The 57111-nt window shown below is 67.0% G+C and carries 56 protein-coding genes and 1 riboswitch (1 of these 57 only partly in view); of the genes, 32 read left to right on the forward strand and 24 right to left on the reverse strand.

The window, feature by feature from the left end:
- Positions 1-159: 159 nt before the first annotated feature.
- A complete protein-coding gene (locus AWC17_RS05985) occupies positions 160-1524 on the reverse strand; it encodes a flavin monoamine oxidase family protein (protein WP_046182169.1) in 1365 nt (454 codons plus the stop codon).
- Between AWC17_RS05985 and AWC17_RS05990 the strand changes: the two genes are divergently transcribed.
- Positions 1523-1819: a hypothetical protein gene (locus AWC17_RS05990; RefSeq protein ID WP_046182168.1), complete on the forward strand. Its 297-nt coding sequence runs from the start codon at positions 1523-1525 to the stop codon at positions 1817-1819. The two genes, AWC17_RS05985 and AWC17_RS05990, sit on opposite strands and share 2 nt — an antisense overlap.
- On the opposite strand, the gene AWC17_RS05995 is transcribed toward AWC17_RS05990, so the two are convergent.
- Complete coding sequence (locus AWC17_RS05995; protein ID WP_046182167.1) at positions 1820-2032, reverse strand: hypothetical protein; 213 nt, start codon at positions 2030-2032, stop codon at positions 1820-1822.
- A gap of 123 nt (positions 2033-2155) precedes the next feature.
- Here AWC17_RS05995 and AWC17_RS06000 point away from each other — a divergent pair, with 123 nt between their 5' ends.
- The gene (locus AWC17_RS06000) at positions 2156-3886 is read left to right on the forward strand and encodes a DUF3556 domain-containing protein (RefSeq protein ID WP_046182166.1); all 1731 of its coding nucleotides are present in this window, start codon (positions 2156-2158) and stop codon (positions 3884-3886) included.
- A 69-nt stretch (positions 3887-3955) separates the two neighbouring features.
- Here the strand turns inward: AWC17_RS06000 and metE are convergent, their stop codons facing one another.
- From metE to AWC17_RS06045, 9 genes are all read right to left on the reverse strand, one after another.
- Positions 3956-6235 (reverse strand): 5-methyltetrahydropteroyltriglutamate--homocysteine S-methyltransferase, encoded by a 2280-nt coding sequence (gene metE, locus AWC17_RS06005; protein WP_046182165.1) that lies wholly within the window; start codon positions 6233-6235, stop codon positions 3956-3958.
- A gap of 136 nt (positions 6236-6371) precedes the next feature.
- Positions 6372-6574, reverse strand: a riboswitch (cobalamin riboswitch).
- A gap of 66 nt (positions 6575-6640) precedes the next feature.
- Positions 6641-7282, reverse strand: coding sequence for an SDR family oxidoreductase (locus AWC17_RS06010; RefSeq protein WP_046182164.1), 642 nt, complete (start codon positions 7280-7282; stop codon positions 6641-6643).
- Positions 7283-7358: 76 nt separating this feature from the next.
- Positions 7359-8201 (reverse strand): SDR family oxidoreductase, encoded by an 843-nt coding sequence (locus AWC17_RS06015; protein ID WP_046182173.1) that lies wholly within the window; start codon positions 8199-8201, stop codon positions 7359-7361.
- Between the two features lie 77 nt (positions 8202-8278).
- A complete protein-coding gene (locus tag AWC17_RS06020; protein WP_046182172.1) occupies positions 8279-9559 on the reverse strand; it encodes a TetR/AcrR family transcriptional regulator in 1281 nt (426 codons plus the stop codon).
- A 139-nt stretch (positions 9560-9698) separates the two neighbouring features.
- Positions 9699-10346 (reverse strand): nitroreductase family protein, encoded by a 648-nt coding sequence (locus AWC17_RS06025; protein ID WP_046182163.1) that lies wholly within the window; start codon positions 10344-10346, stop codon positions 9699-9701.
- Positions 10346-11458, reverse strand: a complete 1113-nt coding sequence (locus AWC17_RS06030) for an acyl-CoA dehydrogenase family protein (RefSeq protein WP_046182162.1) — start codon at positions 11456-11458, stop codon at positions 10346-10348. Before AWC17_RS06030 ends, AWC17_RS06025 begins: the two co-directional genes overlap by 1 nt.
- Complete coding sequence (locus AWC17_RS06035) at positions 11455-12600, reverse strand: acyl-CoA dehydrogenase family protein (RefSeq protein ID WP_046182161.1); 1146 nt, start codon at positions 12598-12600, stop codon at positions 11455-11457. Before AWC17_RS06035 ends, AWC17_RS06030 begins: the two co-directional genes overlap by 4 nt.
- Positions 12601-12654: 54 nt before the next feature.
- The gene (locus AWC17_RS06040) at positions 12655-13224 is read right to left on the reverse strand and encodes a nuclear transport factor 2 family protein (RefSeq protein WP_046182160.1); all 570 of its coding nucleotides are present in this window, start codon (positions 13222-13224) and stop codon (positions 12655-12657) included.
- A gap of 2 nt (positions 13225-13226) precedes the next feature.
- Positions 13227-14207: an SDR family NAD(P)-dependent oxidoreductase gene (locus AWC17_RS06045; RefSeq protein ID WP_046182171.1), complete on the reverse strand. Its 981-nt coding sequence runs from the start codon at positions 14205-14207 to the stop codon at positions 13227-13229.
- 110 nt (positions 14208-14317) lie between these two features.
- On the opposite strand from AWC17_RS06045, the gene AWC17_RS06050 reads away from it, so the two are divergent.
- The 7 genes from AWC17_RS06050 (at position 14318) to AWC17_RS06080 (ending at position 23151) form a co-directional block, all read left to right on the forward strand.
- On the forward strand, positions 14318-16021 hold the full coding sequence (locus tag AWC17_RS06050; protein ID WP_372517420.1) for a nitric oxide reductase activation protein NorD: 1704 nt from the start codon (positions 14318-14320) through the stop codon (positions 16019-16021).
- Positions 16022-16132: 111 nt separating this feature from the next.
- The gene (locus tag AWC17_RS06055; RefSeq protein ID WP_046182158.1) at positions 16133-16975 is read left to right on the forward strand and encodes a CbbQ/NirQ/NorQ/GpvN family protein; all 843 of its coding nucleotides are present in this window, start codon (positions 16133-16135) and stop codon (positions 16973-16975) included.
- A 90-nt stretch (positions 16976-17065) separates the two neighbouring features.
- Entirely contained in the window at positions 17066-18178 is a 1113-nt protein-coding gene (locus AWC17_RS06060; RefSeq protein ID WP_046182157.1) for an ABC transporter substrate-binding protein, read from the forward strand.
- Positions 18179-18191: 13 nt separating this feature from the next.
- Positions 18192-19334 (forward strand): spirocyclase AveC family protein, encoded by a 1143-nt coding sequence (locus AWC17_RS06065; protein WP_046182156.1) that lies wholly within the window; start codon positions 18192-18194, stop codon positions 19332-19334.
- Complete coding sequence (locus AWC17_RS06070) at positions 19327-20328, forward strand: SDR family oxidoreductase (protein ID WP_046182155.1); 1002 nt, start codon at positions 19327-19329, stop codon at positions 20326-20328. The genes AWC17_RS06065 and AWC17_RS06070 overlap by 8 nt, the downstream gene beginning before the upstream one ends.
- A gap of 10 nt (positions 20329-20338) precedes the next feature.
- On the forward strand, positions 20339-21553 hold the full coding sequence (locus AWC17_RS06075) for a cytochrome P450 (protein ID WP_046182154.1): 1215 nt from the start codon (positions 20339-20341) through the stop codon (positions 21551-21553).
- Positions 21554-21666: 113 nt separating this feature from the next.
- On the forward strand, positions 21667-23151 hold the full coding sequence (locus AWC17_RS06080) for an aldehyde dehydrogenase family protein (RefSeq protein WP_046182153.1): 1485 nt from the start codon (positions 21667-21669) through the stop codon (positions 23149-23151).
- A gap of 84 nt (positions 23152-23235) precedes the next feature.
- Here the strand turns inward: AWC17_RS06080 and AWC17_RS06085 are convergent, their stop codons facing one another.
- On the reverse strand, positions 23236-23526 hold the full coding sequence (locus AWC17_RS06085; protein ID WP_046182152.1) for a hypothetical protein: 291 nt from the start codon (positions 23524-23526) through the stop codon (positions 23236-23238).
- Between the two features lie 230 nt (positions 23527-23756).
- Here AWC17_RS06085 and AWC17_RS06090 point away from each other — a divergent pair, with 230 nt between their 5' ends.
- Together AWC17_RS06090 and AWC17_RS06095 are read left to right on the forward strand one after the other, a co-directional pair.
- Positions 23757-25025 carry a cytochrome P450 gene (locus AWC17_RS06090; RefSeq protein WP_046182151.1) on the forward strand — a complete coding sequence of 423 codons (1269 nt, stop codon included), beginning with the start codon at positions 23757-23759 and terminating at the stop codon, positions 25023-25025.
- Positions 25022-25801: a lysophospholipid acyltransferase family protein gene (locus AWC17_RS06095; protein ID WP_046182150.1), complete on the forward strand. Its 780-nt coding sequence runs from the start codon at positions 25022-25024 to the stop codon at positions 25799-25801. Before AWC17_RS06090 ends, AWC17_RS06095 begins: the two co-directional genes overlap by 4 nt.
- Before the next feature lie 10 nt (positions 25802-25811).
- On the opposite strand, the gene AWC17_RS06100 is transcribed toward AWC17_RS06095, so the two are convergent.
- Positions 25812-27209: a WS/DGAT/MGAT family O-acyltransferase gene (locus tag AWC17_RS06100; RefSeq protein ID WP_046182149.1), complete on the reverse strand. Its 1398-nt coding sequence runs from the start codon at positions 27207-27209 to the stop codon at positions 25812-25814.
- A 112-nt stretch (positions 27210-27321) separates the two neighbouring features.
- Between AWC17_RS06100 and AWC17_RS06105 the strand changes: the two genes are divergently transcribed.
- The 3 genes from AWC17_RS06105 (at position 27322) to AWC17_RS06115 (ending at position 30065) form a co-directional block, all read left to right on the forward strand.
- Entirely contained in the window at positions 27322-27972 is a 651-nt protein-coding gene (locus AWC17_RS06105) for a maleylpyruvate isomerase family mycothiol-dependent enzyme (RefSeq protein WP_046182170.1), read from the forward strand.
- 144 nt (positions 27973-28116) lie between these two features.
- Positions 28117-29265 (forward strand): thiolase family protein, encoded by a 1149-nt coding sequence (locus AWC17_RS06110; RefSeq protein WP_046182148.1) that lies wholly within the window; start codon positions 28117-28119, stop codon positions 29263-29265.
- On the forward strand, positions 29262-30065 hold the full coding sequence (locus tag AWC17_RS06115; RefSeq protein ID WP_046182147.1) for a crotonase/enoyl-CoA hydratase family protein: 804 nt from the start codon (positions 29262-29264) through the stop codon (positions 30063-30065). Before AWC17_RS06110 ends, AWC17_RS06115 begins: the two co-directional genes overlap by 4 nt.
- A gap of 73 nt (positions 30066-30138) precedes the next feature.
- Here the strand turns inward: AWC17_RS06115 and AWC17_RS06120 are convergent, their stop codons facing one another.
- Together AWC17_RS06120 and AWC17_RS06125 are read right to left on the reverse strand one after the other, a co-directional pair.
- Positions 30139-31155, reverse strand: coding sequence for an NAD(P)/FAD-dependent oxidoreductase (locus tag AWC17_RS06120; RefSeq protein WP_046182146.1), 1017 nt, complete (start codon positions 31153-31155; stop codon positions 30139-30141).
- Entirely contained in the window at positions 31152-31652 is a 501-nt protein-coding gene (locus AWC17_RS06125) for an isoprenylcysteine carboxyl methyltransferase family protein (RefSeq protein WP_046182145.1), read from the reverse strand. Before AWC17_RS06125 ends, AWC17_RS06120 begins: the two co-directional genes overlap by 4 nt.
- Before the next feature lie 165 nt (positions 31653-31817).
- Between AWC17_RS06125 and AWC17_RS06130 the strand changes: the two genes are divergently transcribed.
- Positions 31818-32963, forward strand: a complete 1146-nt coding sequence (locus AWC17_RS06130; protein ID WP_046182144.1) for an NAD(P)H-binding protein — start codon at positions 31818-31820, stop codon at positions 32961-32963.
- Positions 32960-33682, forward strand: a complete 723-nt coding sequence (locus AWC17_RS06135; RefSeq protein WP_046182143.1) for a CPBP family intramembrane glutamic endopeptidase — start codon at positions 32960-32962, stop codon at positions 33680-33682. The genes AWC17_RS06130 and AWC17_RS06135 overlap by 4 nt, the downstream gene beginning before the upstream one ends.
- Before the next feature lie 6 nt (positions 33683-33688).
- Here the strand turns inward: AWC17_RS06135 and AWC17_RS06140 are convergent, their stop codons facing one another.
- Positions 33689-35029 (reverse strand): DUF2867 domain-containing protein, encoded by a 1341-nt coding sequence (locus tag AWC17_RS06140; RefSeq protein ID WP_046182142.1) that lies wholly within the window; start codon positions 35027-35029, stop codon positions 33689-33691.
- An 83-nt stretch (positions 35030-35112) separates the two neighbouring features.
- The gene (locus AWC17_RS06145; RefSeq protein ID WP_046182141.1) at positions 35113-35922 is read right to left on the reverse strand and encodes an enoyl-CoA hydratase; all 810 of its coding nucleotides are present in this window, start codon (positions 35920-35922) and stop codon (positions 35113-35115) included.
- A gap of 100 nt (positions 35923-36022) precedes the next feature.
- Between AWC17_RS06145 and AWC17_RS06150 the strand changes: the two genes are divergently transcribed.
- Complete coding sequence (locus AWC17_RS06150) at positions 36023-37108, forward strand: CaiB/BaiF CoA transferase family protein (RefSeq protein ID WP_046182140.1); 1086 nt, start codon at positions 36023-36025, stop codon at positions 37106-37108.
- Positions 37109-37151: 43 nt separating this feature from the next.
- Entirely contained in the window at positions 37152-37916 is a 765-nt protein-coding gene (locus tag AWC17_RS06155) for a 3-hydroxyacyl-CoA dehydrogenase (protein ID WP_046182139.1), read from the forward strand.
- A 131-nt stretch (positions 37917-38047) separates the two neighbouring features.
- On the opposite strand, the gene AWC17_RS33790 is transcribed toward AWC17_RS06155, so the two are convergent.
- On the reverse strand, positions 38048-38170 hold the full coding sequence (locus AWC17_RS33790) for a hypothetical protein (protein ID WP_085981634.1): 123 nt from the start codon (positions 38168-38170) through the stop codon (positions 38048-38050).
- A 309-nt stretch (positions 38171-38479) separates the two neighbouring features.
- Between AWC17_RS33790 and AWC17_RS06160 the strand changes: the two genes are divergently transcribed.
- Together AWC17_RS06160 and AWC17_RS06165 are read left to right on the forward strand one after the other, a co-directional pair.
- Positions 38480-40813, forward strand: a complete 2334-nt coding sequence (locus tag AWC17_RS06160; protein WP_085164416.1) for an MMPL family transporter — start codon at positions 38480-38482, stop codon at positions 40811-40813.
- Between the two features lie 65 nt (positions 40814-40878).
- Positions 40879-41508 (forward strand): class I SAM-dependent methyltransferase, encoded by a 630-nt coding sequence (locus tag AWC17_RS06165; protein WP_046186345.1) that lies wholly within the window; start codon positions 40879-40881, stop codon positions 41506-41508.
- 9 nt (positions 41509-41517) lie between these two features.
- Here AWC17_RS06165 and AWC17_RS06170 read toward each other — a convergent pair whose 3' ends face one another.
- Positions 41518-42231 carry an NAD-dependent deacylase gene (locus AWC17_RS06170; RefSeq protein ID WP_046186346.1) on the reverse strand — a complete coding sequence of 238 codons (714 nt, stop codon included), beginning with the start codon at positions 42229-42231 and terminating at the stop codon, positions 41518-41520.
- Positions 42232-42268: 37 nt separating this feature from the next.
- Here AWC17_RS06170 and AWC17_RS06175 point away from each other — a divergent pair, with 37 nt between their 5' ends.
- Entirely contained in the window at positions 42269-42634 is a 366-nt protein-coding gene (locus tag AWC17_RS06175; protein WP_046186347.1) for an Rv1152 family transcriptional regulator, read from the forward strand.
- 21 nt (positions 42635-42655) lie between these two features.
- On the opposite strand, the gene AWC17_RS06180 is transcribed toward AWC17_RS06175, so the two are convergent.
- Positions 42656-43177: a DUF1697 domain-containing protein gene (locus AWC17_RS06180; RefSeq protein ID WP_197083500.1), complete on the reverse strand. Its 522-nt coding sequence runs from the start codon at positions 43175-43177 to the stop codon at positions 42656-42658.
- A 76-nt stretch (positions 43178-43253) separates the two neighbouring features.
- Here AWC17_RS06180 and AWC17_RS06185 point away from each other — a divergent pair, with 76 nt between their 5' ends.
- The gene (locus AWC17_RS06185; RefSeq protein ID WP_046186348.1) at positions 43254-43697 is read left to right on the forward strand and encodes a PPOX class F420-dependent oxidoreductase; all 444 of its coding nucleotides are present in this window, start codon (positions 43254-43256) and stop codon (positions 43695-43697) included.
- 37 nt (positions 43698-43734) lie between these two features.
- Entirely contained in the window at positions 43735-43923 is a 189-nt protein-coding gene (locus tag AWC17_RS06190) for a DUF5302 domain-containing protein (RefSeq protein WP_046186349.1), read from the forward strand.
- A gap of 46 nt (positions 43924-43969) precedes the next feature.
- Here AWC17_RS06190 and AWC17_RS06195 read toward each other — a convergent pair whose 3' ends face one another.
- Entirely contained in the window at positions 43970-44503 is a 534-nt protein-coding gene (locus tag AWC17_RS06195) for a nuclear transport factor 2 family protein (protein WP_046186350.1), read from the reverse strand.
- 113 nt (positions 44504-44616) lie between these two features.
- On the opposite strand from AWC17_RS06195, the gene AWC17_RS06200 reads away from it, so the two are divergent.
- Positions 44617-45189 carry an HhH-GPD-type base excision DNA repair protein gene (locus tag AWC17_RS06200; RefSeq protein ID WP_046186351.1) on the forward strand — a complete coding sequence of 191 codons (573 nt, stop codon included), beginning with the start codon at positions 44617-44619 and terminating at the stop codon, positions 45187-45189.
- Positions 45190-45218: 29 nt separating this feature from the next.
- Positions 45219-45365, forward strand: coding sequence for a hypothetical protein (locus AWC17_RS06205; RefSeq protein ID WP_007169078.1), 147 nt, complete (start codon positions 45219-45221; stop codon positions 45363-45365).
- Positions 45366-45437: 72 nt separating this feature from the next.
- On the opposite strand, the gene AWC17_RS06210 is transcribed toward AWC17_RS06205, so the two are convergent.
- A complete protein-coding gene (locus tag AWC17_RS06210; RefSeq protein WP_085164424.1) occupies positions 45438-46568 on the reverse strand; it encodes an Rv1157c family protein in 1131 nt (376 codons plus the stop codon).
- Between the two features lie 50 nt (positions 46569-46618).
- Entirely contained in the window at positions 46619-47281 is a 663-nt protein-coding gene (locus AWC17_RS06215; protein WP_085164418.1) for a hypothetical protein, read from the reverse strand.
- A gap of 149 nt (positions 47282-47430) precedes the next feature.
- On the opposite strand from AWC17_RS06215, the gene AWC17_RS06220 reads away from it, so the two are divergent.
- The gene (locus AWC17_RS06220; protein WP_082123031.1) at positions 47431-48696 is read left to right on the forward strand and encodes a mannosyltransferase; all 1266 of its coding nucleotides are present in this window, start codon (positions 47431-47433) and stop codon (positions 48694-48696) included.
- Here AWC17_RS06220 and AWC17_RS06225 read toward each other — a convergent pair.
- Complete coding sequence (locus AWC17_RS06225) at positions 48693-48977, reverse strand: 4a-hydroxytetrahydrobiopterin dehydratase (protein ID WP_046184134.1); 285 nt, start codon at positions 48975-48977, stop codon at positions 48693-48695. The genes AWC17_RS06220 and AWC17_RS06225 overlap by 4 nt on opposite strands.
- Before the next feature lie 24 nt (positions 48978-49001).
- Here AWC17_RS06225 and AWC17_RS06230 point away from each other — a divergent pair, with 24 nt between their 5' ends.
- From AWC17_RS06230 to typA, 6 genes are all read left to right on the forward strand, one after another.
- Positions 49002-49406, forward strand: a complete 405-nt coding sequence (locus AWC17_RS06230) for a (deoxy)nucleoside triphosphate pyrophosphohydrolase (protein ID WP_046184135.1) — start codon at positions 49002-49004, stop codon at positions 49404-49406.
- A gap of 390 nt (positions 49407-49796) precedes the next feature.
- Entirely contained in the window at positions 49797-53513 is a 3717-nt protein-coding gene (locus AWC17_RS06235; protein ID WP_046184136.1) for a nitrate reductase subunit alpha, read from the forward strand.
- 34 nt (positions 53514-53547) lie between these two features.
- On the forward strand, positions 53548-55170 hold the full coding sequence (gene narH / locus AWC17_RS06240; protein ID WP_085164420.1) for a nitrate reductase subunit beta: 1623 nt from the start codon (positions 53548-53550) through the stop codon (positions 55168-55170).
- The gene (gene narJ, locus AWC17_RS06245; RefSeq protein ID WP_046184138.1) at positions 55167-55832 is read left to right on the forward strand and encodes a nitrate reductase molybdenum cofactor assembly chaperone; all 666 of its coding nucleotides are present in this window, start codon (positions 55167-55169) and stop codon (positions 55830-55832) included. The genes narH and narJ overlap by 4 nt, the downstream gene beginning before the upstream one ends.
- Complete coding sequence (gene narI / locus AWC17_RS06250) at positions 55825-56556, forward strand: respiratory nitrate reductase subunit gamma (protein WP_046184139.1); 732 nt, start codon at positions 55825-55827, stop codon at positions 56554-56556. Before narJ ends, narI begins: the two co-directional genes overlap by 8 nt.
- A gap of 181 nt (positions 56557-56737) precedes the next feature.
- Positions 56738-57111: the beginning of a translational GTPase TypA gene (gene typA, locus AWC17_RS06255; protein ID WP_046184140.1), read on the forward strand. 1516 nt of this gene lie beyond the right edge of the window; 374 of the gene's 1890 nt are visible here — the first part of the coding sequence; the start codon lies at positions 56738-56740; its stop codon lies beyond the right edge, outside the window.

Below are 57111 nucleotides of genomic sequence, written 5' to 3' on the forward strand. Positions count from 1 at the left end.
TCCATCCCGCCAACCGGACTCACACCAGCAAAATCCACACCGACCAGCGTAAGTCCACTTAAGCAGATAAGCAGTACGCATGTTCGAATGCTATGCCGACCCACTGACAAGAAAAGCCGCGTCGACACCACTGAAACCAAAGTGGCGCAAGTGGTTTGATCAGGCGACCGCGGCGGTCTCGGCTTCCCGGACTTCGGCCGCGGCGCGCTCGCCGGAGCGGATGGCGCCGTCGATCCACCCGCACATGACGGCCGAGCTTTCGGTCCCGGCCCAGTGGATGCGGCCGCAGGGCGGGCGCAGGGTGTACCCGAATTCGGTCAGCACGCCGGTCGGGGCGTGGCTGATCATCCCGCCGCCGGAGTAGCGCTCGATGGTCCAGTTCTGCTCGTGGTATTCCTGCGGCGTTCTCGCCTTCTCGCCGAATCGGTCGACCAGTTCACCGACGATCGCCGCTTTCCGCTCGGCCTCGTTGAGCTTCGTCAGCCGACGCGCGGCGGGCCCTTCGGTGATGACGCACATGACTCCGGGGTCGCCGGTGTCCGTGCAGGCGTCGATGGTCAGGGTGGCCGGGGATCCCGGTGCGGCCGACTGACCGGACAGCCCGTCGACGCGCCAGAACGGCTCGTCGTAGATGATCGACGTCTTGATGACCGCACCGCTCGGCATGCGCTGGTGCAGAAGAGCCCGGTCCACCGGAAGCATCGGCTCGTAGACGATCGAGGACGCGACCGCCAGCGGGATCGCCACGATGACCCGTCGGGCGCGCACGGTCAGGTCGGCCGCAGTCACCGTCACACCGTCGGCGTCTTGGGCGACCTGCCGGACCGGTTGCGAAAGGTGCACCGCGTCGCCCAGTTCGGTTTTGATGCGGCCGTAGATGGCACCCATCCCCCCGACGGGCCGGGCATCCTGGGCGCCGCCCTTGCCGGAGATGACGAAGGTGGGACCCCCGCCGGACCCCATCTGCGAGAGACACCACAGCAGCGACGTCTCCGACCCCGCCGAGGTGTAGGTGCCGGCCAGCGCCATGTCCAGCATTTCGCGGGCCGCCTTGGACATGGTGTTCTGCTCGATCCATTCCCCCACGCTGATGCGGTCCCACTCGTCGGCCTGTTTGGCGTCCCACGGCGCTTCGCGCGGAAGCGATTTGGCCATTTTCTCTATCGACAGCAAACCGACGCCGAGGTTGGCGACAGCCCACGGGCTCATCGTCCAGGGGATGGTGCCACCGTAGCGATGCTTTTTGCCGTCGACGATCATCATGGCGTCGCCGTCGTTGTGCTGCTTGTACTCGGCCACACCGAACTCGTCCATCATCGCGTAGATCCGGTCCTGGCCCGGGCCGATCCACGCGCCGCCACGATCGATCCACGTTCCGTCGGGACGGTACTCGGTGAAGGTGCGGCCACCGACCCGGTCACGCGCCTCCAGCAAGACCACGGAATGACCCGCTTGCTTCAACCGCAGGGCGGCCGTCAGACCCGCGAATCCCGCGCCGACCACGCAATAATCCACCTCTGACATGGCTGGCTCCTCAACCTATGATCCGCCCCAGCAGCAAACTACACCGATCGCGACATCGGCAGGAGCGGGTTCACGCAGATTTCTGCGCCTGTTCCGGGGCCCGCAGTACCTGCGGAAGTTCACCGAACTCGCCGGCGACGTCGTGGAACCGGCTGAGCGGGAAAGGTTTCTATCCACCGTCGACGCGCTGGCGGATCTGCCCGCAGGTGACCTCGACGCGCTCAATGTGATCGTTGATCCGCGTGCGCTCGAGCGGGCGCCGGTGATCGCGCCGGGAATCTGGTTGGCCGGCTAGCTAGTCCGCGGGCCCGCCGTACTGCCACACCAGGTTGTGGGCGCCGGTCATCGTGGGGTTGCACCACATCGTTCTGTTGTTGGCGTCCTGGGTGGTCGCGTGCAACACCGTGCAGGCATCGCCCGGCGCGGGCGCATCGGCCCGGGCGACTGGCGAGACCGTGGCTGCGGTGGCCAGCGCCGCGGCCGATATCAGGATTCGAAGCTTGCTCATGGTGGACGCCTCCTAGGGGCCGCGCCGATCCGGCTTCACGCTATCCGCCGGCGAAGTCGCAGGCAAAGGGTTCTTGTCCGGCTTGAGTCCCGCGCGCCTAGAACACGTTCTAATCTGACCACCATGGGATTTCTGAAGCCCGAGCTGCCGCAGCTCGACATGGCCGAGTGGAACAAGGGCACCCGTAGCGAGAAGATCCGCCCGATGGCCAAGCATTGGGCCGAGGTGGGCTTCGGCACGCCGGTTGCGTTGCACCTGTTCTACGTGGTCAAAATCCTGCTCTACATCCTTGGCGCGTGGCTGTTCGCCTCGGCCACCAAGGGACTCGGCGGGTTCACCCACGTCGCGTCGTGGTGGTCGGAGCCGATCGCGTTCGAGAAGGTCGTGCTCTACACGATGCTGTTCGAGGTGGTCGGGCTGGGTTGCGGCTTCGGGCCGCTGAACAACCGGTTCTTCCCGCCCATGGGCTCGATCCTGTACTGGATGCGGTTCGGCACCATCCGGCTGCCACCGTGGCCGGACCGGGTCCCGCTGACCAAGGGCACCAAGCGCAAGCCGATCGACGTCGCGCTGTACGCGCTGTTCCTGCTGGTGACGTTGAGCGCGCTGTTCTCCGACGGCACCGGACCGATACCCGAGCTGGGTACGACGGTCGGATTGCTGCCCACCTGGAAGATCGTGCTCATCCTGCTACTGCTCGGCGTGCTCGGGCTGCGCGACAAGGTGATCTTCCTGGCCGCCCGGGGCGAGGTTTATGCGACGATGGCGGTGACTTTCCTCTTCGGTGGGGTGGACGTGATCGTCGCGTCGAAGGTGGTGTTCCTGGTCATCTGGATGGGCGCTGCGACGTCGAAGCTCAACAAGCACTTCCCCTTCGTGATCTCCACGATGATGTCCAACAACCCGCTGGTGCGGCCCCGATGGTTGAAGCGGCAGTTCTTCGAAAAGTTCCCGGACGATCTGCGGCCCGGGCGGCTGTCGCGATGGCTGGCGCACCTGAGCACCGCCATCGAGATGTTGGTGCCGCTGCCGTTGTTCTTCTGCCACAGCGGCTGGCCCATCACGGTGGCCGCCATCGTGATGGTCTGCTTCCACCTGGGAATCCTCGTGTCGATTCCCATGGGTGTGCCGCTGGAGTGGAACGTCTTCATGATCTTCGGTGTGCTGTCGTTGTTCGTCGCGCACGCCCGCCTGGGGCTGCGCGACCTGAGACACCCGGTCGTGGTGGCGATATTTTTCGTCGTCATCGCGGGAATCGTTGTGCTGGGCAACATGTTTCCGCGCAAGATCTCGTTTTTGCCCGGGATGCGGTACTACGCCGGAAACTGGGACACCACACTGTGGTGCATCAAGCCGTCGGCCACCGACAAGATCACCCGGGGCATCGTGGCGATCGCGAGCATGCCGCAGGCTCAGCTGGAGCGGTTCTACGGCAGCCCGGAGGCCGCGCAAATCCCCCTCTACATGGGATATGCGTTCCGCGGGTTCAACACTCACGGCCGCGCGCTGTTCACGCTGGCGCACCGCGCGATGGCGGGCCAGAACGAGGACGACTACGTCCTCACCGACGGCGAGCGCATCTGCAGCACCGCCATCGGCTGGAACTTCGGCGACGGCCACATGCACAACGAGCAGCTGATCGCAGCGCTGCAGGAGCGCTGCCACTTCGAGCCGGGCGAGGTGCGAGTCGTCCTGCTCGACGCGCAACCAATCCACAAGCAAACCCAGGCCTATCGGCTGGTGGACGCGGCGACGGGCGAGTTCGAGCGCGGCATCGTCCGGGTCGCGGACATGGTCACCCGGCAACCGTGGGCCGACGACGTCCCCGTCGAGGTGCTGTCCGACTCGGAATAGGTTCGCGAGCGTAACCACACTGCGAAATAAGCGCGCGAAAAATCGCAGTGGGGTTACGCTCGCGGAACGCTAAGCGCCCGAACGCACTTCCTGCGCCGCGGCGACCATGTTCCTCAGCGACGCGGTCACCTCGTCGGCGTTGCGGGTCTTCAGCCCGCAGTCGGGATTGACCCAGAGCCGTTCCGCCGGAACCGCTCTCAGCGCCGCGCGCAACGACTCGGCCATCTCGCCGGTACTCGGCACCCTCGGGGAGTGGATGTCGTAGACGCCCGGGCCGACGCTGTTGGAGAAGCCGATCGAGTTGAGGTCGTCCAACACCTCCATGTGTGACCGTGCCGCCTCGATGGACGTCACATCGGCATCCAGGTCGGCGATGGCCCCGATCACCTCACCGAACTCCGAATAGCACAGGTGGGTATGGATCTGCGTGGAGTCGGCGACACCGGAGGTGGCCAGCCGGAAAGACCCTACGGCCCAACGCAAGTAGTCCTCTTGATCGGCGCGACGCAGCGGCAGCAGCTCCCGCAGCGCCGGTTCGTCGACCTGGATGATGGCGATGCCGGCGGATTGCAGGTCCACGGTTTCGTCTCGGATGGCCAGCGCCACCTGGTTGGCGGTGTCGGCAAGTGGCTGATCGTCGCGGACGAACGACCAGGCCAGGATCGTGACCGGACCGGTGAGCATGCCCTTCACCGGCTTGTCGGTCAACGACTGCGCGTACTTGATCCACTCGACGGTCATCGGGTGGTTGCGAATCACGTCGCCGTACAGGATCGGCGGCCGCACGCAGCGGCTGCCGTACGACTGCACCCAGCCGTTCTGCGTCGCGAAGAAGCCCTCCAGCTGCTCGGCGAAGTACTGCACCATGTCGTTGCGCTCGGGCTCGCCGTGCACCAGCACGTCGAGCCCCAGCTCCTCCTGCAGCTTGATGACGTCGGCGATCTCCTTCTTCATCCGCTTCTCGTACTCCGCCTGGTCGATCTCGCCGGCCCGCAGCGCGGCGCGCGCCTTGCGGATCGCGGAGGTCTGCGGGTAGGAGCCGATGGTGGTCGTCGGCAGCGGCGGCAGGTGCAGCCGCTCGTCCTGGCTGGCGCGGCGCCCCGCCGCGTCACCACGGTGGGTGCCCGACGCGACGATCGAGTCGATGCGGCCGCGCACCCGATCGTTGTGCAGCCGCGGATCGCTCTTGCGGGAGGCCACCGCGGCATTGGACGCCGCGATCTCGTCGGCGACCGCATCGCGTCCGTCGCGCAGTGCGCGCGCGAGCGTGACCACCTCGGCGACCTTCTCCTGCCCGAACGCCAGCCAGCTGCGCAGCGCGTCGTCCAGATCGGTTTCCGGTTCCAGCGAGTACGGCACGTGCATCGTGGAGCACGAGGTCGAAACCGCCACCGTGGCAGCGGAACCCAACAGGGTGGTCAGTTTGCCGAGCGCCGCCTCCAGGTCGGTGCGCCAGACGTTGCGTCCGTCGACGACGCCGGCCACCAGCGTCTTGCTGGACAACTCCGGTATGCCCGCCACTGCCGTGTCGGCGCCGTAGACCAGGTCGACGCCGATCGCCTCGACCGGCGTGCGGGCCAGCCCGGCCAGGGAGGCACCGGGGTCACCGAAATAGGTTGCGACGTAGATGGCGGGGCGATTGCTCACCTTGCCCAGCGCGTTGTATACGGCCTCGGCCAAGGCCGGGGCATCGGGGGAGATGTCGGTCACCAGCGCCGGCTCGTCGAACTGCACCCACTGCGCGCCCCCAGAAGAACTGTCGGCGAGCAAGGACAACAGCTCCGAGTAGATCGGCACCAGCTCCTCGAGCCGCTCGATGGGAGCGCCCGAGCCCTTGACCGCCTTGCTCAACAGCAGGAAGGTGATCGGCCCGATGACGACCGGGCGGGCCGGAATCCCTTGCCCAAGAGCCTCTTTCAGTTCGGAAAGCACCTTGTCGGGGTTGAGTGAGAACCTGGTCGCGGGCTCGATCTCGGGAACCAGGTAGTGATAGTTCGTGTCGAACCACTTGGTCATCTCCAGCGGCGCGACGTCGGGATTGCCGCGCGCGGCGGCGAAGTAGCGGTCCAGATCGTCGGCGACCTGTGCTGCCCGGGCCGGCAGGGCGCCGAGCATCACCGCCGTATCCAGCATCTGGTCGTAGTAGGAGAAGGTGTTCACCGGAACCGAGTCCAGGCCGGCGGCGGCGAGGCCGGCCCACGTGTCGCGGCGCAGCGTGGCGGCAACGGATTCCAGCTCCGATCGGCTGGTTCGTCCGGCCCAGTAGCCCTCGGAGGCGCGTTTGAGTTCGCGTTTCGGCCCGATTCGGGGGGAGCCGGTAACAGTGGCGGTAAATGGTTGAGCGGTCACGGTCTGGTCCTATCCATCAGCGGGGTGGTCACCGCCGGAGGACGCGCAGCCGATCCGCCGCGGTATGCACCTTGCGCATAACCGCAACGCGTTCAGCCAAACGCCCATTCCACGAGGCGATGAGCCGCCGGACGCGGCGCGCCCGGCACAGCTGGCAGGTCTTCGGACTCGCAGGCGCGCACTCCGGTGGTGCTCCTATTGGCCGTCGCTTCCCAGTCTCGGTTCTTGCTAAGACCAGTGCTTGGTTGACGGCGGTCGTTCCTGCATACCGCTGCGGGACAGTCCCGGGCTCTCACCGGGTTCCCTCTCGCAAAGCGTTACTAACATGCCTCGCTCGATGCCGGCGTCGCGTGGTGCGGCGACGGCAGACCAGCTGCGTAGCGGAGTTTACTCCGGTCTTCCGGGTCAGCTTGCCAGCACTTCGGCGATGGGAGTCTCGCCGTTGTTGAAGTCGATCGTTCGGCCGACGGTCGAGTCGTCCGCCAGCGCGGCGGCCACCACGAGCGCGACGTCGGCCCGGGAGACTTCTCCTTTGCCCCGCCCCAGCGCGATGTGGCCGGTGGCCGGCTCGAGGGTAAGGCGGCCCGGGCCCAGCACGGTCCAATCAAGACCGCTCGCGCGCAGATGGGCGTCGGCGGCCGCCTTCGCCTCCGCGTAGGCAAAGAACGAATCGTCCTGCGGTACACCGTGATCGGGTCCCGCGCCGAAGTAGGAGACCATCACGAACCGCTTGACGCCGGCCCGCGCGGCGGCATCGATCACCCGAATCGCGGCGTCGCGGTCGACGGCGTAGGTGCGCGCCGGGTTGCCGCCGCCCGCTCCCGCCGAGAAGACCACCGCGTCGTGCCCGGCCAGCAGGCCGGCCAGGGCCTCGGTGTCGAGCCGCTCGATGTCGGCGACCACCGGTTGGGCACTGGTGGCCGCGACGTCGTCGGAGTGGTCGGGGTTGCGGAAGACCGAGCACACCTCGTCGCCGCGTTCGGTCAGGATGCGGGCCAGCTGCAGCGCGACCTTGCCGTGGCCGCCGATGACGATGATCCGTGCCATGCCACCGACGTTACCGGCGTCAGGGTTTGATGGTGGCGACCCGCTTCGCCCGGCTACGCCGCGCTCGCGATCGCCACTAGAGTTTGACGCGCCCCATGATGATGTCGATGATCGGCTTGCCCGGCGGATAGGCGTTGGTGAGCGAGGCCATCGTGTGCCCGTAGTCCACCAGCAGCGTGATCCCGCTGATGCCGAAGGCGGCGGCGCTGTTGAGGAACGCCATCACGTCACCCATCTGCTCCGGGGTGTGCACCTTCGAACCGGTCTCTTCGCGGTAGTCCTGCGCGAAGGTGAGCCAGAGGTCGGCGTTGGCCTGGGCCAGCGGGGTGTCGGTGGGGCCCGGGCAGATGGCGTTGATCCGGATTCCCTTCTTCAACAGCGGGTAGCCCTGGGTTGCGACGTAGGCGTTGACGACCTTCTTGGAAAAGCCGTAGTGGATGATGCCTTCCGATTCGTGCGCCTTGACCCATTCTTGCGCCGACGCGAAGTCCGGCGTGGCGAGGAACTCTGTCAGCAGCTCCAGGTCATTCTCCCAACCCATGCCTGCGACCGACGAGATGAAGCAGATCGCGGAGCCCGAGGGAAGCAGGTTCTTCTCGAGGAGGCGGTCGATGAGATGGCGGTGGCCGATGAAGTTGATCGCCATCAGGTCGGTGGTTCCGTCGGCGATGCCGGCGGCCGAGAACAGGGCGTGGATCGGACCGTCCAGCTGCTCGAGCGCCGAGTCGATCGATGCGGGGTCGCGCAGGTCCACCTGGATGGACTTGGCGACGTCGTAGTTCACCGGCGCGTAGTCCATCACGATCACTTCGGCGCCGAGCTCGGCCGCCGACTTGGCCGCCGCTGCGCCCATGCCGGTGGCGCCACCAACGACGAGAGCCCGCTTGCCGTCGTAGCGCAACCGATCGACAATAGTCATGGAAATCCCCTTCTCGCTCACTGCCAACCCGGTTCTAATTGCCCAACTGTATGGGTAACAGTTATTTGGTTCAACACCTACCCCGCGCGAACCGCGACACCACGCAAAACCGTGTCACGGACGTGCACCAGCGCCGCGCGTTTACCCACCTCGGCAAGGATGTTCTCCGGTATCCACTGCAGGCCGATGACGCATCGTGCCAGCGTCGCGGTGGACGCGCCGTCAACGCTGATCTCCCCCGACCGGATGCCCTCGGAAAGAAGCGTTTTCATCTGCCGAAGGCGTGTCGCATACAACCAGCCGGGGTTGGGCGTGTCCGGCGGCGATTGACGCATCCAGGCGAGCTGAATCCTGAACTCGTCGGAAAACCGATCGAGCGCATTGACGTTGACCCAGCTCAGTGCGTCCAGCTTCTCGATGGGCGTGGCATCCGAGCGCAGCACGCTGACCCAGCCCGCCTCAACCTTTCTGCCGAAAGATTCCATGATCGACGCGAGAAGCTCGTCCTTTGATCCGATCACCCGATAGACGGTTCCGGTGCCGAGGCCGGCCGCCGAAGCGATGTCCCTGATGGTGGTGGCCTCGTAGCCCTTGCGGCCGAACTCCGTTCGCGCCACCGCACGGACGTGGGCCGCTTTGTCGCTGGGGTCGGCGTCGCTGTCGTCCGACCAGGTCTCGATGACGTCCCTGGCGGCAGCGAAGGCCTTGGACCGGTCGAGCGCCGAATCGGTGGGCGGGCGGGTTGCCAGTCCCTGCAACATGATTCGGCAGAGCAGCGCCGCCACCTGGTCGGCGGGGGATTTGTGGCGCATGACGTCAAGGCCAACCTGCAGCATGGTCTGGCAGATGCGGTCGGCCAACGTGGGCAGATCGATGTCGGGTTTGATGTAGCCGCTCCACCTGCCTGCGCGCAGCGTTTGCAGCATCGCCGCCTGAATCGCCAGGGGTCGCTGCTGCGTCAGCTTCATCAACTCCGGATCCGTGCTCGGCCCCTCGTAGAACGACATCTGCAGTGCGGCTCGATGCCGCACGGCGCAGTCCGCGATCGCCGAGCCCAGCTCGACAATCTGCTCGGGAACCGGGCGGGGGTCGGCTTTGTCCAACTTCGCTTGCGCGGCTTGACCGATCCGATCCAGATCGTCCTGATAGCGGCGGATCAACTCGATGAGGATCGCCTCTTTGGACTCGAAATGGTGATAGAGGCTGCCGGGCAGGATGCCCGCCGCGTCGGCGATCTCCTGCAAAGAGGTCCGTAATCCCGACTGTGCGATCAACGAGGCCGCGGTGGTAAGGATTTCGGTTCGGCGCGTACCCAAATCAGCTGGGGCGCCGGCTCGCAATGACTCCGCTCTCGGCATGATCAGCGGCGCGCACATCCGGACGACTGCGGACTGGCAAGCATACGCATTCGTCCCTCTCGCCGAACCAAATCTTTGTTAGAGGCTATCAGACCGGGCGCCACGAATGCGCTGCGTAGCAGCGGTGATCGAGTCCATTCTAGAGCGCGGGCCCGTCCCAATGGTCGCGCGCGACCACCTCGCCGACGCGCCGCCGACGGGCGGGCCGGAACGTGTGCCCGGCACGAAGCCGGCCGACCGGGAGCAGACAGCCCTGGACGTAGGTTTCGGGAATCCCGAGCAGCCGCCGCACCTCCTGCTCGCGATGCAGGTGCAGGGTGGTGATGCAGGTCCCGTACCCCCGGGTGTGCAGCGCCAGCTGAAAGTTCCAGACCGCAGGGAAGATCGAGCCGTACAGCGTGGCCTGATGAAACGATTCGTCCCCCTCGATGCGCGGCAGGTAGGGCTGATAGCAAGGGATTACCAGCAGCGGCACCTTGGCCATGTTCTCGACCAGCCACTCCGTCGACGACATGATCCGGCCTTCCGGCGTTCCGGCCGGCACGAAGTCGGCGATCATCTGGCCACCGACCCGCAGCAGGTAGGCCGCGCGGTACAGCTGGGCGATCTCGTTGCGCAATGACGGGTCGGTGACCACCAGCCAGCGCCAGGACTGCTGATTGGAGCCGTTGGCCGCCTGCAAGCCGATGCGCAGACACTCCCGAATGTCTTCCATGTCGACCGGCACATCCAGGTCGAGCGTCTTGCGCGCCGAGCGGGTGGCGGTGAGGAGATACTCGACGTCCATCACGGTTTGCCTCTCTTGGCAAGGCGCGCACCGACTTCGGTGAGGTACTTGTCGGGACCACCGAGAAACGCGCTCCAGCTCAGCAGGCGCTTGAGATACAGGTGTGCGTCGTGCTCCCAGGTGTAGCCGATTCCGCCGAACACCTGGATGGCCGTGTCGCCCACGGTGGCCAGCCGCCCGGCGAACGCCTTCGCCCGCAGCGCGGCCAGGTGCCGCTCGTCAGGGTCGGCGTTGTCAGCCGCCCACAGCGCGTGGATCACGCCGCTGCGCGCCAACTCGACGGTCTCGAACATGTCAACGCACAGATGCTGGACCGCCTGGAACGAGCCGATCGGCTGACCGAATTGCGTTCTGGTTTTGGCATATTCGATGGCGAGATCCATGACTGCGCGCGCGGCGCCGAGAGCGTCGGCGGCGGTTGCGATCAGCACGTCGTCAATCACCGCCGTGACGTTTTCCGAAGACGCCGCGGCCAGCCGTTGCGCGGGCGTTGCTTCGAACCTGATACCGAACTGCTTGCGGGTCTGGTCGATACCACGCTCGGGCGCGACCGCAACGCCCGCCGAGTCGGTACGCACCGCGAAAAGCCCGAGGCCGTCGTCATCCTCGGCGAGCGCCAATAGGACGTCCGCGGCGGCGGCGTCGGGCACCGCGGCGATCTCGCCCCGCAGTACGACGCTGCCGGAATCCAAGCCCTGGCGGCTCGCGGGTGCCAATGCGTTTTCGGCGTCCAGGAAGCAGATGGTGGCGACCGTGGTGCCATCGGCGATGCCGCTCAACAGCCCTGCCGCATTATCGGTCGCGCCGAGCCGCGTCAACGCCCGCGTGGCGGCGACCGCGGTCGACAACCACGGCCCCGGATGCAGGGCGGCGCCCAGCTCTTCGGCCACGATGCCGGCCTCGACCATCGTCATGCCGGCACCGCCGTTTTCCTCCGGTACCAGCAGGCCTGTGGTCCCGAGATCGGCAAGGCCAAGCCACACCGGTTCATTGGTGCCGATCGGGTCGTCGAGCAGGGGACGAACGTGATCCGAGATCGGGGCCTTTTCGGCCAGAAAGCGCCGGGTGGTGTCGCGCAGCGCAACCTGCTCGTCGGTGAGTTCGAGGTTCATTTGCGCGGCAACCCGAGTACCCGCTGCGCGGTGATGTTCTTGTTGATCTGGCTCGTGCCGCCCGCGATGGTCAGCGAGCGCGACGTCAGACGGTAGTTCGCCCACGGCGCATCGGCGCCGCGGGTGCCCAGCACGTCAAATGCCAGGGCGGCCATGTCCTGCCCGATCTCGCCCCACACCGTCTTGGCGAGGCTGGCCGAGCCAAATGCGTCACCGCCGTGCAGCGTCGCCGAGATCGACCGCTGGCAAAGCACTTCGAGATACTTGATGCGGAGTGCGATTTCGCCGAGGCGGCGCAGCGTCACGGGGTCTTCGAGCGCGTCGGTGTACGCGGCGATGTCGTCGACCAGTTCTTCCAGCCGCACCTGCATTTCGGCGTACAGCCGTGCCGCCCCGGCGCGCTCGTGGCTGAGTGTGGTGGTGGCCACCTGCCAGCCCGCATTCAGCGGTCCGAGCAACGCGTCCGCCGGGACCCGGACATCGTGAAAGAACACCTCGGCGAAGTCGGCGTCGCCGTTGAGCGTCACCAGCGGTCGAACTTCGATGCCGGGCAGCGTCATGTCGACGATCAGGCACGAGATGCCCTTGTGCTTGGGTGCGTCGGGATCGGTGCGCACGTACAGCTGGCACCAGTCCGCCCGATGCCCGAGCGAAGTCCAGATCTTTTGCCCGTTGACGACGAAGTCGTCACCATCACGCACCGCGCGGGTGCGCAGTGCCGCGAGGTCGGACCCCGCTTCGGGTTCCGACATTCCCTGGCACCAGATGTCGTCTGCGCGCATCATGCGGGGGAGCAGCGTGAGCTTCTGGGGCTCGGTTCCGTATTGCATGATCGCCGGCGCGATGTTGTTCAGCCCAATGACGTTGAGCGGCATGGGGGCTCGAGCGCGGGTGGTTTCCTCGGTGTAGACCAGTTGCTCGAGAACCGTCGCGCTGCGGCCGCCGTACTCGCGAGGCCATGAGACCGCGGCCCAGCCGGCGTCGGCCATTGTCGCGCTCCATGCGCGCAGCATCTCGATTGCGGCGTCGTCACGTCCGGCGGGCCGCCGGGCGGCCACCAGCTCGTCGGTCAGGTTCGCCGACAGCCAGTCGCGCAGCTCGATGCGGAACTGTTCCACTTCCGCCGGGTATGAAAAGTCCACGGTTCTCTGTCTTTAGCGTCTTTGGCCCTTAGAATCTGCGACCAAAGCCGGACTTTACGGTTGAGCAGATAGTTGGTCAACAACGTCGGCAGCCACGCGCGACGCCGATAGCGGCCGGTCGTATGAGGGGTCCGTCGCGTCGTGGCGGGGCGTGCGCGTCCCCGGGACCATGGCAAGGGCTTCCTCGGTGAGCAGCGATTGCGATTCGTTGATGAACTCCACCAGACAGACGCGATCGACGATCGCCCAACGCCCGTCGCGCCGCTCCAGACGATCCACATAGCGACCGCCCGAGATGGTCATGTGGTCCGCCGGCTCCCGGTCGGTCCCGATGAACAGGTAGTAGGTCTCGGCGTGGGCTTCGTCGCCGTCGATGTCGGCGGTGTGGTTCAGCAGGTAGTGCTGGTATCGCGTCTGACTGCCGTGATAGGCGAGCGCCCAGTCGATGAAATCGTCGACCTCGCCGACGAATCCGACGTGGTCGTCCACGGCGCCGTCATGGTAGGCCGACCGAAGGAGTGCGCGATCTTGCCGGTCGATTCCCCGCGCGTAGCGCTGCATGCACTCGTAGATCTCCGCGCGATCAGTGAGGCGCTTGACCTGGTCTCGCAGCTCGTCGTCCACGATCAACTCCCGTTGCTGTGGGGTTCGGGGAAGGCGACATCCGCGTTGCCCGGCATCGCGCTGACGCCGCGTCGCTCACACACTTCCAGTACCTCGTCCACGATCGAGGTGGGCACGATGAACTTCTCCGTCGACGAAATCTCCTCGAGATGCGCCTGGATGTCTTCGGCCGTCGGTTGGCTCTCGGCGTCCGCGAGCCACCCCTCGCCGAGGCCGACGAACACCCGCGCGTAGCGGCCGGCGGCGGCCGAATAGTTGCGGTGGGTGAACGTGCAGGCGCTGCTGGCGAGGAAGGTCACCAACGGGACGACGAGCTCCGGCCTGATCGCTTGCATGAAGCCGGATTCGGCGAGGAACTTCTCGTCGCCGACGGTCTCGGTGACCATCCTCGAGAAGCCGGTCGGCATAACGGAATTGGCGATGATACCGTGCGCCTCGCCTTCGATCGCGATCACGTTCGTCAATCCGACCAGGCCGGCCTTCGCCGCGGCGTAGTGCGCCTCCATCGGCTGGCCGAAGATCCCGGCGGAGGACGAGATGAACACGAACCTGCCGCCCCCGTTGTTCTTCATCACGCGATATGCGGGCTGAGCGAGATGGAAGCCGCCGTCGAGATGTACGCGCAGCATTCGAGTCCAGTCGTCATGCGAGAGGTCTTCGAAGGGCACACTGCCGAAGATCCCCGCGTTGCTGATGACCGCGTCCAGACGCCCGAACGCGCTCACGGCCGTGTCGATGATCGCCTGCCCGCCCGCGGGATTGTCGACCGAATCGTAGGAGGCGATGGCAGTGCCGCCGTCCTTCTTGATCTCGTCGACGACGTCATCGGCGACCCCGGAGTCCCTGCCCTCGCCGCGCATCGAGCCGCCGACGTCGTTGACCACCACCGCGGCGCCCCTACGCGCCAGGTCCAGCGCGTACAACCGCCCGAGTCCGCGGCCGGCGCCGGTGACCACTGCGACCTGGCCGGTGAAATCAATCACCATGTGCTCCTTGTCTAAGTACGTCGTCGTCTCGATTGACTGCGGTGGCACCGGACTTTACGGTGGAACAGATATTTGGTCAACGAAGTTCAACGGTTCGGAGAATGAGCGTGTCCACCGACGTTCGTGGTGGCTGGTTGCCGGGCCTCGGCATGCTCGCCTCCGCACTCGCGGGCCGGGCCGTGGCGGTGGCCGAGCTGCGACCGGGCGAACCGTCGTGGACCGACGGCCAGACGATTCACGTCGATGCCGGGGCGGGCGCCCGCGGGCAGCTCGAAGCCGTTGCCGTGCAGGCCTCGATGATCGCGGCCGGCAGCCTGGATCCGGACGTCATGCGCCCCCTGCTCCGCCACCCTCGGCTGGCCAAACGCTATCTGGCGATGGAGGGCCACCGCGCACTGATCGCCAATGGCCACCTGCTGCCGGGTGTTCTGGCATCCCTGGGCGACCGCGACACCGCGCGGCGCAGCGATTCGCCCGCCGCTTCGCTGCGGATCGCCGAGGAGCGGGCGGCGGTCGACGACCCGGCACCGGAATTCGGCGTCATCCGTGCGGCGAAGGTATTGGCCGCGTCTGACCGGGCGACCGAACAACGGGAAGGTGAAAAAACCGGGCATGTCCCGAGGAGCCTTCGAAATAAGGAGGGCGCGACTGAACTGGACGAACTCGATGACGGCGAGATCGACGATTCCGACGATCCCGACATGTTCACCAGCCCGGTGGGTGGCGGCGGTTTCATCGGCAAGTGGTTGAAGAAGATGCTGTCTTCGGCGCGCAAGACCGGCAGCGGCGGTGGACCGCCCGGCGCGGACAGCCCGACGCATCGGACGAACTCCGCCAGGCGTGGGTTGTACGCGGTTACGTCGCTGGCCGCCACGTCGAGCGAGGACGGCGAAGACCAGCTGGCGGCCACGGACGGCTTCACGTATCCGGAATGGGACGTCACGCGCAAGAAGTACCGGCCTGCGTGGTGCACCGTGCGCGAGGTCGAGCCGGAGATCAAGCCATCGGCGACGCATGCGATCGAAGCCGCCATCAGCGTGCGGCGCCCGCTGTCCCGGCTAGGGATGGGCCTGCACCGCCGCCGCCGGCAGCCGCAGGGTGACGACATCGACATCGACGCGGCCGTCGAGGCTCGCGTCGAGGTGCTCGCGGGGTCGGTGCCCGACGAGGCGGTGTACCTAGACAGCCTGCGACGCAGGCGAGACTTGTCGGTGCTGCTGCTGCTCGATGTGTCGGGGTCGGCGGCAGAGCCCGGCACCGTCGGCCGGACGGTGCACGAGCAACAGCGCACGGCCGTCGCCAACCTCACGGTCGCGCTCCACGACCTGGGTGACCGGGTCGCGCTCTACGCCTATTACTCGCAGGGCAGGGGGGCGGTGAGCATGGTGCCTGTCAAGCGATTCGACGATCATCTCGACACACGAGTCATGAAGCGGCTCAACAGCCTTGAACCAGGTGCCTACTCCCGCCTCGGCGCGGCCATCCGGCACGGCTCGGCGGTGTTGGAGGCGCGCGGGGGCACGTCGCGGCGGCTGCTGGTGGTGCTGTCCGACGGACTCGCATACGACCACGGATACGAGCGGGCCTACGGCGCCGCCGACGCGCGCCACGCCTTGGCCGAGGCCCGACTTCGCGGCACCGGGTGCGTGTGCCTGACCATCGGCGCGGGGACCGACGTGCAATCGCTGCGCCGGGTATTCGGCAGCGCCGCGCACGCCACGATCGCGCGCCCGGATCAACTCGCCGGCGTGATCGGGCCGCTGTTCCGGTCCGCGCTGCGCTCGGCCGAGGTGCGCCGCAGGGTGTCATGAAGGGAGCAGCTGATGTGCACGTCCCGAGCCTAAACGCGCTCGTCAGGGAACTTGAAACAAACATCTGTTCCGGGATAGGCTCCTTTCACCGTGGGTAGCAGAAGGGAAGCTATGACCAACGAGTCCGGGCTTGCGTACCGGAACGGCGCGATCTCCGGGGTCGAGGGGGCGCGTCCCTACTACAAGGCGATCGGCGGCGAGGAAGCCGTTTTCAAGGCGGCGTACCGCCAGGGTCTGGCACTCGTCCTGAAGGGGCCGACGGGTTGCGGCAAGACCCGGTTCGTCGAGGCGATGGCCCACGATCTCGGCCGGCCGCTGATCACCGTCGCCTGCCATGACGACCTCACCACCGCGGATCTCGTCGGCCGGTATCTGCTGCAGGGCGACGAGACCGTGTGGGTGGACGGCCCGCTGACGCGGGCGGTGCGCGAAGGGGCGATCTGCTACCTCGACGAAGTGGTGGAAGCGCGGCAGGACACCACCGTGGTGCTGCATCCGCTCGCGGATTACCGGCGGCAGCTGCCGATCGAGCGTCTCGGTGTCACGCTGGATGCGGCGCCCGGATTCGGCCTTGTGGTGTCCTACAACCCCGGTTACCAAAGCGTACTGAAGGACCTCAAGGATTCCACCCGGCAGCGGATGGTCGCCATCGAATTCGATTTCCCCGCAGCCGATGTCGAAGAGGGGATCGTCGCACACGAGGCCGGCGTTGACGGTGCCACCGCCGCGGAGTTGGTGCGTTTCGGGCAAGCGATCCGCCGGCTGGAAACCGGCGGGCTGCGTGAGGTCGCGTCGACCCGTTTGCTGATCGCGGCGGGCAGGCTTGTCACAGAAGGGCTGACCATGCGCGAGGCGGCTCGGGCCGCGATCGCGGGACCGCTCACCGACGACGTGGCGGTGGGCAGGGGCCTGTGCGAGATGATCGAAATTTACCTGGGCGGGGCGGGCGAATGATTGACGCTGTATACGGCCGCCGCTAGGGTCTGAACAAATATTAGGTTTGTCATGTATCGGCGCGCGTGAGTTTGTCACTCGGGAGGTCAGATGTCCTACGAAAGCAGTGCTGAGCCGATCAAGGTCGGCTACCTGATGGACTTCACGCTGCCGCCGGGGTTCCCCGAGGAGATGAAGGCCGACTTCACGCGGTGCTTCGACCTGATATTCGAGGAGGCCGCCGAAATCGGGTCGATGGACCGGCCCGTCCAGATGGTGTACCGCGAAGTGGAGGGGCTGCCGAAGGGATCGGTCAAGGCCGTGATCGACGCGTTCGGTGAGCTGGTGGACGAGGGCTGCCTGGTGGTGTTCGGGCCGCACATCACCGACAACTGCGTGCCGACTCGCGAGGCGATCGAAGAGCGGTTCAAGGTACCGGCGATCAGCGTCACCGGCACCGACGACTGGTTGGGCGAATGGACGTTCTCCTTCCCGCAGGGCTCGATGACCGACGAGCCGATCTTCATCGCCGACCTCGTCGCCAAACGCGGACTCTCCGAAGTCGGAGTCCTCGTGGAGCAGAACCTGATCGGCGAGAGCTACCTGAAGAACCTACGAAGCGCCTGCCGCCGCAAGGGCATTCGCATCGTCGCGGAAGCGGTCATCGCGCAGACCGCGCAAGACATAAATGACGCCGTCCGCACGCTGCACGAAGCCAAGGCCGAGGCGATCGTGCACCTGGGCTTCGGCTTCGGCATTGTCTTCATCAACCCCGCCTTGGAAGCCGTCAACTGGGACCCACCGCGATTCACCACCACGGCATTCCAAAACGCTTGGGTGAACCCGATCATGTGGAATGCGTTCATGGGCTGGGTCGGGGTCGACCAGTACGACGAGGAGAATCGGCTCGGCCAGGAGTTCCTCGACCGGTACGCGCAGAAGTATGACGGCAGGCGCCCCGAGTATTGCGTGCCGGTGGTCAACCACGATGTCGCCGCGACGCTTGTCCGCGCATTCACCGACGCACACCCACTCAGCCCGCGCGGGGTCAAAGAGGCATTGGAGCGGGTGAAGATGATGCCCGCCGCCTCGGGGGCACCCGGCACCCGGGTTTCCTTCGGCAAGTGGACGCGGCGGGCCTGGATGGGCGCCGGCTATCTGGTGGCACGGACGCTCGATGCCGACGGCACCAACTCGCATCTGGTCGATCGCTTCGGAGAGTGAGGCTGAGGAAGACATGAGCACTGACCAATCCACACCGCCTGCGGCGCAGGAAAAACCGGCAAGACCGCACGCAGGCGAAAAGCGCGGCTGGGGCGGCTGGATCGCCGGCGCTGCCCTCGCCGCGTTCGCGCTCTTCTTCATCGCGAACTGCCGCGTGGCCCTCGACCCGCGCGTCGCCAACCCGAATGTGCAAGGCCGTCCGCGCCCGGTCAAGTTCATCTTTGGCTTGGACTACATCACGTTCCTGCACATTTCCACCGTCATCATGCTGCTCGTCTTGCTGGTGGTGTTCATCAGGGGCTGGCGCCGCAACCCGGGCAGCCCGGTGATGCTGATGTTCCTGTGCACCACGCTGATCGTGTGGCAGGACCCGATCATGAACTGGGCCCCGTTCGCGGTCTACAACCCTGACCTCATCCACTGGCCGGAGTCCTGGCCGCTGGTGTCGCTGTCGCCGACCGTCGAGCCGTTCGTCGTATTCGGTTATGTGATGTTTTATTTCGGGCCTTATTTCCCGGCGGTCTGGATCCTGCGCAAGCTGCAGGCCAAGTACGGGCCGACCGCGTTCGTGTCGCGGCACCCGCTGGTCAGCCTGGGCCTGCTGGCTTGTGCGATCGGCTTCGTGTTCGATGCGTGGCTGGAGATCCAGCTCGTCCACATGGGCATGTACATCTACTCCCAGGTGATTCCGTGGGGCTCGGTGTTCACCGGCACGACGTTCCAGTTCCCGCTGATCTGGGAGTCGTTCTCGGTGACCTTCGTGATGGTCCCCGCGGCGATACTCTGCTACCGCGACGACACGGGTAAATCGGTGGCGGAGAAGCTGGCCGCGAAGGCCAAGATCTTCCCGGCGCGTCCGGTGCTCGGCACGTTCCTGGTGATGTTCGCGATCATCAACGTGTCCTACTTCGCCTACGGGGCGTGGTTCTGGGCCATCAAGGTCAGTCACGCGGCTACCTCGGTCGCCTGCCCGTGGCCCTATCCGGAAGCCAAAGTCTATGACCCGCAGGGGTTTTACGAGAAGGCCGGCGCGCAGGGTCCGTACTCGGTCGGCATCTGGTCGACCTGGGCGAGCGGGGAGCCCAACGGGCGGCCCCACGTCGACCCGCCGCCGCCGGGTGAAGGCGCATGCGCGACCGCGAGCAAGAATGGCTGAGCCGCGCGCAGTCGTCATCACCGGCGCGTCCCGCGGACTGGGATTCGCCTCGGCTGTGCGCCTCTATGGCGAAGGGTGGCGCGTGGTCGCGGCCATGCGCACACCCGATCGCGGGATGCCGCTGCTACGCGAGGCGACTGGGGCGGTCGAAAACGATGGCAGGCTGATCGGCGTCCAACTCGACCTCCTGGACCCAGCGTCGATCTCGTCCGCGGCCAAGGCGATCGAGGAAGCAGTCGGCGCGCCGTTCGCGCTGGTGCACAACGCCGGGATCTCCGCCGCCGGAATGGTGGAGGAGACCGATATGGCGCTGTGGCAGAACATGTTCGCCACCAGTGTCATCGGCCCGGTCGAACTCACCAAAGCGTTGTTGCCGTCGATGCGGGCGGCGGGTGAGGGGCGCATCGTGCTGGTCTCCAGTGCAAACGGCGTGCGCGGTCAGCCGGGTACCGCGCCGTACTCGGCGGCCAAGGGTGCGTTGGAGCGGTGGGGTGAGTCCATGGCCGGCGAGATCGCGCCGTTCGGTCTTGGCGTCACCGTTTTGGTGACCGGAATGTACGACACCGAGATCATCACCGATGCCGGTACCACCGATGATCGCATTTTCGATGGTCCCTATGCCCGGATACACAACACCATGAACACCCGGGGGCGGTTCGCGATTCGCTTCGCTCGTCCTCCCGAAAGGTTCACCGACGGATTGGTCAAGGCGCTGCAGGACACCGGCTCATTTCGGCGCCGAGGTGTCGGGCTGGACGCGTCGATGCTGTTGGCGTCCAGTCGAATTCTTCCGTCGATAGGGATGCATCATCTGTCTCGGATCGCGTTGGGCATACCCAAGCAGGGGGCGATGCGGGGCGGGGCATGGCCGTTGACGACGGGTCAAAAGGCGATGGTGTTCGCCACACGCGTTCTTCCGCAGCCGGTGCTGCAACGCCTGGCTTCGCTGGCGGCGAAGCGTCGCAAGGCGCCAAGAGGTAATGAAGGGGACTGAGGGGAAAACAATGGAACAACTATTCGACGACCTGGAAGACTTCGGCGCGTTCGACGATGCGGTCTCCGGCGACGTGCGCGACCCGTACACGGAACTGGCGCGGCTGCGCCGCGAGGAGCCCATTCAGCGCCTGGACGTCTCCGGGATGCCGCATGAGGAATCCAAGCCGGTCTTCATCGTCTACCGTCACGAGGAAGTCCAGCAGATGCTGCGTGACAACGAGACGTTTTCGTCGGCGGCCGTCATCGCAGCGTTCGGCCCGGTGCTGGGGGAGCGGGTCATGCTGGGCATGGACGAACCGGTGCACGGCAGGCTGCGGTCGCTGGTGTCAAAGGCGTTCTCCCAGAAAGCTTTGGCGCGCTGGGAGGACGAGCTGGTCGGCCGGGTGGGCAACAGCCTGATCGACAAGTTCGCGGCGAACGGTAAGGCCGACCTGGTCAAGGAATTCACCTTCGACTATCCGAGTCAGATCATCGCGGGCCTGCTTGGCTTGCCTGAGGAGGACTATCCCCAGTTCCAACGGTGGTCCATCTCGTTGCTGAGCTGGATCCTGAATCCCGAACGCGGTCTTGCCGCGTCGGCCGCGCTGTGTGATTACTTCGCGCCGATCCTGCAGGCGCGCCGCGCCGAACCCAAGGATGATCTGATCAGCGCGCTGGCGGAGGCGGAGATCGACGGGGAGAAGCTCGCCGACGAGGAGATCTACTCGTTCCTGCGCCTACTGCTGCCCGCCGGGGTGGAGACGACGTACCGGTCGCTGGGCAGCCTGCTGCTCGCCCTGCTGTCCAACCCCGCGCAATTGGATGCCATCCGCGCGGACCGGTCGCTGCTGCCGCAGGCCATCGAGGAGGGTGTGCGGTGGGAACCACCGCTGCTGACCATCACCCGGGTGGCCACCCGCGACACCGAACTCGGCGGGGTGCCGATACCGGCCGGCTCGACGGTGATGCCGATGCTGGGCTCCGCCAACCGGCAGGAAGATCGCTACCCGGACCCCGACACGTTCGACATCTTCCGGCAAGCCAAGGCAAATCTTGGCTGGGGACACGGCGTGCACGTCTGCCTCGGCATGCACCTGGCGCGGCTGGAAATGCGCACCGCCATCAACCTTTTGCTCGACCGGCTGCCCAACTTGCGGCTGGACCCCGACGCCGACGACCCGCACATCCGCGGGCAGGTCTTCCGTTCGCCGACCTCGGTGCCGGTGCTGTTCGACCCGCAATAGCCAGCCCCGCGAAGGTTGCAGCTTGCCAATCGGCTAGTTTCCGGTAAGGCTCTCCGTAGGGTAATCAGCGCCCTGCGGGACGCCCCGCCACGAGTTAGAAGAGAGTGACAGATATGACTGAGGCTGTAAAGGTCCGCTTCGAGCCGAAGATGATGATCGACGGCAAGCTCGTCGACGGGCGAGCCGGCACCTTCACGAACATCAACCCGGCGACCGAGGAGCCGCTCGGCGAGGTCGCCGACGCGTCCAAGGAGGACATGCACCGGGCCATCGACGCCGCCCGGCGTGCCTTCGACGAGAGCGACTGGTCGACCAACCGGGAGCTGCGTAAGCGCTGCCTGTTGCAGCTGCACGAGGCGATCGAATCGGAGAAGGAAGAGCTGCGCGAGGAGCTCATCCTCGAGGTCGGCTCCCCGCGGGCCATCACCTACGGACCCCAGCTGGACGCCCCACTGGAAGATGGGTTGAGGTACCCGGCCAGGCTGATCGACGAGTACGCCTGGGAAACCGACCTCGGCGACAAGGTGATCAGCCTGACCGGCACGCTGACCACCCGCAAAGTCTGGCGCGAGCCGGTGGGTGTGGTCGGCGCGATCGTGCCGTGGAACTTCCCGTTCGAGGTCACCCTCAACAAGCTCGGCCAGGCGCTGGGCACCGGCAACACCGTGGTGCTCAAGCCGGCGCCGAACACCCCGTTCAACGCGACCCGCCTGGGCCGGTTGATCGCCGAGAAGACCGACATTCCGGCGGGCGTCGTGAACGTCGTCACCGCGTCGGATCACTTTGTGGGCGAAGAGCTCACGCTCTCGCCCAAGGTCGACCTGATCTCGTTCACCGGGTCGACGGTGGTGGGGCAGCGCATCATGGAAAAGGGCGCGGCCACCATGAAGCGGCTGTTCCTGGAACTCGGCGGCAAGTCGGCCACCATCGTTCTCGAGGACGCCGACTTCGGGATGGCTTGCGCGATCGGCATCGCGCCGTGCATGCACGCCGGGCAGGGCTGCGCGAATCCCACCCGGATGCTGTTGCCGCGGTCCCGCTACGACGAGGGCGTGGAGATCCTCAAGGGCATCTACGAAAACGTGACGTGCGGTGACCCGCAAGACCCGGGAACGCTTTGCGGTCCGGTGATCTCGGAGGTACAGCGCGACCGCGTGATGGGCTACATCCGGAAGGGCGTCGAAGAGGGCGCTACCGCGCTGGTCGGCGGACCGGACGCGCCCACCGGCTTCGACAAGGGATTCTATGTCAGGCCAACGCTTTTCACCGACGTCGACAACTCGATGACGATCGCCCAGGAGGAAATCTTCGGCCCGGTGCTGGCCGTCATCCCGTTCGACGACGAGGAGGACGCGATCCGGATCGCCAACGACAGCAAGTACGGACTGGCGGGCAACGTGATGTCGGGCTCGCTGGAGCGTTCGCTGGCGGTGGCCCGCCGGATCCGGGCCGGCTTCATGGGCGTCAACGGCGGCGCGCCGTACGGCGCCGACACCCCGTTCGGCGGATACAAGTACAGCGGGGTGGGACGCCAGAACGGTGTCGCCGGGTTCGACCAGTACACCGAGATCAAATCGGTCGCGTATCCCGCCGTTTAGGGGTTTACCACTTCGACGAGATTGCCGTCATGGCTGTGGTTTTGGCTCAATCGTGACCATGGCGGCAATCTCGGCGCGGGCGGGTCAGCCGGACGCGACAGGCCGTTTCAAGGTACAGACGATGCTCCACTCGAAGTAGTGGTCGCCGCCTTTGTCATAGTCCTTGAAGCGGTGGGCGACCTGGGTGCGTTGCACCGAAGACCCGACGATCTCCCAGCCCTGTTGCCCGTAGGCCTGCGTTAGGTGGTTCGCCTCGTCCAGCACCGCTTGCAGGGACTCGTTCGTATACGAGACGAAGGTGCTCTCCCATTGCTGGGGATACCACTTGCCGTCCGATGCCAGCCACCAACCGGGGCCGGGTGAAGGAGTGCTCACGTCGGGGCACCCTACGACGCCGACGCCCCCGGAAATATGAACCGCACATGACCGACGCGACACGCACCGCCGAAGAACTGGTGTCGACCGTAGGGGAACGCTTTCGGTTGCCACGCCAGGCGCATTCGCCTTGACCTAATATTTGTTCAGCTCGTACATTGGGATCTGAGTTAGTTACGCCCGGGGTGGCCAGCGCTGTGGGCGATTGCTTTGGATGTCGAGGAGTTCCGTTGAGCGATTTCGAGTCGGTCGATTTCTTCACTGACCCGGCCCTGGTCCCGGACCCATACCCCTACTTCGATCACCTGAGGCAGCGCTGCCCCGTGCTGCCGCAACCCGGGGCGGGCGTGGTGGCGATAACGGGGCACTCCGAAGCGCTCGCCGTCTATAAGGACCCGGCGTTCTCGTCGTGTGTGTCTGTCGCGGGCCCGTTCTCCGGGCTGCCATTCGAGCCCGAGGGTGACGACATCGGTGCGCTGATCGAACAGCATCGCGCGCAGATTCCGATGAGCGAACACATCGTCACGCAAGATCCTCCGGACCATACCCGTACACGTGGCCTGCTCAGCCGGCTGCTGACGCCTAAGCGGCTCAAGGAAAATGAAGAATTCATGTGGCGGCTCGCGGATGAGCAGCTCGACGAATTCGTGTCCCGCGGAACGTGTGAGTTCCTCGATGACTATGCACGACCGTTCTCGGGATTGGTGATCGCCGACCTACTGGGAGTTCCGCCCGAAGATCACGAGGAGTTCCGCATCGCCTTCTCCGGCAAGGTCTCAGGCGGAATCGAGGACGACTCGATGACGCGCGCGCACAACCCGTTGGAATACCTCGACGAAAAGTTCACCGCCCATATCACCGAACGCCGACGCGAGCCGCGGGAGGATGTGCTGACCGAGCTCGCTCAGGCGAAGTATCCCGACGGTTCGACTCCCGAGGTCATCGACGTCGTCCGGCTCGCCACTTTCCTTTTCGCCGCCGGTCAGGAGACCACGACGAAGTTGCTCAGCTTCGGCGTCCGGATGATCGCCGAAAACCCTGAGCTCCAAGCGCTGCTCCGCGAAGACCGCAGCAAGATCCCCACTTTCGTCGAAGAGACGCTGCGGATGGAAAGCCCGGTCAAGTGTCACTTCCGCATGGCCCGCACCTCGACGTCAATCGGCGACATCCCAATTCCGGCCGGCAGCACGGTGATGTTGCTGCCCGGCGCGAGCAATCGAGACGCACGTAAGTTCGCCCAACCCAACGAGTTTCGTATAGATCGGTCGAATGTCCGCGAGCACGTGGCTTTTGGGCGAGGCAACCATTCCTGCCCCGGTGCGCCGCTGGCGCGGGCGGAAGGACGGATTTCGCTCAACCGGGTGCTCGACCGGATGTCGGACATCAGCATCGTCGAGGCGAAGCACGGGCCGGCACAAGGGCGCCGCTATACATATGAACCGACCTGGCAGATGCGCGGGCTCACCGAGTTGCACCTCCGGTTCACACCGGTCACGTGAACACAACCGAAATCACCAGCTGGGACCCCGAGTTCACCGAGCGGTTGGTCGGCGCGGTCGAACCCGTTGCCCGGCGCTGGTTTCGGTACGAGGTGCGCGGACTGGAGTCGTTGCCGGCAACGGGCGGCGTCCTGGTGGTGGCCAACCATTCGGGCGGCATGCTGACGCCGGATGTGCTGATTTTCGCCGCAGCGTTTTACCGCGCGTTCGGCTACGACCGCCCGCTGTACACGCTCGGCCACGACGGGCTGTTCCCGGCGCCGGTGGCGGATTGGCTTGCCCGCGTGGGCGTGATTCACGCCAGCACGGACAACGCCACCAACGCGCTGCGGTCGGGCGGCGTCGTACTGGTCTTCCCCGGCGGTCTCTACGATGCCTACCGGCCGACGCTGGCGGAAAACGTCATCGACTTCAACGGGCGCACCGGATATGTCAGGTGCGCCATCGACGCCGGCGCGCCGATCGTGCCGGCCGTGTCCATTGGCGGGCAGGAAAGCCAGCTTTTCTTGACGCGCGGTGGGTGGCTGGCGAGGCGGCTGGGCCTGTCCCGGTTCCGGTCGGACATCCTGCCGGTAACCCTGGGTTTTCCGTTCGGGCTCAGCGTCATCGTGCCGCTCAATCTCCCCTTGCCCACGAAGATCGTCACCCAGGTCCTGCGGCCGATCGAGATCAAACGCGACGCGGACGTTTCCGGCGTCGACGCGGACGTCCGGTCGCGGATGCAGGCGGCCCTCGACCGACTGGCCGGCCAGCGGCGGTTTCCCATCCTGGGCTGAGCCGACCGCCCTACCCGAGCGCGTCGGAAAAGCCGGCCGCTGAGCGTATTTCACGGAATGCGCAAACCATGGCGTCGGTCATCTCGTGGGTGTCGCCGAGGGTGCGGTCGTCGGCGATGACCGAGATGTTGAGCTGGTCGACGTAGCTCCACACCGTGATATTGACGCCGCAGCCGGCGATCAGCGGGCCGGCCGAATAGATTTCGCTGACCGGAGCGCCGGCGAACTGGCCCGGCTCCCGCGGTCCCGCGACGTTGGACACGGGAAGGTTGAACAACCGGTTCTGCGCACTCCGTCGGGCCAACCATCTGAAGGCCGGAGGCGCCGCAACGGGCGGCAGGTAGGTGATCAACCTCCCATAGAGCTCGGGGCCGAACAGCTCGTTGTTCTCTTTGGCGATCGCGGTGCTGGTAGCGGTGAGCTTTACCCGCTCCAACGGGTCGCTGATGTGCGTCGGCAGCGACACCGCCATTCCGCCGAGCTCGTTGCCGCTTATCCGGTGCGGCGACCTGCCCGTACTGGCCGGAACGGATGCGACGAGGGGTCGATCCGCGCACCCGTCGTAGCGGAATAGCAACTGCCGCAACGCACCCGCGGCGCTCGCCATCACCACGTCGTTGACCGTGATTTGCAGGCTTTTACCGGTCTCCTTCACTTGCGCCAGCGACAGCGTCGCGGTCGCAAAAGTCCGCACCGGTGACACCACGTGGTTGATGAAGGTCGGCGGCGCGTGCAGCATTCGGGCGAGGTCAGGATGCGTGCCGCGCTCGCGGGAGCGCTGGCGCAGCCGCCGCACCCCGGAAACCGCGTCTGTCACCACCCGGGGCAGCGCGGCCAACTGTTGTGCATGGTCGCGACCCGCCGTGCGTAGCAGCTCGCCCTTAGACGGCGGCACGCAGGTCGTCTCGTTGTCACGTTCGTCCTGCACCGCGCCCGGCAGATCCATCACCCGGGCCAGAAGGTTGGCCGATGCCACTCCGTCGGCCAGGGCGTGGTGCAGCTTTCCGATGATCGCGAATCTGTGACCGGCCATGCCTTCGGCGAAATAAAACTCCCAAAGCGGGCGGCCGCGGTCCAGCGGGGTAGTGGCGATGTCCCCGATGACTCCGTCAAGCTCCCGGCGCCCACCGGGGCCGGGCACCCGGATGCGCCGCAGGTGGTAGTCGAGGTCGACATCGCAATTCTCCAGCCACATCGGATGATGCAGTCGCCACGGGATGTCGACGAGCCTGTACCGCAACGGATCCAGGCGGTGCAGTCGCCGGAGCAAGGTGTGGCGGAAGAGCTCGAAATCGAAGCCGTCGGGATAATCGGTGGCATCGACGATCGCCACCTTCAACGTGTGCGTGTGCAGGTTCGGCGTCTCGCTGTACAGCAGCATCGCGTCCATGCCGTTGAGACGTTTCACTCGACCATTATCGCCACGGCACGGCTTGCGCAGAACGAATTCCTGGTTTGGCATCCCGGCAACCCCTATCCTCTGTTGAACCAAATATCTGTTCCGAGCTAGAGTGCTCCTGGTGCGCGTCCAACGCGAGCAAGTCTTCGCCGCTGTTGCAGACGAGCGACGTCAGGTCGCGACCCTGATCGACCGGCTTGACGACGCCCAACTAGCGGCGCCAAGCCTGTGCGCTGGCTGGGATATCAAGACGGTCGCCGCGCACCTGGTCAGCGTCTTCGCCGACAGTTTCTGGGTTTTCATGGGAATGGCTCTGCGCCGCGGCAGTATGGCTCGCGCGATCGACGAACTTGCGCGGCGTCGCGCCCGGCTGCCGGCGACCGACATCTCCGCGACCCTACGCGGGTGCGCCGACCATCCCCTGAGTCCGCCGCTCTTCGGGCCGCTCGACCCGCTCGCCGATATCCTGGTCCATAGCGGTGATATCCGGATTCCCCTCAGTCTGCCGTTCGAGCCCGACCGGGGGCTGGCGGCGTTGGCCCTGGATTTCTTGACTGGGCCGTGGCCGTTCGGATTCGTGCCGCTGGGTCGACTCCGGGGCATCTCCTTGTATGCCAACGACATTGATCGTGCGTGGGGGAGGGGAATGGAAGTCCGAGGACCGGCGCCCGCCTTGATGATGGCCGTCAGCGGCCGCCCCGCACTCCTACACCTTCTCGACGGGCCGGGGCTACCCTTACTCCGCCGCCGGCTGCTGCCCGGAAAGCAGTAGCCCACCGCTCCTGCAAAACGGCGGCTCGCGGTGCGGAGCCGAGAATCGACCCCGCCCCGCGCCCTCCCAACGCGTTGGTTGACAATCGACCCAAGGCTCACTTTCACCAATGTCTGAGGTTCTAGCGTCAAAGGAGACACAACCATGGCTGAAGCCGTCATCGTCGAGGCAGTGCGCTCACCGATCGGGAAGCGCAACGGCGGGTTGTCCGGGGTACACCCGGCGGACCTGTCGGCGCAGGTCCTCAACGGGTTGGTGGAGAGGGCGGGCGTCGACCCCGGGATCGTCGACGACGTCATCTGGGGCTGCGTGATGCAGGCCGGTGAGCAGGCCCTGGACATCGGCCGCACCGCGCTGCTGGCCGCCGGCTGGCCGGAGACCGTCCCGGGCGTGACGGTCGACCGCCAGTGCGGCTCGAGCCAGCAGTCCATCCACTTCGCGGCCGCCGGCGTGGTGGCCGGGCACTACGACGTCGTGGTGGCCGGCGGCGTGGAGTCGATGTCGCGCACCCCGATGGGCTCGTCGCTGGCCAACGGCGGGCGGCCCTACCCGAAGACCTTCCTGGACCGCTACGAAGGGCAGATCCCCAACCAGGGCCTTGGCGCCGAGACGATCGCCGAGCAGTGGGGCCTGGACCGCACCGCTCTCGACGAGTTCTCCCTGGGTTCGCACGAAAAGGCCGCGGCCGCACAGGATTCCGGTGCGTATGACGACCAGATCGTTGGCATCAAGGATCAGGACGGCAACGTGGTGCTCAAAGATGAAGGCATCCGCCGCGGCACCCCGATGGAGAAGATGGCGTCGCTGAAGCCGGCGTTCAAGGAAGACGGTGTGATCCACGCCGGCAACTCCTCGCAGATCTCCGACGGTTCGGCCGCCCTGCTGTTCATGTCCGCCGAGAAGGCAAAGGAACTCGGCCTCAAGCCGATCGCGAAGGTGCACACCGCGACGCTGGCCGGGGCCGACCCGGTGATCATGCTGACCGCGCCCATCCCGGCCACCCAGAAGGTGCTGAAGAAGTCCGGCCTTTCCATCGGCGACATCGGGGCCTATGAGGTCAACGAGGCTTTCGCCCCCGTTCCCTTGGCGTGGCTGAAAGACATCGGCGCCGACGAGAAGAAGCTCAACCCCAACGGCGGTGCCATCGCGCTGGGCCACCCGCTGGGCGGTTCCGGTGCGCGGTTGATGACCACGCTGCTGTACCACATGCGGGACAAGGGGATTCGCTACGGCCTGCAGACGATGTGCGAAGGTGGTGGCCAGGCCAACGCCACCATTGTGGAGCTCTTGTGACGGACGCCGTCACCGACCAGCCGGCGGTGCTGGTCGAACGCCACGGCGAGGTCATGGTGATCACCATCAACCGGCCCGCGGCCCGTAACGCCGTCAACGGCGCCGTCAGCATCGGCGTCGGGGACGCGCTCGACGAGGCGCAACACGACCCCGAGGTGCGGGCCGTGGTGATCACCGGTGCCGGCGACAAGTCGTTCTGCGCCGGCGCCGACCTCAAGGCGATCTCGCGCCGGGAGAACCTCTACCACCCCGACCATCCCGAGTGGGGCTTCGCCGGTTACGTGCACCACTTCATCGACAAGCCCACCATCGCGGCGGTCAACGGCACCGCGCTGGGCGGCGGCACCGAGCTGGCGCTGGCCAGTGACCTGGTGGTGGCCGACGAGCGGGCCAAGTTCGGCCTGCCGGAGGTCAAACGCGGTCTCATCGCGGCCGCCGGCGGCGTCTTCCGGATCGTGCAGCAGCTTCCGCGCAAGGTGGGGATGGAGCTGCTGCTGACCGGCGAGCCGATCACCGCCTCCGACGCCTTCGAATGGGGCCTGATCAACCAGGTCGTCAAGGAGGGCGCGGTGCTGGAAGCCGCGCTGGCCCTGGCCGCGCGGGTGACCGTCAACGCGCCGCTGTCGGTGCAGGCCAGCAAGCGCATCGCCTACGGGGTCGACGAGGGCGTCGTCACCGATGAAGAAGCGGGTTGGGCGCGCACCATGGACGCGATGCGCGACCTGATCCGGTCGGAAGATGCCAGGGAGGGGCCGCTGGCGTTCGCCGAGAAGCGCGAGCCGGTCTGGAAGGCGCGCTAGTCGCGATCGCGAGTGCGTGTTGGGGGCACCTCCCGTTGGGGGGACAGGGCAAAGCGGGTCGCCACTATCAGGACTAGGTCGCCAGGACGTTCATCCCGCGCTGGAACGCGGCGGGCAGCAGCGTGCATGCCGGCACGATCGCGCGGCGCGTCACCGGTGGGGCACTGGCCAGCACCAGTGCGCGGGTGAGTAGTCGGTAGTTGCGGGTAATCCGTTGCCACGCAGGCTCATACGACGACGGCGCCTCGTCGACGATGGCAGCGACCGCCGCGGCCGCTTGCTTGACCGCCAGGCTGATGCCCTCGCCGGTCAGCGCGTCCTCATACCCCGCCGCGTCACCCACCAGCAGCACCCGCCCCGCAACCCGGCGGGAGACCACCTGCCGCAACGGCCCGCACCCGCGTGCCTCGCCCCGGCCGGCGGCTCCCAACTGCCGGGCCAGCTGGGGAAACCAGGCCAGGTCGGGCCGGCCCCGCGACAGGATCGCCACGCCGACCAGGTCCGGCTCCACCGGGGTCACGAACGCCTCGCCCCAGCGCGACCAGTGCACCTCGACGAATTCCGACCACGCCGGCACCCGGAAATGCCAGCGCACGCCGTAGCGCCGCGGTGTTCCCGCCGTCGCCGTGATTCCGACGGCTCGCCGGACCTGAGAGTGCAGTCCGTCGGCGGCCACCACCCATCTCGCGCGTACACCGGCGGCCGTCACTCCGTGAGCGTCCTGTTGCACGGTGGTGACCCGTGCCCGAAGCCATTCGGCGTCTTGCTCTTTGGCGCGTGCGGCCAGCGCCGCGTGCAGCGTGGTGCGTCGCACACCCCGGCCCGGTCCGGTGCGAAACCGCGCCTGCGCCCGGCGGTGTTCGCTCACGTAGGCGATTCCGTGAAAGGGCATGCCGGCCGGATCGACCCCGAGGGACGTCAGCTCGGCCAGGCCGCCGGGCATCAGGCCCTCGCCGCATGCCTTGTCGATAGGGCCCTCTCGCGGGTCGGCGACGATCACCGAAAGTCCTTGCCGACGAGCGTGTAACGCCGTGGCCAGGCCGCCCGGGCCCCCGCCGACGATCAACAGGTCGGTGTCGTAGTCGCTCACGTGTAGCCCAGTGCGGAGTTCTCGACCTGCAGTCGCACCCTCAGCAACGCCGCGTTGGCGAGCGTGAAAATGGCCGCGGTCAGCCACGCCGTGTGCACCAACGGCAGCGCCACCCCCTCAGCCACCACTGCAACATAGTTGGGATGGTGCAGCCAACGGTAGGGACCCTCCCGCACCAGCGGAGCTTCCGGCAGCACGATCACCCGGGTGTTCCACCGCCGGCCCAGCGTGGCGATGCACCACCAGCGCAGGCCCTGGCTGAGCGCCACCAACGCCAGCATCGGCCAGCCCAGCCATCCGATGAACGGCCGGTGCAGCGCCCACGGCTCGAGGATGCAGCCGACCAGCAGTGCGGTGTGGAGCACCACCATCACCGGGTAATGCGGTCGACCAAACTCCTTGGCGCCCTGGGCAAACGACCACTGCGCGTTTCGCTTGGACACCACCAGCTCGATGACGCGTTCGATGCCGACCGCCAGGACCAGCAGGTAATACATGTCTCCCCCTATCTCTTGACGAGGACTCCTTGTCCGGGTCACGGTGCTGCCGCCGCGCCGGTTCACCCGCCGCGAGCGTAACGATACGGCGGAAATCCGGGCTGGAAGTCGCCGTGGCGTTACGTACGCGGACACGCCCTGCGCCCGCCCGCTAGGTTGGACAGTATGCGGATTCTGGTCACCGGCGCCACCGGCTATGTCGGATCACGGCTGGTCACGGCGCTGCTGGCGGACCGGCACCAGGTCATGGCCGCCACCCGAAACGCGGAGCGCCTCAGGCGGTTCGGCTGGTTCGACGACGTCACGCCGGTGACCCTCGACGCCGCCGATCCCGCGTCGATCCGGGCAGCCTTCGCCAGCTCCGGCCCCATTGACGTGGTGTATTACCTGGTGCACGCCATCGGCCAGCCCGGCTTCCGCGACGCCGACAAGGGCGCGGCCGCCAACCTGGCCGCCGCGGCCAGGGACGCCGGTGTGCGACGCATCGTCTACCTGGGCGGATTCGTGCCCGCCGACGAGGTTTTGTCCGAACATCTGACCAGCCGGGCCGAGGTGGCCGAGGCCCTGACGGTCCCGGACGGCCCGGAGCTGGTGTGGCTGGGCGCGGCGATGATCATCGGCGCAGGCTCGACCTCGTTCGAGATGATGCGCTACGTCGGAGACCGTTTTCCGCTCATGCCCATACCGAGCTGGATGGACAATCCGATCGACCCGATCTCCATCCGCGACGTCCTGCATTACCTCGTCGCCGCGGCCGACTCCGACCCGGTACCGGCGGGTGCGTACGACATCTCCGGCCCGGATACCACGTCCTACCGGGGGCTGCTCAAGACGTATGCGCGCATCTCCGGTAGGTGGCACGCCGGGTTGCCCGTCGGCAGGGTCGACACCGGGCTGGCGTCGCTGATCACCGGCGTCGCACTGCCGGTGCCTCCGGGGCTGGCCGGGGATCTAGTCGAATCGCTGGACCATCCGATGGTGGCGTCAGAGAGCGACCTACGCGAACGAGTGCCCGACCCGCCCGGTGGGTTGCTCGGCGTCGACGACGCCATTGCCCTAGCCTTGGCCGATCAGCCGCATCGTTCGTCCCCGGTCAACGCCCTGGCCGACCCCCATCACCTGGCCAACACCGATCCCGCGTGGGCCGGCGGTGATGCGCGGCGCATCCGCCACGTCGCGGGGCGGCTCACTCCATCGGTCGTGCGGCCGGCACTGGGGCTGGTGAGCATGGTCCCCGGTCCGCTCGCCGGAGCGCTTCGAACCGGCCTTGACGTCCTGATCGCCCTGACCCCGAAGGTGCGTCCCGCATGAGCCAGTCAACCGCCCCGTCCAGCACCGGCACGCTGTCCGAATGGTGGCGCACGCTCACCAAAGTCGCTGTGCCCCACCATGAGTCGCCCGCCGTCGCCCGACGCCGGAGGGTCATCGTCGCCATCACGGTGGTGGTCGGCGCCGGGGTGCTCGCGTTTTCGTTACGGCGCCATCCGGGGGACTCGAGCTTTTACTGGCTGACCCTGGCGCTGGCGGGGGTGTGGCTCGTCGGCGGGTTCGTCTCCGGCCCGCTGCATCTGGGCGGCATCTGCTGGCGCGGCCGCAATCAACGGCCGGTCGTCACCGGGACGACGATCGGCCTGCTGCTCGGCGGGGTTTTCGTGATCGGCGGGCTGATCGCCCGGGAGATCACACCCGTGGCGGAGTTGATAACCCGGGTGCTGCTGTACGCCCATCACGGGTGGTATCCGGTGATCGTGGCGATCACGCTCGTCAACGGCGTCGCCGAGGAAGTGTTCTTTCGCGGCGCGCTCTACACCGCCCTGGGCCGCTATCACCCCGTCGTGATCTCGACCATCCTCTACACGTGCGCGACGCTGGCCAGCGGCAACCCCATGCTCGGCTTCGCCGCGCTCATCCTGGGGACGGTGTGCGCGTTCGAGCGCCGGGCCACCGGTGGTGTCCTGGCGCCGGTGCTCACCCACTTGGTATGGGGACTGATCATGGTTCTGGCGCTGCCCCCGATGTTCGGCGTCTGACGCCGGCTATCGGGCCGAACCGACGACCTCACGGGCCAGCGCACGCATTGCGGCGGTGTGGAACGGTCGGACGAAGAACCAGTAGACCCGCCCCGGAATGCCCGTCGGCAGAAAGATCGACCGCTGGACATAGCGAGTGCCGCGACCGTCTTGCTGCGTGACCGCAATCTCGAGCCACTCCCGTCCCGGCGCTCGCTTGGTGGAGCGCAGCCGCAACAGGTTTCCCGCGGCACGCTCCTCGACCTTCCAGTCGCCCGCCCGCGAGTTCACCGCGGCCTCCGCGGCCTTCCAGACGTCCGCCGGTTCGGCGGTGGTCGCGGCGTCGCGCACATCGGTGTAGACGATCTCGCCCGCCCAGTCCGGATCCGTGGGCAGCGCCTCGGCCGGTTCGGACCGTAACGACGACCACGAGGGTTCCGGGACGCCACGCGCCGCGCGGGCGAGCGCCAACTCGACAGCCCGGCGGTATCCGGTCAGGCCGTTCGGCGGGGGTTCGATGACACTGTCGACGTCGTTGTTGCGCATCACCGCGTCGCACTCCAGCGATTCGATCAGCGGGCGCGCCAAACCGGGCGGGATCGGCGTCACCGTTCCGACCCAGAGGCTGGCGATCGTCGGCGTCAAGAACGGCAGCACGATCAGATAGCGCTTGCCCAGGCCCGCAACGTCGGCGTAGACGCGCATCATGTCGCCGTACTCCAACACGTCGGGTCCGCCGATGTCCCAGGTGCGCGATGACGGCACCGCCGCCGTGGCCGCCGCGACCAGGTAGTACAGCACGTCGCGCACGGCGATCGGCTGGATCTTGTTGTGCACCCACTTCGGGGTGGTCATCACCGGCAACCGATCGGTGAGGTGCCGGATCATCTCGAAAGACGCCGATCCCGAACCGACGACGACGCCCGCCTGCAGCACTATGGTTTCGATGCCCGAGGCGATGAGCGCATCGCCGACGGCCGTCCGCGACTCCAGGTGTGGTGAGAGCTTGCGGCCCTCGGGGTGCAGCCCACTCAGATACACGATGCGCCGCACCCCGGTGCGGCGGGCTGCGGTCACGACGTTGCGGACCGCGCGCGTCTCCTCGTCGGCGAAATCCTTCGCCGTGCCCATCGAATGGACCAGGTAGTAGACGACGTCGATCCCGTCGAACGCCGCGACCAGCGAATCGATGTCACCCAGATCGCCGCGCACGACCTCCGCCTGTTGCCGCCACGGGACGTCCGCCAACTTGGCCGGATCGCGCGCCAAGGCGCGGACCTGGTGACCTTCGTCCAGCAGTCGAGGCGCCAGCCGGGCGCCGATGTAGCCGGTCGCCCCGGTCACGAGACAGCGAACCTGTCCAGCCATCGATTCTCCGTTCGTCGTCCTCCATTATTCGGACCCGACGAGGGGAGGATTACCGGCTGGGCCCACCCGTAAGCGCCATAGCGTCACCGGTCGGTGAAGTCGGGCGCGCGGCGCTGCTGGAAAGCGGTTGCGCCCTCGACGAAGTCGTGTGATCGCAGCAGGACGGCCTGTCCCTGGTATTCACGCTGCAAGGCCGGATCCAACTGGGTGAGGGTGGCCGCGTTGATGGCGAGCTTCGTCTTGCCGAACGCCACGGCGGGGCCCGCCAACAACCTCGCGATCACCTTGTCCACCTCGGCCTCGAATTCGTCGGCCGGGTAGACCGCGCTGACCAGGCCCCAGGACAGCGCCTCGGCGGCGGGCAGGCGTTCGGGCAGCAGCGCCATCTGCATCGCCCGGATGCGGCCGACGGCGGCGGCGATCAACGCGGACGCACCGCCGTCGGGCATCAACCCGATCTTGGTGAAGGCGAGCATGAAAAAAGCGCTTTCCGAAGCCAATACGACGTCGCAAGCCAGTGCCAGCGAAACGCCGACGCCGGCCGCCGGTCCCTGAACCACGGCGACCACCGGGTGCGGCGCCGCGGCGATCGCCCGGATCAGCCGGTTGATCTCCAAGACGATTTCATCCGGCGAGACGCCGGTTTCGGACACGTCGTCGGCGCTGATGCCCGCCCCGGAACAGAAGCCGCGGCCCGCACCGCCCAGGCGCACCACCTTCACCTCCGGGTCGGTGGCCGCGCGTTCCATCGCGTCGGCGATCCCGGTAATCACCGGCACGGTCAGCGAATTGAGGCTGTCGGGGCGGTCGATGGTCACCGACAGCACGCCGTCGGACAGCGTGACGGAAAGGCCTGCGACGGGAGTCAGGGTGTCGATCACGGATTGCGGCATGGGCTCACCCTAGGTGACCGGGCTGCGCGGGCGTCGCGGGCGGCTGCGAAGATGCCAACAACAACAACGGGCGTCAGAGCAGACGAAAGGTCGGTAGATCGTGGCTGGACCGCTGAAGGGACTTCGGGTCGTCGAGTTGGCCGGCATCGGGCCGGGCCCGCATGCGGCGATGATTCTGGGGGATCTGGGAGCCGATGTGGCGCGCATCGATCGGCCTTCAACCGGTCCGGGCGGTATCGCGAAGGATGCCATGCTGCGCAACCGGCGCGTGGTGACCGTCGACCTCAAGTCCGACGAGGGGCGTGCCGTCGTGCTGAGGCTCGTGGCCAAAGCCGACGTGTTGATCGAGGGCTTCCGTCCCGGAGTCACCGAGCGGCTTGGCCTCGGCCCCGAGCAGTGCGCCGAGGTCAACGAGCGGTTGATCTACGCGCGGATGACCGGCTGGGGACAGTCCGGCCCGCGCAGTCAGCAGGCGGGCCACGACATCAACTACATCTCGCTCAACGGGATCCTGCACTCCATCGGCCGGGCAAACGAGCGGCCGGTGCCGCCGCTGAACCTGGTCGGCGACTTCGGCGGCGGCTCGATGTTCTTGCTCGTCGGAATCCTGTCCGCGCTGTGGGAGCGGCAGAACTCCGGCAAGGGTCAGGTCATCGACGCCGCTATGGTCGACGGCTCGAGCGTGCTGATCCAGATGATGTGGGCGATGCGAGGTCTGGGCATGTGGTCGGACGTGCGCGGCACCAACATGCTCGACGGCGGCGCCCCCTACTACGACACCTACGAGTGTGCCGACGGACGCTACGTCGCCGTCGGCGCCATCGAACCGCAGTTCTACGCGGCCTTGCTGGCCGGGCTGGGCCTGGACGCCGCCAACCTTCCGCCGCAGAACGACGTCACCCGCTGGCCCGAACTGCGCGGGGCGCTGACGGCGGCGTTCGCCAGTCACGACCGCGACCACTGGGCGAAGGTGTTCGCCGATTCGGACGCCTGTGTGACGCCGGTGCTTGCATTCGGCGAGGTGCACACCGAGCCGCACATCACCGAGCGGAACACCTTCTACGAAGTCGACGGTGGTCTGCAGCCGTTGCCGGCCCCGCGTTTTTCCCGCACCACGCCCGACGTGCCTCGCCCGCCGGCCGCGCCACTGGCCGACGTCGAGGCCGTTCTCAACGACTGGGTATAGTCGCCAACCAACTGGTTGGCTGGACTCGCAAGGAAGGACTCGCATGAAGATCAAAGACGCCGTCGCCGTGGTCACCGGGGGTGCCTCCGGCCTGGGCCTGGCGACCACCAAGCGGCTGCTGGACGCCGGGGCGCAGGTGGTGGTGATCGACCTGCGGGGCGAAGAGGCGGTCCAGGAGCTCGGCGAGCGCGCCCGTTTCGTGCAGGCCGACGTCACCGACGAGGCCGCCGTCGGCAAGGCGCTGGACACCGCCGAGTCGATGGGCCCGCTGCGCATCAACGTCAACTGCGCGGGCATCGGTAACGCCATCAAGACGCTGTCCAAGGACGGCCCGTTCCCGTTGGACGCGTTCAAGAAGGTGGTGGGTGTCAACCTGATCGGCACGTTCAACGTGCTGCGGCTGGCCGCCGAGCGCATCGCCAAGACCGAACCGGTCGGCCCCCCAGACAAACAAGAGCGTGGCGTGATCATCAACACCGCCTCGGTCGCCGCGTTCGAGGGCCAGATCGGCCAGGCCGCCTACTCGGCCTCCAAGGGCGGCGTGGTCGGCATGACGCTGCCGATCGCGCGCGACCTGTCGCGCGAGCTCATCCGCGTGATGACCATCGCGCCGGGATTGTTCAAGACCCCGCTGCTGGGTTCGCTGCCCGAGGAGGCGCAGAAGTCGCTGGGCAAGCAGGTCCCGCACCCGGCCCGGCTGGGTGACCCCGACGAGTACGGGGCGCTCGCGGTGCACATCATCGAAAACCCGATGCTCAACGGCGAGGTCATCCGGCTGGACGGCGCCATCCGCATGGCGCCTCGCTGAGGTCCTCAAACACGAAAGCCCCCCGCGATCAGCGGGGGGCTTTCGTACGAAGAAAGAACTTATCGACGGAACCATCGACTGACGGCGGGTTCGGCCATCAACAGCCGTGCGAGCATGCTCATGGTCGCAGCTCAGCTCGCCGCTTGCAGTTCTTCGAACTGCTCGGAGGTCTCGCCTTCCACCAGCACGTCGCCGTGGTAGAGGGCTTCGAAGTCAACCTTGATGACGTCGGCACTTGTGTCGTCGATCCACATGACACTGAGCGTATGGGCCACCATTAAGGAATCTTTGAGTCACGATTCGGAAAATGGTGGCAATTTACCGGCGGGTAGGTTGTTGGCCGTCAAGCGTGGCATTTAACCCCGTGAGCTGCTTAGTTGGCGCACATTTTTCTGGCCGGACTCTTACCGTCGCCGCGGTTTAGAACGCCCGTTGAACGTGTCGCCGTCGCCGCCCGTGCTTCCAGAAGGAATCTGTTTGACGCGTGAAAACTAGCGTTTGTTAGGTTGTCGCGGGTACGCCAGCGGCCAGCGCGATCAGCACCGGCGGCGGAAGGGCTCGAAATGCTGCAGGGGATCGCCCGAGTGGCCATTGCGGCGCCGCGCCGCATCATCGCAATAGGTGTGCTGGTCTTCATCGCCGCCGCGGTCTTCGGCATCCCCGTCGCCAAGAGCCTGTCTCCTGGAGGTTTCCAGGATCCGGACTCGGAATCCGCCCAGGCGATCCACGTGCTGAGCAACAAGTTCGGGCAGAGCGGTCAGCAGATGCTGATCCTGGTCACAGCTCCGGGGGGTACCACCAGCGAACAGGCCCGCAACGTGGGCACCGACCTGGTCAACGAGTTGCAGAAGTCACCGTTGGTCTACAACGTGTCGTCGCCGTGGACTCGACCTTTTTCTGACGCCCCGGGGGCGTCAGACGACCTGGTCAGCCGCGACGGCAAGTCCGGTCTGCTCGTCGTCAACCTCAAGGGCGGCGAGAACTTCGCGCAGAGCAACGCCCAAACCATCTCGGACCAATTCATCCACGACCGTGACGGCGTCACCGTTCGCGCCGGCGGCTCGGCGATGCAGTACGCCCAGATCAACACGCAGAACCAGGCCGACCTGCTGGTGATGGAGATGATCGCGCTGCCGCTGAGCTTTCTGATCCTGATCTGGGTGTTCGGCGGGCTGCTGGCCGCGGCGTTGCCGATGGCGCTGGGCGCGCTAGCCGTCGTCGGTTCGATGACCGTGCTGCGGCTGGTCACGTTCACCACCGAGGTGTCGATCTTCGCGCTCAACCTGAGTACCGCGTTGGGCCTGGCGCTGGCCATCGACTACACACTGCTGATCGTCAGCCGCTATCGCGATGAGTTGGCCGAGGGCAGCGACCGAGAAGAGGCGCTGATCCGGACCATGGCCACCTCCGGGCGCACGGTGTTGTTCTCCGCGGTCACCGTGGCGTTGTCCATGTCGGCGACCGTGGCGTTCCCGATGTACTTCCTCAAGTCGTTCGCCTATGCCGGCGTGGCCACCGTGGCGTTCGTCGCGACCGCCTCGATCGTGATCACCCCGGCCGCCATCGTGCTGCTGGGCCCCCGGCTGGACGCGCTGGACGTGCGCCGGCTGATGCGCCGGGTCTTCCGGCGTCCCGAGCCGGTGCACAGGCCCGTCGAGCAGCTGTTCTGGTACCGGTCGAGCAAGTTGGTGATGCGGCGCTGGGCCCCGATCGGGCTGACCGTCGTCGCGCTGCTGCTCCTGCTCGGGCTTCCGTTCATGGGCGTGAAGTGGGGTTTTCCGGACGACCGGGTGCTGCCGCGGTCGTCGTCGTCGCACCAGGTCGGTGACCAACTGCGCAACGATTTCGCGCACGACTCCGCGACGTCCGTTCCGGTCGTCGTTCCCGACGCGCGTGGCCTGAACCCGGCGGACCTCGACCGGTACGCCGCCGACTTATCGCGGGTTCCCGACGTCTCGGCGGTGTCGGCCCCCGGCGGAACGTTCGTCGGCGGGAACCGGACGGGACCGCCGGCCGGAGCCACCGGGCTGGCCGACGGCAGCGCGTTCCTGACCGTCGGCAGCACGGCGCCGCTGTTCTCCCCGGCGAACGACGCCCAACTCAAGCGGTTGCATAAGGTGCCCGGGCCGGGGGGCAGAGCCGTCGCGATGGGCGGCGTCGCCCAGGTCAACCGCGACAGCGTCGACGCGGTCACGGACCGACTTCCGCTGGTGCTCGGGTTGATGGCCGCCATCACCTTCGCGCTGCTGTTCCTGCTCACCGGCAGCGTGGTGCTGCCGGCGAAGGCGCTGGCCTGCAACATCCTGTCGCTGACCGCGGCGTTCGGTGCGCTGGTGTGGATCTTCCAGGACGGGCATCTGGGCGCGCTCGGAACCACGTCGAGCGGGACGCTGGTCGCCAACATGCCGGTGCTGCTGTTCTGCATCGCCTTCGGGTTGTCGATGGACTACGAGGTCTTCCTGCTCTCGCGGATCCGCGAGTACTGGCTCGCGTCCGGCGCCGCTCGACCGGCGCGGCCGAGCCCGAAACAGGCGGACGCCGCCAACGACGAGAGCGTTGCGCTCGGCGTCGCCCGCACGGGCCGGGTGATCACCGCGGCCGCGTTGGTGATGTCCATGTCGTTCGCCGCGCTGATCGCCGCCCACGTCTCGTTCATGCGGATGTTCGGCCTCGGTCTGACGCTCGCCGTGCTTGCCGATGCCACCCTGGTGCGGATGGTTGTCGTGCCGGCATTCATGCATGTGATGGGGCGGTGGAATTGGTGGGCGCCCAAGCCCATGGCCTGGCTGCACGATAGGTTCGGCATCAGCGAGGGAGGGGCCGACGAGACCAAATACGTCGAGCCGGTCCCGCTCGATGGTGGCCCGCTGAGGGAACCCGTGTCCAACATCGGTTAAGCCGCCGATCGATCCGTCGGCAAGACCTTATTCTTTGGCCCATCCGAGTCGGAAGGTTGACCTGTATGACAACGGCGGTGGACAACCCGTTCTTCGCGCGCATCTGGCCCGTCGTGGCCACCCACGAGACCGAGGCGATACGGGCCCTTCGCCGGGAGAATCTGGCCGGGTTGTCGGGGCGGGTGCTGGAAGTCGGTGCCGGCATCGGGACGAACTTTCCCCACTACCCGGAGTCGGTTCACGAGGTGGTCGCGGTGGAGCCCGAGCCGCGGCTGGCGGCCCAGGCCCGAGCCGCGGCCGACGTGGTGCCCGTCCGCGTCGTCGTGACGGGCGAGACGGCGGAAGGGTTCAGCGGCGGCGAGCCGTTCGACGCCGTGGTGTGCTCGCTGGTGTTGTGCTCCGTGCGCGATCCCGGCGGCGTGCTGCGACGCCTGTATTCGTCGCTGCGCCCGGGTGGGGAGTTGCGGTATCTCGAGCACGTGGCCAGCGCCGGCGCGCGGGGCCGGTTCCAACGGTTCGCCGACGCGACGGTGTGGCCCAGGCTGTTCGGCAACTGCCACACCCACCGGGATACCGAGCGCTCGATCATCGACGCCGGATTCGAAGTCGACGTTTCCCGGCGGCAGTTCACGCTGCCGGCGTGGGCGCCGATGCCGGTGTCGGAACTCCTGCTGGGCCGCGCCCGCAGGCCGTAGCTCCCGGGGCTATTTCAACAGGGCCGGCAGCCGCTGCAGCAACCCGGGCAACGCCTGGCCGGCCGTCTCGCGGATGCTGATCGTCGCGTTCCTGGACAGCGGTGTGACCTCGGGGTTGACCTCGATGACGACCGTGCCACGCGACAGCGCCAGCTCGGCCAGCCCGGCGGCCGGATAGACGATCGCCGAGGTTCCGACGACCACCATCACGTCGGCGGCCTCGGTCGCCTCGACGGCGGACTGCCACGGCGCGTCGGGCAACTGTTCACCGAACCACACGATGTCGGGCCGGATCAGCCCGCCGCATTGACAGACCGGCGGCTCCACCTCCAGCATCGGTTCGGGCATCTCGGGTAGCGTGCCGGCGTAGGGCATACCGCAACGGTCGCAACGGAATTCGAATAGACTGCCGTGCAGGTGGTGAACGGGCAGGCTCCCGGCGCGCTCGTGTAGGTCGTCGACATTCTGCGTGATGACGCTGACCTCGGCACCGTCCTGCCAGGCGGCGATGGCGCGGTGCCCCGCGTTGGGCTGGACGTCGGCCACCAGATAGTGACGCCACAAGTACCATCCCCAGACCCGCTCGGGGTTGTCGCGCCACCCTTGCGTGCTGGAGAGCTCGTAGGGGTCGAAGTGGGCCCACAATCCGTTCTTGTCGTCGCGGAAGGTCGGCACCCCGCTCTCCGCGGAGATTCCCGCGCCGCTCAGCACCGTTACTCGCATCCCACAAAGATAGCCGTGCTTGGGACATACTGAGGACGTGGAGCTGCGGGATTTGCTGAAGGTCGACGTGAAGGCGGGCAAGCCGCTGTTCGACCAGCTCAGGACCCAAGTCATCGACGGCGTTCGGGCCGGCGCGCTGCCGCCGGGGACCCGGCTCCCCACGGTGCGCGACCTAGCCGGTCAGCTGGGCGTCGCGGCGAACACCGTGGCCCGTGCCTATCGCGAACTGGAGTCGGCGGCGATCGTCGAAACCCGTGGGCGCTTCGGCACTTTCATCTCCCGCTTCGACCCGACCGACGCCGCGATGGCGGCCGCCGCCAAGGAGTACGTCGAGGTGGCCCGGGCGTTGGGGCTGACCAAGTCCGACGCGATGCGCTACCTGACGAACGTGTCGGACGACTGAGCGCGCTTGGCGCGCCGTGTTTTAACGCAACACCTTGGCCAGCGTGCGCAGGTTGCGGGTCGTCGTCGAGGACTTGTAGCGCGGCTTGCCCATCGTCTTGCCGATCGCGCTGTCCAGGGTGGCGCCCTTGGGCACCTGCCAATAGATGACGCCCGCGCCGGGGGCGATGCGCTCGTCCGGGCCGGCGCCCTCCCCCAGCGCGGCGAGTTCGTCGAGCGCCGCGTTGTCGGCGACGAACGTGACGTAGGACTGGTAGCCGTCGACCTCGGGCTCGAACGGGTAGGCGGCGACAATGGCCCGCACCGTTGCGAGGTCATAAACCAGCACCCAGGCGTCGTAGCCGAACCTCTCGCGCAACGTGGCTTCGGCCTTCTTGCGCACCGCCGCCGCGCCGGCGGATGACTCCAGCACGACGTTGCCGCTGGCCAGGATGGTGCGCACGTTGGTGAATCCCGCGTCGGTCAATGCGCGCGCCACCTCGGCCATTTTGAGGTTGACGCCGCCGACGTTGACGCCGCGCAGGAACGCCGCGTACGTGGTCACCATCCGATTCCACCAGGCCGGCCCGTGAAGACGCGAACCGGGACCGGTTGCCGGACGCGCGACGTAGGCTTTCGGCATGGGACGCCAAGTCTTCGACGACAAGCTGCTGGCCGTGATCAGTGGAAACTCTCTCGGAGTGCTGGCCACCATCAAACGCGACGGGCGTCCCCAGCTGTCGAACGTGAGCTACCACTTCGACCCGCGCGACTTGGCCATCCGAGTGTCGATCACCGAACCGCGGGCCAAGACGCGCAACCTGCGCCGCGATCCGCGGGCTTCCATCCTGGTCGACGCCGACGACGGGTGGTCGTATGCGGTGGCCGAAGGCACGGCGATACTGACGCCCCCGGCGGCCGCCCCCGGCGACGACACCGTCGAGGCGTTGATTGCCTTGTACCGCAACATCGCCGGGGAACACCCGGATTGGGACGAGTACCGCCGGGCGATGGTCACCGATCGGCGGGTGGTGCTGACCCTGCCGATCGCGCACGTGTACGGAATGCCGCCCGGCGTGCGCTAGGCGCCCAATTGCGGCGATCCCGGGCTAGGCTGCCCGTATGGCTGAATCGAAGTCTTCGGAGGCACCGGAATCGGACGACGACACCAAGCGCAAGTTCCGGGAAGCCCTCGACCGCAAGATGGCCAAGTCGTCGGGCGGGTCCGACCACAAGAACTCCGGCGGCAAGCAGCCCCGGGCGCACGGCCCGCTGGAGAACCGCCGCGAATTCCGCCGCAAGAGCGGCTGACCGGCCGCCACTCATTGTGCGCCAACGACTTTCGGCGCGACCTCACTCAGCCTTTGGGCGGTGTGAATAGGCCGATCGAAGGGTCGGCTTGGCCTGGTTTGCCGCGCAGGCTTCCCCGGGTGCTGGGATGCCCGAAGTTCACCTGGGATGGGTCGTTTTGGTATGCCCAGTCCGCCACGATGGTGCGTTGACTGAACTTCCAGCGGGCGTCGTGTTTGCTGTACTTGTCCAGGTACCGGCCGCCGATGATGACGTCTAAGTCGTGTTCGGGACCCGCGAAGGTGTGAAACACCAGGCAGTAGATCTCCCCGCGGGCAGTATCGCCCTCGATCACGAAGTTGGTTGTGGTGATGTTGTGTTGGGAGACACGCACGTACGGTTCCGCGGCCTGTAGTTGTGCGATGAACTGTTCGACGCCGCCCGTCGAGAACGAGCCGTGCGCGTCGGTCGCATCGGGGTGGTACAGGTTGCGCAGCGCTTCATAGTCGGCGCGGTCGACGGCCCGGCAATAAGCAGTGACGAGCGCGTGCAGTTCGTCGCGGGCCAGCATCAGTGCCAATCGGGCCTCATCCACCACCAGGTCACGATAACGCGGTGGTTATGTGCTGGTCGTCGCCGTTGTCCAGGTGAGTAGTCTGTCGAACACATGGGTCGTCGGTCGTAGGGTGTTCAGCGGAAGGAAGGTCGTTGACGGTGAAACTTTGGCTCGCTCAAGATCCTGAGGCCGACGCGCTGCTGGACGAGAATCCGTTGGCCCTGCTCATCGGGATGGTTCTTGATCAGCAGGTGCCCTTCGAGACGGCCTTCGCGGGACCGAAGAAGATCGCGGACCGGATGGGCAGCTTCGGTGCCCATGAAATCGCCGAGTACGACCCCGACAAGTTCGCCGCGCTGTGTTCGGAAAGGCCTGCGATACACCGGTTTCCGGGATCGATGGCCAAACGTATCCAGACCCTGGCTCAGATCATCGTGGACCGTTACGACGGCGATGCCGCCGGCTTGTGGAAGGACGGGGATCCCGACGGCGCGGAGCTGCTGCGGCGCATCAAGGGGCTACCCGGTTTCGGCGAGGTCAAGGCGCAGATCTTCCTGGCGCTGCTGGGCAAGCAGTACGGCGTCACCGTCGAAGGCTGGCGCGCGGCGGCCGGGCAGTTCGGCAAGGCCGGCACGCACATCTCCGTCGCCGACATCGTCGACGCCCAATCGATGGGCGAAGTGCGTTCCTACAAGAAGCAGATGAAGGCAGCAGCCAAGGCGGCGAAGTAGTTGCGTGAACAGAAGGGAAGGGCGGCAACGTGAAGACACACCTGACGTGTCCGTGCGGGGAAGCCATCGTCGGCAAGGATGAGGACGAGCTGGTCGAGCTGACCCAGGCTCACCTTGCCAGCGTTCATCCGGGCCTCGAGTACGACCGGGACGCGATCCTGTTCATGGCGTACTAGCTGTCCGTCTGACGCGAGCGTGCGTGCCCCGGTGGGGGACACGCGCGCTCAGGGCAGGGAACAGTGCTGGCCCTACGGCACCACCGTGGAGCCGATCGTGGGCATGAACTGGCACTGCTTTTCCTTGGTGGTGACCTGCCCGAAAATGGTCGACATGATGCTGCCCGACCCGGTGTCGGCAATCGCGGTCAGCGTCGTCGGCCCGTCGGCATTGATATCGGTGCGCGGCTTGAGCGCGACCGTTCCCGACTTGCCCGTGGTCAGGTTCACCCACGTGACGTTCAACGGCAGCTTCTGCACCTCGGCGGGTCCGGGGGTGCCGACGGCGGTGAACACGTAGGCGGTCTGCCCGGGGCCCGGTCCTGGCGTCGGGATCTTCGCCGGCCCCGCCACCGAGAGCGCGGTGGCGATCGCGGTGGTGCCGTCCGCCAGGCAATTGGTGCCGATCGAGGGATACATGAAGTCCTGCGTGGGCGGAGCGTCAGGGCCGAAACCCGGAGCCGCCGCCGGTGCCGCGGCGGGCGCGGGAGCCGGTGCGGCGGCCGGTGCAGCTTCGGCGGGTGCGGGGGGCAGCGGTGCGGGCGCCGCTACGGGTGCGACGGTGCCGGGCGCCTGCGCCGAAGCGGGCGGCGCGGCCACCGAGGGGGTCGCAACCGGCGGAGCGGCGACCGGCCCGGGCCCGGCCGCGTGTGCCGGGTCGATGCCGGTCGGCAGGTGTGACTGCGCGTCCGGTGCGATGCCTGCCGCCGGCGGGGCGGCGACCGGTCCGGGCCCGGCCGCGTGTGCCGGGTCGATGCCGGTCGGCAGGTGTGACTGGGCGCCCGGTTCGACGCCCGCCGCCGGCACGTGTGGCACCGGGCCGTCCGGGAGGGCAACCCCGGGCTCGGCGGCCGGCGAGCCCGGCTGGGCCAGGAACTGATTCACCGACGTGGCCACGTTGCGGGACTCAGTGGGCGCGTTCTGGTTGTGGCTGAAAGCCTGCGCTGCGGCCATGAGTAGCTGTGTCGCCTGCCCGGGATCGGTGGCCGCCTGCTGGATGATCGGGCTCAGCTGCGACAACGCCGGCAGGCCCGGGAGTTCTTGAGTCGAGTTCGGTTGCGGTGTCGCCGGATCGGCTGCCGCGCTCGGGCAGAACCCGAACGCGGCAGCCGATGCCGTGACGACAGCGGCCAATCCTTTGGACAGATTCCAAGTGGTTGCCACGGTGTGTCCTCCGGTCATTGGGGGGTTGGCGTTGCTGTCTGGCTAACTACTCAGGGCAGGGCGGCGAGCAGCGGCGCGACCGGGTTGGCCCCGGTTGCCGGTGCGGCCGGTGCGGCCGGAGCGGCCGGGGCCCCGGCCAGCGCCGGCAGGTCCTGCGGGAGGGTCATCTGCGCGGGCATGTTGACCGGCAGGTTGGGCAGGAACGCCGGCATGTCGACCTTCGCCTGCGGAATCTGCGGGGTCGGCGGCGTGGCGGGGGCGGTCGGCGTCGACAGCCCCGGGATGGCCGGCAGTCCGGGAATGGACGACGTGGCCGGGGCGGCGGGCGCCGCGGGTGCCGGCTGCGTCAGGCCCGGGATCAGGCCCTGCAGGCCCTGCGTGGTCGCCGGGGCGGAAGGCGTCGGCGCCTGGGCCAGCCCGGGAATCGAGGGGATTGCCGCGGAAGTCGCCGGTGACGTTGCGGCGGCCGACGGAACTCCTGGGAAGGTGATGCCGGGAGAGGCCGGCGCGGCCGGCGGGGTCGCGCCGAGGGCGGTAGCGAGGTTCTGCAGGATTTGCGGCGCGTTGGCCGCCGAAGCGATCAGCTGCTGCGGAATGTTCGGAACGGCCGGAGCCGGCACGGGGTCGGCGTGGGCGATACCGCCCGTGAGTAGGGCTGCGGACGAACCGACGACGACGGCCGCGGCACGCATGTAAGTCCAGATGGTTGGCATGACTCTCCCTGGTTGTGGAAAACGGGTCCGCCGCCGAAGTTACGTTGATACTGATGGGACTCAAGTGACACGTGTGGCATTTACTTGATCGTTATTGATACGAGTGCCGTCGGTGACCGAACGCCCGGCGACCGCGTCCGCAGGCGGTCGTGAGGTCCGCCGTGCCGCTTCGGCCTACCTCGATCGCTAAAGTCGTGCTGATAGACACCACCTCGGCCGCGCCAACCGCACCCCCGCGCCGGCGGTTCGCGAGCCTGCTTCGGGCGGCGGCACCCGCGTTGCTGGTCGCCAGCGTCGCCGCGCGGCTCGCCTGGACATATCTGTCGCCCCACGGCGCGAACTTCGTCGACCTGCACGTCTACCTGGGCGGTGCCGCCGCTATCGACCACCCCGGCACGCTGTACAGCTACGTCTACGCCGATCAGACGCCGGACTTCCCGCTGCCGTTCACCTATCCGCCCTTCGCGGCGGTCGTCTTCTACCCGCTGAGCCTGCTGCCGTTCGGCCTGGTCGCCTTCGCGTGGCAGATCGCGGCGATGGCCGCGCTGTACGGGGCGATCCGGATCAGTCAGCGCTTGATCGGCGTTGCGCCCGGCGCGCACGGCCGCCGCCTGGCGATGGGGTGGACGGCGATCACGATCTGGATCGAGCCGCTGCGCAGCACATTCGACTATGGACAGGTCAACGTGTTGCTGCTGCTCGGGGTGCTGTGGGCGGTCTTGACGACACGGTGGTGGCTGTCGGGCCTGCTGGTCGGCGTGGCGGCCGGAATCAAGCTGACGCCCGCGATAGCCGGTGTCTATCTGGTCGGTGTGCGGCGATGGGCCGCGGCGGCCTTCTCCGTCGTCGTCTTCCTTGCCACCATCGCTGTGTCGGCTTTGGTGGTCGGGGATCAGACCCGCTACTACTTCACGAAGCTGCTGGGCGACGCGCACCGAGTGGGGCCCATCGCCACGTCGATCAATCAATCCTGGCGCGGCGGCATCTCCCGGATCCTGGGCCACGACGCCGGCTTCGGCCCGCCGGTCCTGATCGCCATCGGCGCCACCGCGGTGCTGGCCGTCCTGGCCTGGCGGGCGCTGGACCCTTCCGATCGGCTCGGCAAGTTGCTGGTGGTCGAGTTGTTCGGGCTGCTGCTGTCACCCATTTCGTGGACCCACCACTGGGTGTGGCTGGTGCCGCTGATGGTCTGGGCGATTCACGGGCCGATGCGCGAGCGGCGCGGCGCGCGGATTGTCGGCTGGGGCTGGCTGGCGCTCACCATCATCGGCTTGCCGTGGCTGCTGCTCTTCGCTCAGCCGACCATCTGGCAGATCAGCCGGCCCTGGTATCTGGCCTGGGCCGGCCTGGTCTACATCGTGGCGGCCGTGGCGACTTTGGTCTGGATCGCCGCCACCGGCCGGTCGAAGGACTAGCTCCCGACGATCTCGTCGATGTCGTGCGCCATGGACACGTCATTCTTGGTGATACCACCTTCGGAATGCGTAACCAGAGCGAAAGTCACTGTCCGCCAACGAATATCGATATCCGGGTGATGATCCTTGCTCTCCGCGTGCTCGGCCACCCGGCGCACCGCGTCGATGCCGGCGAGAAAACTCGGAAACTTGATCGACCGGCGCAGCGCACCGGCGACACGCTCCCATCCGTTGAGATCGGGCAGTGCGGCGTCCACCTGCTCATCCGTTAACACAGCCATGTTCCGACCGTATACCGTCTGGCAATGCCGACCCAGATCGTCGTCGCCGGCGCGGTCATCCGCCGCGCCACGGTCCTGGTGGCGCAGCGCGTCCGCCCGCCCGAGTTGGCCGGCCGCTGGGAGCTGCCCGGCGGCAAGGTCGCGCCGGGTGAAACCGAGCGGGACGCGCTGGCGCGCGAGTTGGCCGAGGAGCTGGGCCTGATGGTCGGCGACGTCGCGGTGGGCGATCGCTTGGGCGGCGACATCGCGCTGGACGGAATGACGTTGCGGGCGTACCGCGTGCAACTACTCGGTGGTGAACCGCATGCGCGGGACCACCGGGCGGTGCGGTGGGTGACGGCCGCCGAGTTGCCCGATGTCGACTGGGTGCCCGCCGACCGCGGCTGGGTCGCTGACCTGGTGCGGACGCTGGCCGGCTCGGCCTCATAACAAGTCCACAGCCTTCCCGCAGCCGACGTTCAGCGCCGTAGAAGGTCGCGAAGGTGAACTTGAGATATAACGCCAACGTGAACTTGTAGTAAACGACTTGACCTAGAGGTGCGTGCCGGAAGCGATTATTCGTCTGGACGGCGTCCGCGCCGGGCGCCGCTAGGTCCGAAAACCGATGTTGACCAGAGGATTTTTCGTTAACAGGCCGCGCGCGGCGAAGGCGATGGGACCGTGTTCCGCGCCCCGTGGTGGTGCTCGATCGCTCCCGGCGCGCGGGCCGCCGACATCGATGGCGTTGCCGATCAGGGTTGGCGCGGGCGGATGAACCGATGGGGTCGAAGCAACGGCCCGGCTACGACGCGCGGCACCACGGAGTAGAAGGGGAACCTGTTGACTGTCACACCACACGTTGGTGGAGCGCTCGAGGAGTTGTTGGAGCGCAGCGGGCGGTTCTTCACGCCCGGCGAGTTCTCGGCCGACCTGCGCACGGTGACGCGTCGGGGCGGCCGCGAGGCCGACGTGTTCTATCGCGACAGGTGGAGCCACGACAAGGTGGTGCGCTCCACCCACGGCGTCAACTGCACCGGATCCTGCTCCTGGAAGATCTACGTCAAGGACGGGATCATCACCTGGGAGACACAGCAAACCGATTACCCCTCGGTTGGCCCGGACCGTCCGGAATACGAGCCGCGCGGATGCCCCCGCGGGGCATCGTTTTCCTGGTACAGCTACTCGCCCACCCGGGTGCGTTATCCGTACGCGCGGGGCGTGCTGGTCGAGATGTACCGGGAAGCCAAGGCGCGGCTCGGCGATCCCGTGCTGGCGTGGGCCGACATCCAGGCGGACCCCGAGCGCAGGCGCCGCTATCAACGCGCCCGCGGCAAGGGGGGATTGGTCCGGATCACCTGGGCCGAGGCCACCGAGCTGATCGCCGCCGCCCACGTGCACACCATCAAGACCTACGGCCCCGACCGGGTCGCCGGCTTTTCGCCCATCCCGGCGATGTCCATGGTGTCCTACGCCGCCGGCTCGCGGTTCTTCGAGCTGATCGGCGCTCCCATGACGTCGTTCTACGACTGGTACGCCGATCTGCCGGTGGCCTCGCCGCAGGTGTTCGGCGATCAGACCGACGTGCCCGAATCCGGGGACTGGTGGGACGCAGCGTATTTGATGATGTGGGGCTCGAACGTGCCGATCACCCGGACCCCCGACGCGCACTGGATGGCCGAGGCGCGCTACCGCGGCACCAAGGTGGTGACCGTCAGCCCCGACTACGCCGACAACACCAAGTTCGCCGATGAGTGGATGCCGTGCGCGGCCGGCACCGACGGGGCGCTGGCCATGGCGATGGGTCACGTCATCCTCTCGGAATGCTATGTGCAGAAGGAGGTTCCGTTCTTCGCCGACTTCGCGCGCCGTTACACCGACCTGCCGTTCCTGATCAAGCTGGAAGAGCGCGGTGAGATGCTGGTGCCGGGAAAGAACCTCACGGCGGCGGACCTGGGCGAGGCCATCAAGCACTCCGAGAACGCGGCGCTCAAGCCGGCGGTGTTGGACGCGGCCACCGACTCGGTGGTGATTCCCCACGGCTCACTGGGATTCCGCTACGGCGAGGACGGCGTCGGGAAGTGGAACCTCGATCTCGGTGGCCTGACGCCGGCGCTCAGCGTGCGAAACGGGCACGGCGCCAACGGCGATCGCGACACCGCGCTGGTACACCTGGCCAGCTTCGACACGGTCAACGGCGAAGGCGCCACCGTGGCGCGCGGTGTCCCGGTGCGCCGTGTCGGCAAGCACCTGGTGTGCACCGTCTTCGACCTGATGCTCGCCCAGTACGGGGTGGCGCGGCCGGGACTGCCCGGCGAATGGCCCACCGGCTACGACGACCCGACCCAGCAGAACACCCCCGCCTGGCAAGAGGCGATCACCGGCGTGTCGGCCGCGCAGGCCATCCGCGTCGCCAAGGAATTCGCCCGCAGCGCAGAGGAATCCGGTGGCCGGTCCATGATCATCATGGGCAGCGGGATCTGTCAGTGGTTCCACGGTGACGTCATCTACCGGGCGGTGCTCGCGCTGTTGATGCTGACCGGATCGATGGGGCGCAACGGCGGTGGCTGGGCCCACTACGTCGGCCAGGAAAAGGTGCGTCCGCTCACCGGGTTTCAGACGATGGCGATGGCCACGGACTGGGTGCGCCCGCCGCGGCAGGTGCCGGGTGCCTCCTACTGGTATGCGCACACCGACCAGTGGCGCTACGACGGCTATGGGGCCGACAAGTTGGCCAGCCCCCTGGGCCGCGGCCGATTCACGGGCAAGCACACGATGGATCTGCTGGCCTCGGCGACGGCGATGGGCTGGAGTCCGTTCTATCCCCAGTTCGACCGGTCGAGCTTGGACGTCGCCGACGAGGCGCGTGACGCCGGTCGCGAGGTCGCCGACTACGTCGCCGAGCAGCTTCGCGAGCGCAAACTGAAGCTCTCCGTCACCGATCCCGACAACCCGGTCAACTGGCCACGGGTGCTTACGGTTTGGCGCGCCAACCTGATCGGATCGTCGGGCAAGGGCGGCGAATACTTCCTGCGCCATCTGTTGGGAACCGACGCCAATATCCAGGCCGAGCCACCGGTCGACGGGATACCGCCCGCCGACGTGGTATGCGAGGGGGACATCCCGGAGGGCAAGCTCGACCTGATGATGTCGATCGATTTCCGGATGACCTCGACGACATTGGTGTCGGATGTCGTGCTGCCGGCGGCGACCTGGTACGAGAAGGCCGACATCTCCAGCACCGACATGCACCCGTACGTGCACGCCTTCAGCGCCGCAACCGACCCGCCGTGGGAAACCCGTTCGGACTTCGACGCTTTCGGAGCCATCGCGCGTGCCTTCAGTGCCATGGCCAAGCGGCATCTGGGCACCCGCAACGATGTGGTGCTCACCGCGCTGGAGCACGACACGCCCGAGGCGATGGCGTATCCCGACGGAACCGAGGACGACTGGCTGCGCACCGGCGCGACGCCGGTACCGGGGCGGACGATGGCCAGGCTGACCGTGGTGGAGCGCGACTACGGCGCCGTATACGACAAGTGGCAGACCCTGGGTCCGCTAATCGAGACATTCGGGCTGACCACCAAGGGCGTGACGGTGCACCCCTTCCGGGAAGTCGAGGAACTGTCCGCCAAATTCGGTGTGATGAATTCCGGTGTGGCAGAGGGTCGTCCGGCGATCACCACCGCCGAGCGGATGGCGGACGTGCTGCTGCTGTTGTCCGGGACGACCAACGGCCGGCTCGCCGTCGAGGGCTTTCGCGAGCTGGAGAAGCGAACGGGCCAACGGCTGGCGCACCTGGCCGAGGGCAGCGAAGAGCGGCGCATCAGCTATGCAGACACCCAGGCGCGTCCGGTTCCGGTGATCACCAGCCCGGAATGGTCGGGCAGCGAAACCGGCGGGCGCCGCTACGCGCCGTTCACCATCAACATCGAAAACCTGAAGCCGTTCCACACGCTGACCGGGCGAATGCATTTCTACTTGGCCCACGACTGGGTGGAGGAACTCGGTGAGCACCTGCCGGTTTTCCGTCCGCCGCTGGACATGACGCGTCTGTTCGGCCAGCCGGCGCTGGGCCCCACCCCGGACGGTACCGGCGGGATCGGCCTCACCGTGCGGTATTTGACGCCCCACTCGAAGTGGTCGTTCCACTCCACCTACCAGGACAACCTCTACATGCTGTCGTTGTCCCGTGGCGGGCCGACGATGTGGATGAGCCCCGGCGACGCGGCCAAACTCAAAGTCCGCGACAATGATTGGGTCGAGGCCGTCAACGCCAACGGCATCTACGTGTGCCGGGCCATCGTCTCGCACCGGATGCCCGACGGCGTGGTGTTCGTCTACCACGTGCAGGAGCGCACGATCGACACACCCCGCACCGAAACCAACAACAAGCGCGGCGGCAACCACAACGCGCTGACCCGCGTGCGTATCAAGCCCAGCCACCTCGCCGGTGGCTATGGGCAGCACGCGTTCGCCTTCAACTACCTGGGACCGACCGGCAACCAGCGCGACGAGGTCACCGTGGTGCGCCGTCGCAGTCAGGATGTGACTTACTGATGCCCCCGATCCAAGCCCGCGAAGCGAGGCTCTCATGAAAGTCATGGCGCAGCTGGCGATGGTGATGAACCTCGACAAGTGCATCGGCTGCCACACGTGCTCGGTCACGTGCAAGCAGGCGTGGACCAACCGTCCCGGCACCGAGTACGTGTGGTTCAACAACGTCGAAACCCGCCCGGGCCAAGGCTATCCGCGTACCTACGAGGACCAGGAGCGGTGGCGCGGCGGCTGGATACGCGACAAGAAGGGCCGGCTGCGGTTGCGCGACGGCGGCCGCATCCAGAAGTTGTTGCGCATCTTCGCCAACCCCAGGCTGCCGATCATCGACGACTACTACGAGCCCTGGACGTACGACTACGAGAACCTGACCACCGCGCCCGCGGGTGACACGTTTCCCACGGCCGCACCGAAAAGCCTGATCAGCGGCAAACCGATGAAGGTGTCCTGGGGGCCGAACTGGGACGACAACCTGGCCGGGTCGCCGGAGATTCTGGCCGGGGACCCGATCCTGCAGAAGATCGGCGAGGAGGTCAAACTCGCACTCGAAGAGACCTTCATGTTCTACCTGCCCCGGATCTGCGAACACTGCCTCAACCCCTCCTGCGTGGCGTCGTGCCCGTCGGGCGCGATGTACAAGCGCAGCGAAGACGGCATCGTGCTGGTCGACCAGGACCGCTGCCGCGGCTGGCGGATGTGCGTCTCCGGATGTCCTTACAAGAAGGTCTATTTCAACCACAAGACCGGAAAAGCCGAGAAGTGCACGCTGTGTTATCCGCGGATGGAGGTCGGGTTGCCGACCATCTGCTCGGAGACCTGCGTGGGACGGCTGCGGTATCTGGGCCTGGTCCTCTACGACGTCGATCGGGTGCTTCAGGCGGCGTCGGTGGAGAACGAAACCGACCTCTACGAGGCGCAATGCCGAATCCTGTTGGACCCTGACGATCCCGAGGTGATCACCGCCGCGCGCGCGGAGGGCATCTCCGACGAGTGGATCGAGGCCGCGCAGCGCTCTCCGGTGTACGCGCTGATCAACGACTACAAGGTGGCGCTTCCGCTGCACCCGGAGTACCGCACCATGCCGATGGTCTGGTACATCCCGCCGCTGTCGCCGGTGGTCGACGCGGTCAGCCGCGACGGTCACGACGGGGAAGAGCTGGGCAACCTGTTCGGCGCGCTGGACGCGCTGCGCATTCCCATGCAGTACCTGGCCGAACTGTTCACCGCCGGTGACACCGCCGTGGTCGAGGGCGTGCTGCGGCGGCTGGCGGCGATGCGCTCGTACATGCGGGACATCAATCTCGGGCGCGAAACTCAGCCGCACATACCGCATTCCGTCGGGATGACCGAAGAGCAGATCTACGAGATGTACCGGCTACTGGCGATCGCGAAATACGAAGAGCGATATGTCATTCCGACCGCGTTCAGCCCGCAGGCCCGCGACCTCGAGCAGATGGGTTGCTCGTTGACGGGCGACGGTGGGCCGGGCATGTACGAGTCGGGTGAACCGGTGCCCGTCGCCGTGGAGACGTTCCACGCGCTCAAGCGGCCCGGCGGCCAGGAGGCCGCCGACGGCCAGCGGTCCGCGCGGGTGAACCTGCTGAACTGGGACGGGCGCCAGGTGCCCGCCGGCATGTTTCCCGAAGAGCAGAAACAATGAGGCTGCTCACCGGGCGGCGGGGACGCGCCAACACCCTGCAGGACCGACTGGTGTGGCAGGCGGCATCGCTGCTGTTGGCCTACCCGGACGATGAGTTGCCGGGGCGGCTGGACACCGTCGACCAGCTGCTCAGCCACATCAGCGGGCCCGCGGCGGCGCTGCTCGGACAGACGGTGGCCGCGCTGCGCGCCGGCGAGCCGATGGCCGCCGCGATGGACTACGTCGCGACCTTCGACATGCGGCGCCACTGCACGATGTACCTCACGTACTGGACCGCCGGCGACACCCGCAACCGCGGCCGCGAGATGGTGGAGTTCGCCACCGCCTACCGGGAAGCGGGCGTGCAGCCGCCGCGCGCCGAGGCGCCCGATCACCTGCCCGTCGTGCTCGAATTCGCCGCCACCGTCGATCCCGAGGTGGGGCGGCGGCTGCTGACCGAGCACCGCGTCCCCATCGACGTGTTGCGGGGCGCGCTGACCGACGCGAAGTCGCCCTACGAGCCCACCGTGGCGGCGGTTTGCGCGACGCTGCCCGTCGCGACCGACCAGGACGTGCGCCGCGCGGAACGCCTGGCGAAAGCCGGACCACCCGCGGAAGCCGTTGGGCTGCAACCCTTTAACTTGACCGTACCGCCCCGCCGCGAAGGAGCGCCCGGTGTTTGACAGCGTACTGTTCTGGGACATCTCGCCCTACGTCACCTTGTCGGTATTGATCGTCGGCACCTGGTGGCGCTACCGCTACGACAAGTTCGGCTGGACCTCCCGTTCCTCGCAGATCTACGAGTCGCGGCTGCTGCGGGTGGCCAGCCCGATGTTTCATTTCGGCATCCTGGCGGTCTTCGCCGGGCACGTGATGGGGTTGTTCATCCCGCCGCGGGTGACCCAGGCGCTCAAAATGAGCGACCACCTCTACCATCTGCAGGCGGTCATCGCCGGGTCGGCCGCGGGCCTTGCGACCCTGGCCGGGATCGCGTTGCTGATCTATCGGCGGTTCACCCGCCCCGCGGTGTCGCTGGCCACCACCCGGAACGACAAGGTGATGTATGTGGTGCTGGTGCTGGCCATCGTGGTGGGCCTGTACTGCGACCTGATCGGCACCGGGCCGCATGGCGGCGAGTTCCACTATCGCTACACGGTCGGCATGTGGTTCCGCCGGATCTGGCTCTTCCAGCCGCACGGCGAGGTGATGATCAACGCGCCGCTGGACTACCAGCTGCACGCCCTGATCGGCATGGTGCTGTTCACGCTGTTGCCGTTCACGCGTCTGGTGCACATGTTCAGCGCGCCGATCGCGTACCTGTTCCGGCCCTACATCGTCTACCGCAGCCGCGACGAGGCGACCACGGGCGAATTGGTCGGTACGGCGCCCCGGCGCAGGGGCTGGTAGGGCGCTGCCCAGGCGATCCGGCGGACTCAAGCCGCCCCGCCGCCCAGTGTGCGCCCTGGGCTTTCAGTGTGCGGCCAGGGCGCCGACACGCCGTGGCGAGCCGCCCTGGACGCACACCAGATCGCAGGCGGGGCGCCTGCCAGTTCGCCTTTGACGGCCCCGCGCTGCCACAATCACCGACGTGCCATTCCGTAACGTCGCCATCGTCGCCCACGTAGACCACGGCAAGACCACCCTGGTGGACGCGATGCTGCGGCAGTCCGGGGCGCTGCACCACCGCGGTGACGACACCCAGGAACGCATCATGGACAGCGGTGACCTCGAGAAAGAAAAAGGCATCACCATCCTGGCCAAGAACACCGCCGTGCATCGCCATAACCCGGACGGAACCGTCACCGTCATCAATGTGATCGACACCCCCGGGCACGCGGACTTCGGCGGCGAGGTGGAGCGCGGCCTGTCCATGGTGGACGGGGTGCTGCTGCTGGTCGACGCGTCCGAGGGGCCGCTGCCGCAGACGCGGTTCGTGCTGCGCAAGGCGCTGGCCGCGCACCT

It is taken from the genome of Mycobacterium nebraskense (genome assembly GCF_002102255.1).
GTDB lineage: Bacteria > Actinomycetota > Actinomycetes > Mycobacteriales > Mycobacteriaceae > Mycobacterium > Mycobacterium nebraskense.

Bases quoted from the DNA above. Each gene is read 5' to 3' on its own strand.
- AWC17_RS06110 (WP_046182148.1), top strand. From the start codon at position 28,117: ATGGCTGAAGCCGTCATCGTCGAGGCAGTGCGCTCACCGATCGGGAAG.
- AWC17_RS06165 (WP_046186345.1), top strand. From the start codon at position 40,879: ATGACAACGGCGGTGGACAACCCGTTCTTCGCGCGCATCTGGCCCGTC.
- AWC17_RS06225 (WP_046184134.1), bottom strand. From the start codon at position 48,977: ATGGCTGTGTTAACGGATGAGCAGGTGGACGCCGCACTGCCCGATCTC.
- AWC17_RS05995 (WP_046182167.1), bottom strand. From the start codon at position 2,032: ATGAGCAAGCTTCGAATCCTGATATCGGCCGCGGCGCTGGCCACCGCA.
- AWC17_RS06020 (WP_046182172.1), bottom strand. From the start codon at position 9,559: ATGCCGAGAGCGGAGTCATTGCGAGCCGGCGCCCCAGCTGATTTGGGT.
- AWC17_RS06230 (WP_046184135.1), top strand. From the start codon at position 49,002: ATGCCGACCCAGATCGTCGTCGCCGGCGCGGTCATCCGCCGCGCCACG.
- AWC17_RS06170 (WP_046186346.1), bottom strand. From the start codon at position 42,231: ATGCGAGTAACGGTGCTGAGCGGCGCGGGAATCTCCGCGGAGAGCGGG.
- AWC17_RS06140 (WP_046182142.1), bottom strand. From the start codon at position 35,029: ATGGCTGGACAGGTTCGCTGTCTCGTGACCGGGGCGACCGGCTACATC.
- narH (WP_085164420.1), top strand. From the start codon at position 53,548: ATGAAAGTCATGGCGCAGCTGGCGATGGTGATGAACCTCGACAAGTGC.
- AWC17_RS05985 (WP_046182169.1), bottom strand. From the start codon at position 1,524: ATGTCAGAGGTGGATTATTGCGTGGTCGGCGCGGGATTCGCGGGTCTG.
- AWC17_RS06185 (WP_046186348.1), top strand. From the start codon at position 43,254: ATGGGACGCCAAGTCTTCGACGACAAGCTGCTGGCCGTGATCAGTGGA.
- AWC17_RS06015 (WP_046182173.1), bottom strand. From the start codon at position 8,201: ATGACTATTGTCGATCGGTTGCGCTACGACGGCAAGCGGGCTCTCGTC.
- AWC17_RS06075 (WP_046182154.1), top strand. From the start codon at position 20,339: ATGGAACAACTATTCGACGACCTGGAAGACTTCGGCGCGTTCGACGAT.
- AWC17_RS06055 (WP_046182158.1), top strand. From the start codon at position 16,133: ATGACCAACGAGTCCGGGCTTGCGTACCGGAACGGCGCGATCTCCGGG.
- AWC17_RS06155 (WP_046182139.1), top strand. From the start codon at position 37,152: ATGAAGATCAAAGACGCCGTCGCCGTGGTCACCGGGGGTGCCTCCGGC.
- AWC17_RS06160 (WP_085164416.1), top strand. From the start codon at position 38,480: ATGCTGCAGGGGATCGCCCGAGTGGCCATTGCGGCGCCGCGCCGCATC.
- AWC17_RS06145 (WP_046182141.1), bottom strand. From the start codon at position 35,922: ATGCCGCAATCCGTGATCGACACCCTGACTCCCGTCGCAGGCCTTTCC.
- AWC17_RS06065 (WP_046182156.1), top strand. From the start codon at position 18,192: ATGAGCACTGACCAATCCACACCGCCTGCGGCGCAGGAAAAACCGGCA.
- AWC17_RS06125 (WP_046182145.1), bottom strand. From the start codon at position 31,652: ATGTATTACCTGCTGGTCCTGGCGGTCGGCATCGAACGCGTCATCGAG.
- AWC17_RS06060 (WP_046182157.1), top strand. From the start codon at position 17,066: ATGTCCTACGAAAGCAGTGCTGAGCCGATCAAGGTCGGCTACCTGATG.
- AWC17_RS06030 (WP_046182162.1), bottom strand. From the start codon at position 11,458: ATGAACCTCGAACTCACCGACGAGCAGGTTGCGCTGCGCGACACCACC.
- narJ (WP_046184138.1), top strand. From the start codon at position 55,167: ATGAGGCTGCTCACCGGGCGGCGGGGACGCGCCAACACCCTGCAGGAC.
- AWC17_RS33790 (WP_085981634.1), bottom strand. From the start codon at position 38,170: ATGTGGATCGACGACACAAGTGCCGACGTCATCAAGGTTGACTTCGAA.
- AWC17_RS06010 (WP_046182164.1), bottom strand. From the start codon at position 7,282: ATGGCACGGATCATCGTCATCGGCGGCCACGGCAAGGTCGCGCTGCAG.
- AWC17_RS05990 (WP_046182168.1), top strand. From the start codon at position 1,523: ATGGCTGGCTCCTCAACCTATGATCCGCCCCAGCAGCAAACTACACCG.
- AWC17_RS06190 (WP_046186349.1), top strand. From the start codon at position 43,735: ATGGCTGAATCGAAGTCTTCGGAGGCACCGGAATCGGACGACGACACC.
- AWC17_RS06080 (WP_046182153.1), top strand. From the start codon at position 21,667: ATGACTGAGGCTGTAAAGGTCCGCTTCGAGCCGAAGATGATGATCGAC.
- AWC17_RS06135 (WP_046182143.1), top strand. From the start codon at position 32,960: ATGAGCCAGTCAACCGCCCCGTCCAGCACCGGCACGCTGTCCGAATGG.
- AWC17_RS06025 (WP_046182163.1), bottom strand. From the start codon at position 10,346: ATGGACGTCGAGTATCTCCTCACCGCCACCCGCTCGGCGCGCAAGACG.
- AWC17_RS06070 (WP_046182155.1), top strand. From the start codon at position 19,327: ATGGCTGAGCCGCGCGCAGTCGTCATCACCGGCGCGTCCCGCGGACTG.
- AWC17_RS06000 (WP_046182166.1), top strand. From the start codon at position 2,156: ATGGGATTTCTGAAGCCCGAGCTGCCGCAGCTCGACATGGCCGAGTGG.
- AWC17_RS06215 (WP_085164418.1), bottom strand. From the start codon at position 47,281: ATGCCAACCATCTGGACTTACATGCGTGCCGCGGCCGTCGTCGTCGGT.
- AWC17_RS06130 (WP_046182144.1), top strand. From the start codon at position 31,818: ATGCGGATTCTGGTCACCGGCGCCACCGGCTATGTCGGATCACGGCTG.